Source organism: Nostoc sp. MG11, from assembly GCF_014904695.1.
Lineage (GTDB): Bacteria > Cyanobacteriota > Cyanobacteriia > Cyanobacteriales > Nostocaceae > Komarekiella.
Genome location: NZ_JACXXN010000014.1, coordinates 115,344 through 172,138 on the forward strand (window position 1 = coordinate 115,344; position 56,795 = coordinate 172,138).

Consider the following 56,795-nt stretch of genomic DNA (forward strand, 5'->3'; position numbering starts at 1 on the left):
TCTGCGAAGTTCGAGGCTCCCAAGTCAAGGCTCTGAATTTCACTGGCCACTATTTCCAGCATAGACAGGATTTGTTCGGGACGCAACAGCACACCATTTTGGCGATAACTACCCACATAACGCATAACACATATGGACTCTGCAATACTTTGGTAGGTTTCGACTAGTTCTAGTTCAAATAAGCGATCGCGCAGATTTATTAACTGGCTCTTGCCTGATTTAGTCGTTTGCTCGTACCAAAGCTCCTCTTTGGCTTTAATTGTATCAATCCAGTCTTGCCATTGTGCAGGTGTTGTTTCTTTATCTGCTACTACGGTAATCAAATACTCTGCTGCTTCTAGCAGTTGGGTAGCTGCACTAGCTTTTAAATCTAGCTGTTCTACATGATATATTGGTATGTCTGTGGGTAGTTCGCTAGCTAGTTTTTCCCAAAAAGTATCAACTTCCACTGGCACAGTTAACTCAAAATCCACAATCTCACCACTACTAGTAGCTCCCAGTGCCAAAGCAGTTGCTAGAGAAATTCGCGGATTTGGATGAAACCCACCCGTGAAAGCAACTGGTAAACTTGCTCGCCGCATTACTCGGTCAAACAGGCGCATCAAATCCAGGTGACTCACCAAAGCCATATCACCTTGTTTGCCAAACCAAACGCGTAGTCGTTGTGCCTTGGTAGTATTGGGGACAAAATCACCAGAGAATTCTGGGATAGCAGGCGGGTTGATGACGACATTGTGTCCGAAGTCAGTGCCGCACACGCCACAGTGTGAACAACCTTCAAACGAGCAATCAGGAACAGTTGCAGATGCTAAAGCACGTTGTAAGTCTTCTCTGAGCCATTTTTTGTCAATACCCGTATCAATGTGTTCCCAAGGCAGAGGAATACTGAGTGCTAAGTTATGATCAGGTTCTTGGGTAATTTCCTCTGCTTCTGTACTTCTGTATTCCTCTGAATAAAACAAATTCCATTCACCGTTTTCCACTTGACGGTATTTCCAGTCTAAACCAGCTTGTGCGATCGCTGACCCCCAAGCTGTGAACGCTTGATCTACGTTGTCATACCAGGAATCCATACCCGCACCCAATTCCCAGGCGCGGCGTAGTACTTTTGCAAGCGTGCGATCGCCTCGTCCAATGAAGTCCTCCATTGCCGATATGCGAACATCGGTGAAATTTACCTTCACTCCCTTCATCCGGCGAAATTCTTGCCGCAGCAGGTTTTGCTTACGTTTAAATTCAGCTGTAGAAACAGAGTGCCACTGAAACGGCGTATGCGGCTTGGGCGTAAAGTTAGAAATCGTCAAGTTAAAGTTGAGCCGTTTTCTATTTTTAACCCAACATTCTCTTTGTAACCAGCTTACTGTTTCTGCAATCCCTAAAATATCGGCATCCGTTTCACCCGGCAAGCCAATCATGAAATACAACTTGATTTTATCCCAGCCTTTCTCGCAAGCGGTTTTCACCCCCCGCAACAGTTCTTCATTCGTCAAACCCTTATTAACTATGTCCCGCATCCGCTGGGTTCCAGCTTCGGGAGCAAAAGTCAATCCACCTTGCCGCGTACCACCCAGGATATTGGCAATATTTTCATCAAATCTATCTACCCGTTGGCTGGGTAAAGACAGAGAAATATTTTCATTTTTTAATCTATTTTTAATTTCCATCCCCACTGCTGGCAGGGATAAATAATCAGAACAACTCAGGGATAGTAGGGAGAACTCATTGTAACCAGTAGATCGCATTCCCTGTTCAATTGCTTCTACTACTTGATCTGGTTCTACATCCCGCGCCGGTCGCGTAAGCATTCCTGGTTGACAAAAGCGACAGCCACGAGTACAACCACGCCGAATTTCAATTGTTAAACGGTCATGTACCGTCTCTACGTAGGGAACTAACCCAATAGAGTAAGCTGGTATTGGAGTCGCAACCCGTCGCAGAATTCGTTTTGGAACATTTGGGCGATTGGGATGAACTGAGCCATCCTTTGCCATGCTGTAAAATTGGGGAACATATACACCTGGTATCTGTGCCAAATCCAGTAGTAGTTTTTCTCGGTTCAATCCAGCTTTTTTGCCTTCTTCCAAGACCAAGCCAATTTCTGGTAACAATTCTTCCCCATCACCGAGAGCAAAAAAGTCGAAGAAATCAGCGTACGGTTCAGGATTTGATGTTGCTGTTTGTCCTCCTGCAAAAATTAACGGAAATGGGGACTGAGAATCAGGAGATTCTTCCCCTGCTTCGCCTACCCCTCTTTTTTTGTCTTCCTGCCTTTCACGCCACGTCAAGGGAATTCCAGCCAAATCCAACATTTCTAGAATATTGGTTGCTCCCAGTTCGTAACTGAGGCTAAAGCCTAGAATATCGAATTCTGTAAGCGATCGCTTTGACTCTACCGCAAACAAGGGTGTATTGGTTTGGCGTAGTTTGGCTGCCAGGTCTGGGCCTGGGAGATAAGCGCGATCACATAGTTGGCGCGGCTGGGCATTCAAGACGTTATAGAGGATGATGTGCCCTAAATTGGACGCACCAACTTCATACACTTCTGGGTAGGTTAAAACCCAACGTATTGCTGACGTATCCCAAGGCTTGCGTACTGCTAGGCGCTCATTACCTAGGTAACGCGCTGGTTTTAAAATATCCGATGTTATTAATTGTTCAACTGCAACAGCCACTGTGCTATCTTCTAGCTACCTTAATTACAGCTACTCATTCTTAACCTTAGCATTGATTGGGTTTTCTACAAACTTGAATATTGCAACTTACAATTCCTTTACATAAACCATGCTCTCAACCCAAGCTTTGCTCCAGCATTGCTCTGGTGACATAAAGTTATGTAACTGAACTTTATAATCGGTAAAACCGCTGTATCTAGGGAAATCTGGCGCTAAAGCAGTCGCCAGTGGAGGAAAGGGAACCCTCTTTGAAGTTCAGATGTCTGATGACAAACCGTGTGTCTACAGTGAAACCCTCTACTCCAACCTCTCACTAGAGAACCGTTTATAAAATTCTCTGTGCCAATTCAGCTTCGCTTTTCCATATCTCAAAAACTCTATCGAGTTGTGTCATTTCAAAAATAATTTTAATGGCTGGAGAAACAGAGCAGAGCCGGAAACTCTTTCCTAAAGACCCAGCCAGCTTGAGTGCAGACACCAATGCCATCAAGCCTGCACTGTCTAAAGATTCTACTGCTGCTAGATCCACTACCAAAATTGACATATTATCTTGTGCTAATGCTGTGGTCAGATCTCGTTCAAATTCTAAAGCGTTCGCAGCATTCAGGCAGCCTTGGGGACGAATAACTGCAATCTTGGGATATTTAAGTACTGCTTGCATAATTACATCCTATTAAGAGTTATTGAAGCGTCAAGCTGAGGTTTATTTGAACATAAACTCTTTTTTGTTGCATCGACCATACGTCTTAAGTCTCTTTGCTGAATCTTTATTGCTTTAGCATCTCTGTTTAAAGATTGTCATAAATGCATAGTAAAATGTATTTATATATACTTTTTTTTTATCTCAGTTCAAAAACAATCAACATAGACAGCCGTAGACCAAACAAGTCATCCGTAACGATGCTGATAAAGCTTGCTTGGTATATAACTAAAGCCGATTTAGCCAAGGCTCAGTAGTAGGTTAAATACTTTCACTTTCATGATTACTAATGGCATATTATGGGGTTGCACACAATTATCTATCTAATTAAATTGTGATATAGATCACAAAAAGCAAGGTTTAAGATCACAATTTATACCTAACTTTATCTTGGATAATTTAGTATCATATACAGTTGGTTTATGATTTATGAGAACTAAGTACGCTATTCGTCGATTAGTAGAAAAAGCTCTTGACATTAAAAAATTAACTCCAGAAATAGAAAATGAAATTAACTCAGAACTGACGGAATTGGGTTATATATCTGACGTTGACTACGAAGCTCTGGAATTATTAATGGCAGAGATGGATGCGGGTCGTATTCAGTTGGTTCCTAACTTGGGATAGTAATCCTAATTAATTTGTTATTAATGCTTTTTTCATAATATCAAGTTCATTTGAGAAAGACTAAAGCACTCAAATTTTAAAATAGGTAAAACAATTTTTAGTACAAACAGTGTATATAACAAGCCCGATATCATCACTTGTACTTTATCTACAAGGTGAACTATTTAAATCTAACTCTTGCAAGGTGGATAGAAATACCAAAAAAAATGACCGATCTTTGGGCTTTTCACTTTGGTGTCTTAGTGGTTCAAAAGTAAATTTTTGAACCACTAAGACACTAAGAAAAATACAAAATCACACCTTGAAAGGGCTAATTTGTATCCTTGCTACTTGACAAATATAGCTTCTCGTAATTGAAAGCATCGGTTATGGTGCAGCTGAGCACTCACTCATTACTCAGCACGGGCTAAACGCCCCATTAGCGCAGCCTATCGTAGAGACGAAAGCTAACAGTACTCATTTCTCAGCGAGAACTCTGAGCGTCGGCATCCGGCGTTCTGAAGTTCGGTTACTCATCCCTATTTTGGTATGCTTGCCAAAGTTGGTAAATAAACTCATTGAGTTGCTGCTTAGCAGCTAAATCCGGTTCAGTTTTTGATTCCTTTGCTAAAACCTGACTCAACAAGGTAATTACTTCTGTGTCTACAGCTGGTCGAAATAAATTAATATGCCAAAGTAAGTCCGATGCATCTCGTAAGTCGGTAATTACAGATGATTCTTCGATGAAAGTGACAAGCAGCAAAGGACGCACCCAACACAACTGGCGGGAAACTACAACTTGAATGACTTCTGCATACAGATTTCTGTCGCCATGCTCTAAAGCCACAATTTGTCCCGGTTGAAAGTCTAGGCTCATGTCCATCATTACGCAGTTTAGCCAGTGGCAAGGATTGTTTGTCGCTTCCTTCATTTTAAGAGCCACAATGCGCTATGCTTAGATGAAAACCCTAAAACATTTAGGATAGGACTCTTAGGGCAGCCTTAAATATAATATAAGTCTCATAAGTACCTACGAAATACTGCCATAATCGCTCCTGGCATGAAAAGATTTTGCTGGCATAGTATCTAGACAGAAATACTATAGAATAAGTAAATAACTGTTAAGCGATCGCTCGACAGAGACTTTGTTGTAGTGAATCAACGAGAAAAGAGCAAAGAGCCGTGTCAGTTGAAACCATTGAGAAGCGTTCCACATCCCGCAAGCTCGCGCCTCGGTATCGCGTTTTGCTTCATAACGACGACCACAACTCTATGGAGTACGTGGTACAGGCACTAATAACCACTGTGCCGAGCCTCACCCAGCCCCAAGCTGTTAGCATCATGATGGAAGCCCATACAAACGGGTTAGCTTTGGTTATTACTTGCGCTCAAGAACATGCTGAGTTCTATTGCGAAACATTGAAAAGTCATGGTTTAAGTAGCACAATTGAACCTGATGAATAGTCATTAGTCATTCGTCATTTGTCGAAATCTGGAGTTTTGACTAGTGATTATTGACTTACTTTGTATGAAAATAAACTTTGTTCGTTTAGCCCAAAGCCCTGCCCCCATTAGGCTGGGTTGTTTTATTGCGATTTTATTGCTGCTATGGTTGCCCTTTGCTGCACCGATTTACTTACTAGTACGTGATTCTAACTTAGTAAGTATTTTGACTATGGTATTGCTATATGTAGAGTTTATTGTTCTCCTCAAGCTATGGGGTAAATATGTCTACGAGCAGCCGCAAATGCTGCAACATTATGGCTTAGAATTCACGCGGCAAAATGGTGTAGATTTGCTACGTGGCTTGGCTATGGGGTTAATTAACATTCTGATACTCTTTGGGCTACAAGGTTTCTGGGGTTGGCTGATATGGCAACAACCGAAAGTTTTCTTGCTAAAAGTGATTTTAGAAGGTTTAATTGTCGGTTTGGGTATCGGGTTTGCTGAGGAATTATTATTCCGAGGCTGGTTGTTAAATGAGTTACAGCAAGACTATAGCCCGCGCGTAGCACTATGGACAGATGCCATTGCGTTTGCTGCATTACACTTTATCAAACCGCTAGAGGCAATTATTAATACACTGCCGCAATTTCCCGCTTTAGTAGTGCTAGGGTTAACGCAGGTATGGGGAAAGCGCTGGCGTCGTGGACGCTTGGGTTTACCAATCGGTCTACATAGTGGTTTAGTTTGGGGGTACTATGTTATTAATGTTGGAGAATTAACTAAACATTCTGGTAAAGTTCCTGATTGGGTGACTGGTGTGAATAATAACCCCCTACAAGGATTAATGGGGGTGCTGTTGATGAGTGTACTGGCTTTTTGGATACAGGGGAGAGCAGTTAAAAAATCAGTGTTGCTGAATTGACAGTGATTATATTTGAAAACTTGCGAAAATTTTAATAATAACCATCCTTACCCAAGCGTCTCAATCACTGTACCTACCAAACACGCCTTATCCAAATTCACACCATTCAAATTCGCACTTTCTAATTCCGCACAAAGCAAATTCGCCCCTGCCAAATTCGCCCCTGCCAAATTCGCCCCCCGCAAGTCAGCTTCTTCGAGATTTGCATTACTCAATAACGCCCCTTGCAAATCGGTGCGACTCAAGTCTGCACCTTTGAGATTCGCCCCAGTTAGGTTTGCGCCTCGCAAGTCAGCACCCCGCAAGTCAACACCTTGTAAGTTCACGTTCATCAAATTAGCACCACTTAAGAAAGCACCCGCCAACGACACATCACTAAGTCTCGCTCCCATCAAGTTAGCACCGCGCAAATTACTACCGCGCAAGTCAGCCCCCGTTAAATCTGCTTGCATCAAGTTTGCTCCCATTAGGTTCGCCCGCAAATCGGTTTCTTGGAGGTTTGCCCCCATCAAATTCGCTCCTTCCAAATGCCCACCTTCAAATTTAGAAGCAGTGAAATTAGTGCCGACAAGGGTAGCGCCAGCAAGATTAATGCGGCTTAAATCGAGTTGAGAGAGTTCCTCGTCTTCTAAATTTGCCCCTGGTAGCTGTTTAAGTTTTCCTAATCTAATGGCTTCAATATTCATTTGGGGTAACTACCAATTTCCTCACTAGTCTTGCTGTGGCTATCCCATCGGGAATCAAGTATCCAGATCCCGGCGCTGACTTTGGGTGTCATCATAGGTAAGTTAAGTCCCTGTTGTAAACCCATGACTAACAAAGCTAGGGTATCTACAAGTTTAGGGTCAAAACGCGTGGATTGTTGCTGCCTGCACTCATCCAAAGCTTGAGAAAATATTTCTTGGCGACTTTGATTTGACGATTTTTGCTGATTGACTCGCCACTGAAAGTCTGCCAATAATGCTAATATTCTCGACTCTAGGGGAATTTCATCCCCAGCTAAACCCGCTGGTTCTCCTGTACCATTCCACCATTCGGTTTGGTGAGTAATAATTTGAGCAACTGCCCGCAATCGTGGCATTGTTCGTAGTACTTGCGCTCCTGGTACTAAGGGACAAGTTAAAGGAGAACTGGGGGCATCTTCTTGGTAACGTGTGGATATCCCGTCAGTAAGAACGCTTTCAGCTTTTTGTAGTGGATCTATGCGATGCAGCAAACTCGCTAGCCGCAATCTCTTAATTTGCCATGCGGGAAGATCTAAAAGCTGCCCCATTGCCTCAGCAAGTATAACTACTTCCGCCGCTGCCATTGGATTATTGACATCTGCCATATCCATCAGTTGCGCCATCCGCAAAAATGCTTGGATTTCGTTAGAAACCAAGTTGCGATCAAGCGCTTGTTGCCGAAGTGCTGTGGGGATGGATAAATTATCCTGTCCAGTCTGGAGGTAATCTACTACACGGGAGACAACTGCACCCAAATTCTGGGATTTGGCAATCGACGGTACGACAGCTTCTTTATGTACTGTCAGTTTTTTCGCTAATTCTGAGTTGTATTGTCTAATGTGGGCGATCGCTATTTCTACTGTCTCTTGGACTAACTCTGGCTCAAATGTCCACAAGCCGTAGAATTTGCGCTCTAAGTCTGATGTGGGTACTCCAGCGTTCCCATAATCTTCCTCTGATAACTCTTGACAAATTACCATAGCTGTGTACTTTGGCGACAGAATAATCAAGTGCCATTCTTGCGATACTGGATCGACTGGATCTAATTCTACTAAGTCTACATTGGATAATTGACTTGTGGGATGTTCAGCAAAACCAGTGTCAGGAGCAGCCATGATGGCAATTTCGCGACTGCGTTGGGCGATGTCTGCATATCGTTGGGCTTCTTGCAGATACCATTTACCCTGTTGGAAGGCTGTAATGACTAAAGGTGTACCTTCGTCGGCTAAGATGTGGTCTTCTAGGGCATGGCAAAGGGAGACTAGGGTATTTTTGTAGTACACCCCGAATCGAACTGGTCTGGTACTTTGACGATGGGCTGTTTCCAGCTGTTGTAGGATTGAACCTTCTAACATGGGATTTGGTGAAAATAATCGCAGAATAGTCGGGGAGTGGAGAATAAGGAGACGGAATTTTGGCTGATTTGATTGTGCGTCTTCTATTAAATAGTTACTAACTGTTTTTCTTTCGTCTCCATTGGTGCAGAAAGTGCTGCTTCTAAGTCGGCGCAACCCAGTTTTTCTTCTAAGATTTTCATGACTTCACGTCCGAAGTCGTTGGGGTTTTGTTGCCAAGCTTGCAAGCAGACTTCGCCGAAGAATGAACCAAGAGGTTCAGGGTTCCAAAGGAGTTTTTTGGCTGTCCAAGGCATTAAGCTCATTGGATCATACCCTGGTTTAAGAATACCCTCTTTGAAGGCATATTCTTCTAAATGGGTATGGGGTTGCAGTCCAATGAAAAAGATGGCAGGTTCGACTTTATCCGCGCCAAAAATCCGTTCTAGTTCGCGGTGGTAGGCGATAGTTTGGCGAATAGTTTCAGGACGTTCGTCAATCACATTAAAGGAGTAGTTGACGGAAACTAAGTCGTTAAATCCAGCTGCTTTTAAATCACGGCAGTTTTGCAAAACGTTTCGCAGGTTGTACCCCATCCGCATTTTCCGCACGAGTTCTTGAGAACCACTGGTAATACCGATTTCAAAGTAGTTCATCCCGGTTTTTGCCATCAACTCACACAACTCTGGTGTTAAGTTGTCGGCTCTGATGTATGCTGCCCAGTGGATATCTGTCATACCAGAATCGACGATTTTTTGCAAGAGTTCTACAGCATCATCGATAAATTTCCGCGCTGGGATGAATTGGGCATCGGTAAACCAGAAATTGCGAATGCCGCGATCATATAATTGCCGCATCTCGGCAACAACTTCATCGGCTGGGTTGATGCGTACTTGTTTGCCTTCAACTACGGTGTAGACGCAATAACAGCAGTTATGGGGGCAACCACGCTTAGTTTGAACCCCAATGTAGAAGTCTTGTTCTTGCAGGTAGTAGTTAAATTCGGGCCAGATGCTTTCAATATAGTCGTAGTTACAGGCAGTTTTCTCTAGTGGGGTGGGTTGTTCGTGAATTAGCCGTTTCCGTGGTTGAGCTTCTCCGACTACGTAACAACGTTCATCGTGAAACTCCCTACCACTTAAAAGTTTTTCCAATAGGGTTTCCCCTTCACCCACAGAAATAATTGTCCCCTTGGGTAAGCTTTTACCCAACTGTTCGTAAAATACACTGACTGCACCACCGCCAACAACTACACGGGCATTAGAATTATATTTCTGAGCGCGTTTTAAACCGCGTTTGATTAATCCCAGGTTGCGCCACAATTCTACATAGTAAGCGATGAAGATTCGCAAACCGCCCAATCCCCCGCGTAGTTTCAATAGAGGATTCTTAGCGTAGTAAAATTCAAAGGCGTTTTGCAGGGGATTGCCACCGCGTCCCCCGACTGGGGCATATATTTGGATATCTCGCCAAGAAAAGACTAGCAGTGTCGGTTTGAATTCATCAACACAGCGATCCAAAGCGGCAGCATAATCTAAAGGTGGTACTGTTCCCAAATCAAAGATACGCTGTTCGATGTTGGGAAATTGCTTGTGGACGTGATCGCTAAGATAGATAACCCCAATAGGAAAGATGGGGTTACAGGGAAGGCGAACGTAGAGAATTCGATTTTCCATCATGGGTGTTTTAGCTTCAATCTTGCCAAAATTTCGGGGAAAGTTAGAGAAAATCCAGTTTTAAAGCGTGTGTTTGTTTTGGCTACTCTATAGCTATCAGAATCTTGCTTGACATCTAAGCCGATTTTTGATATGTAAAAACTTTGCGTTGCCAATTGTCAGAATCAATAAAATTGTTGTGCCAAATGCATGACATTTAGCGACAGGCTTTATGAAGATATTTTTCATATAGCTTTACGATAACATTGAGCTTATTCATTAAGCGATGATTGAAGCTTATTAGTCCTGGGACAGATGAAACAGAAAAACTTACTTGCTATTTAGGCAAGAAGCAAGGGAATCGTCGTTATACCCATACCCTAATTATCTCTTTAGACAAGTTCAATTTTTTTGCTAGGGAAAAAATATTAAAAACTTTTACACATAGTGTATAATTTTCAAAAAGCAACAGATATTTACAAAAATTTCATAACTTATAGATATTTCTTTAGATAGAAATAATCTCTAAAGATTCAGTTGGTATTCGGAGTTACAGCAACCGGGGATCAGCAGATGCTAGGCTGGGCTAGTGTAATGTAAAATTGTGGCGTAAAGCTCCTCAGCAGTTATGGCTCAAATATTAGATCCTCTACCACCTGAGCAATCAGCGAAAATTCTCTGCTGCTACGTTAATGCCACGAGCAAAATACAAGTGGCTCGCATCTCTAATATTCCCAACTGGTACTTTGAACGGGTCGTTTTTCCTGGACAACGCCTCGTGTTTGAAGCTCCACGGAAGGCTCAAATGGAGATTCATACGGGTATGATGGCAAGTGCAATTTTATCCGATAAGATTCCTTGCGATCGCTTGATGCTCAACGAACCAAGCAGTTATGAATTTGATACAAACTCGTCAGAAGAAAAAGACTCTCTTAATACCAGACAAATAGTGCAAATTAATACAAAAACCGGAGATACTATAAAACCTTTACAAGTCGCTGGTTTCGCATCTGTTGATTAAGAAAAAAATTTTGCTCAAGTTTGCTCAATTTGAGGGTTGCTGAATTCAGTAGCCCTTTTTGTTTATTGGTCAAGAGTCAAGAGTAATTAAATAAGCTAACTTGCTTAATGTTGTATCTTTTCGTCAAGATCGTTATTAGTCATTAGTCCTTTATAAACACAAATGACTAATGACAACCTAAAGAGTTAATGTGCAACTTCAAAATGTAACAGCTTACTCTAACTTTGGACTGTTGACTGTTGACTATCCTCACGAAAAAATATGCTTCTTTATAGCCCAATACAGTTCAGTTAAGCCCAAAAAATTAAATTATGTAGGTTGGGTTGAGGAACGAAACCCAACGTTTGCAGGCCTTTGTTGGGTTTCACTGCGTTCAACCCAACCTACAATTATTCTTAACTGAACCGTATTGCTTTATAGCCTACTAGCTAATGAATCTGCCTTCTTTTATTTGGTTGTGGAAAATAGCGGCTTGGTCGATGGGGTTGTCTCTGCTGGCATATTTGATGTTAGCTGTCACCGGCGTTTTGATGTTTCGGGCGAGAACTTTGCGACAATTCCCTTTTATTAACCCATTTATGAGCGGAAATAGGGGAGTGCGATCGCTCCATCAGATAATCGGTATCAGCATGGTAAGTTTAGTACTGCTACTGCTGGTAATTGGCATTGTTGGCACTTTGGGACATTTTGGTTCCTTGGGACACTCGTCACACTTGGTAGCTGGGCTGATAGTAGTAGTGTTAGTTTTACTGTCTGCTTTTAGTTCTACGCAAATTCATGCTAGTCGAGCTTGGGCCAGACCTTTACACGTTGGCGTGAATATTATCCTGTTTATGGGATTCGCCTGGGTGTCTCTGACTGGTTGGAGTGTAGTGCAAAAGTACTTACCCTAATTAAATCGTTAGGACAATTTCAACAAAGTGTTTCTCTGGAAGCTCTACTGGCATAGAGAAAACAAAAGCATCAACAGGTATTCGTGTTTGTTTGCCTGAATACTTGCTAGGTTCCCAGTTAGTATGAACTTAAAGCCAATAATCGTAATTGAGCCGTGACAGCAAACTCAGCCAATACCTCAGCTTCCATTTTTCGTCTGTCTCCGTTGATTCGCATTACACTGTTGAGTCTATATGTAGCACTCACAGTACCATTGCCTTTCTTATCGCAGGTAACGGCTGCACCTGTATCACCAGCATTATTGTGGGTAGGGATTAGCATCGGTTTAATAGCCCTATATGCCCTATTGACTGAACGAGTAATAGTAGATGACCAGGGAATTCAAGTTACATACCCCGCTTGGGTTCCTCGCTTCTTTCGTAAAGGTTGGATCTTACCTTGGTCGCAGGTGAAAGAGTTAAAGCCTCGCACTACTGGACAGGGTGGACTAGTTTATTATTTCCTCAGTCAGGAGGAAAAAGCTTACCTACTACCGATGCGTGTAGCTGGATTTGCTCGTTTGGTACAAATTGTCCAAGCAAAGACAGGCATTGATACTACTGACGTTCGCCCTTTAGCACAGCCGTGGATGTACCTGATTTTACTGGGATTCACTCTGCTGCTACTATTAGTCGATGGCTGGGCGATCGCCACAGCCTTAGCCACTCGACAATTAACGTAGAATTAGACACGGGGTATTGGTAATTCCCCAGTTCCCAATCCCTAGCCCCCAATCCTCCATTGAACTTGGATAATGTGACAGCAACCACACTCAGGTTAGAGCAAGTTAATCTGTTTGCGAAACTAAAAACCCAACTTCCAGGCAATCAACAGGGATACCCAATATTGCAGAATATTTCGTTGGAGGTGTTTCCAGGGGAACGCTTGGTTATTGTAGGTTCATCTGGTGCTGGTAAAACTTCGTTATTACGCCTCCTCAACCGCCTGATAGAACCTACTAGCGGTAAAATGTATCTGGAAAATCAGGAATATCGCCAAATCCCTGTTATCCAGTTACGCCAAGAGGTGACACTTGTACTACAAGAGTCAAAGCTATTAGGCATGACGGTTCAGCAAGCCTTGGCTTATCCCTTGGTTTTGCGTGGTTTGCCCAAACAGACAATTCAGCAACGAGTTAGTGACTGGATAGAAAAATTACACATTCCCAGTGAATGGTTAAGTAGGACTGAGCTACAACTTTCCGCTGGAGAGCGACAGCTAGTAGCGATCGCTCGTGCTTTAGTCACCCAACCAAAAATCTTATTACTAGATGAGCCAACCTCTGCCCTAGATGCTGGTACAGCTTCTCATGTGATGCAAGTTTTAATCCAGCTAAGTCAAACTTATCAAACTACGATCTTGATAGTAAACCACCAACTAGACCTAGCCCAGATGTTTTGTACACGGTTACTATACCTAAAACAAGGTCATTTATTGGCAAATCAAAGTGCCTCTGAAATAAATTGGATTAACTTACGAGAAAGGTTGATGCAAGCAGAAGCTCAAGCAGCTGAGGAATGGAGTTAAATAGTGCTGAGTGAGTGTGAAAACTCAAAAGTGAGGAGTTAAAAATTACCGAGGTTTTGATTAATGAAACCGACCCACCCTACAGGATTTTGCTACAGACTTCTCTCAAAATTAATAACTTACTAACTTAAAAATCATGACTCATGACTCAGGACTGTGTTAATTGACCACTAAGTGTTGAACGTTGATTGCTAAATTTTTCTTTAGCTAACTTTGTTTGTGATTGTGAAACATTAGCATTCAAAATTTCCATGTTAAAACGGTATCCTACATTGCGGATAGTTTGAATCAAACTGGGTTGACGGGGATCAAGTTCAACCTTTTTCCGCAGCGATAAAACATGAGTATCAATAGTACGCGGGTTGTCGATGGCGTCAGGCCACGCACGACGCAGCAATTCCGACCTACTCAAAGGTAAACCCCCAGCTTGCGCCAAAACATATAGCAAACTGAATTCTTGGGGCGTTAAGTCGATAAATTCCCCTTGGAAGCGCACGCGGCGCTGTACTAGATCGATTTGCAAAGTGCCATAATCCAAATAAGCTGGTGCAGTGGGTGTGCGCTTACGGCGAATTAATGCCTCTACCCTTGCCAGAAACTCTTGCATTCCAAAAGGTTTGCTCAAGTAGTCATCTGCACCTGCCTTTAAACCTGCGACGATATCAGCTTCATTACTACGAGCAGATAGCATGAGAATGAGAGGCTGCTGCTGGCGATGCAACCAACGACAAAACTCAATTCCATCGCCATCAGGCAGATCAGCATCTAGAATAACCAATGTTGGTTGATGGCTTAAAAATACTTCCCTTGCTTGATAAATACTGGCGGCTTGATGCACGCGGTATTCCAGTTGTTGCAAGTGCCAACCCAGCAACGACCTCAGATGGGGATTTCCCTCAACGATTTCAATACAAACCGAACCCACGGCGGCAAGACCCCTTAGCGTCGATGACTTTCAAAGTAACAAGCCCATGCCCAAGGTTTTGTAGCCTTTGTTACTTCAACTGCTATTATCTTTACATTTCCTCCTAAGAAGAGTAGCAATATCTTTAATTTGTGCCTTGCCGAGAGCCGAATAGTAATATTCTTAAATTTTTGTTAGACTTATCAAAAGTTCTTTTGGCTAAATAGCGTGTCAAATAGCAGGTTGTAATGTCCAGAAAAACTGTAATCGAACTACCTTACGATTACCAAAACCATTTTTCAGCATTATGGTAAAATCGGATTCTATCTTAACCAAGATTGATCCCCGCCCTTGCCAATCTAATCTCGCTGTCAACAGAGAAAATCATAAAAATAGCTTACTAAATAATCATATTCCGAGTTTTTCTGGAATAGGATCTAGTTAGATTGTAGCTGCTGGGGGTATTGCCCAAAGTAGATTTATTAACTTTGAGTTAATGCCAAACTGAAAGTAAGACTTCACATTTTGGCGTGAATCATTTACAATTCTCATTCCAAAGAGATTAATACAGCAGTTATGCTCCAAGACACACAAACTATCCGCTATTACCAAAGACTCACTGACGCCTTCGCCGAGTTATGGAATCGCGGTTATCGCACGGATGACATGCGGATGTATTTGGATGGATATCTAGCCGCACTGCGACACGGTAACGCTATTGAACCTTTTCTGATTCATCGTCTCGAAGAGGAAGCAAGCCGCTACTTGTACGATGGCTCAAATTTTGCAGTGCCGCAACCACAGCCACAACCTGATTACTACTAATGCCCTTGCTTCTGTAGTTCATATTAACCGTAGATTATCGCAGACAATTGTAACATATTATCTGTAATAAGCAATGGACTTAATGGTGTGAAATTTTGGAGTTGTATTGATAAAACGCTTTCCCTCAGCCACATCTTGGTCTTGCCAAGTTGACTGAGGGGATTTTTGATCTAAATGTTAGGGCGTCACGGCTAATATGCACTTGCACTAATGCCAAGGCTATTCTTGTCTGTACATAAAATAATGCCATCACTTTTTGGTTAATGGCATTGCAATATTTTTATGAGTTATGCCAATTCTTTGTAAAGATACACTTTATTTACCCCCGACTATTGCCGTTCCTCCCAATTAAAGGGACTAGAGGGAGGTCAGATTTAGTGCATCTTCATAGAGAAATGGTTTTAGAACATTTTAGAACAGTGTACAAAAACAAAACTAAATTGATTGGGAACTTTTTCGCTTTTTACGTTTTAGGTACAAACCTATAGCACCAGCAATTACTGTACCACCAAGGGTAAAAGGTTCGGGAACTGCATCGGGATATGGGTATGGGTAAAAGCTTTGCGTTTGAGCAGCAATGCTTCCAGAGCCGTCTTCTCCAGAGTAGTTGAGTACTGCAAACTGGTCTGTTTGTACAAGTTCTCTCTCTCCATTAGGAAATCCTATAGTCAATAAATATGTTAAAGCAAAGGTAATTCCTTCTTGTGAGAAAGAATAATCAATTTGATCATAGAGTGGCCCCCACCAAGCGGTAGAGTTAGGCACAGAATTAGATAAAGTCTCTAAAATAGTATTGGAAGAATTACGTAAATTTATATTCCATTTATTAACAAGCAAGGGAATTGCAAGATCTTCTCGCGTTTGATCTAAATCCAATACGTATATTCCATCAAAAGAACCATTAGCTAGATTTACAGGCAATCCTGTTGCCTCTGGTGAAGCTTGAGAAACAAATTTGCCAGAAACATTGAATGTTCTTAGTTGAACAGCTCTAACAGGGGAAGTTTCCAAAGCACTAAGCATAGTAACACTTAATGCTGCGGTGGCAGTAGCGTGAGATAAATTGCGCCATAATTGTTTGGTTAACATTAGATCACAAAAGTACTTTTTCAAGATAAATACTGTCAGTATCTACAGCAAAAGGCAATAAAAAAAGGTGTTCTTTATGAAAGAATTATATTGTTGTTTTGCAGGTAATTGTTGAAGAATATATTTGCAAAAACAGCTATATCAAGATTTTATACTAAATTTTTTAGTAAAATCATAAATATTTTTAATGACAAAATAATAGGATAAATTTTATAATTACTGCTGGCTTGATTAGGTTTAATTAATTTATAAATAAAAATATAAAAATAAAAATTTATATGAAGTTTGATGAGCCTTTTAGATTGTTTTAACGTCGGCTTCAAGCGAGATGTTGGTTAATGTTGCGATCGCAGACTTTTGTATACATTGTTTCCACAAAGTACACAAGTAGTAAGCTTAGCCTAACTTAATACTTGCGTATTATTCATTTTTTAGCTTCTTACATAGACAATGCCATTATTTTTTAAGTAATAGCATTGACATATATAGGATATTGAAAATCCTTAAGGTGTTTACTAGAACAAAACTACACTGCTTGAGAAGCTTTACGCTTACGTCTCAGCCACCAACCCATAGCACTAGCAACTACTGTACCACCAAGGGTGAAGGATTCAGGAACAGGTTCGCTGGGAACGAATCTGCTGCTAACAAGTTCGTTGTAAACAGAAGTGACATAACCTTGTTGATCATAGCTCTCGAAATATCCATAAATGGGTACTCCCAAATCAGGATAGTCTACCGGGGTTCCTGTATTTGTTTTTGTGGAATCAACGAATAGAGTAAAGCTTGTATAATTTCCTAGAAAGAAATTTAAACTTTCTGTACCTGCTCTAGCAACGCTTGCAGGAAAATCGTCTGAGGTAAATACAGGTTGTATAGAGCCATTAGAGTATCGTATGTTCACATCCCAATTTTCCAAACCCACACCATCAGGATTAGACAGTTGATCCACATTGACTGTGTAAGTTCCATCAAAAGAACTCCATTTTGGTAATTCAGGATCGCCGCCCACTTGAAAATCAAAAGTTCCAGAGATATTGAATGTGTTCAATTGTGCAGCATTAGCTTTGGCAGTTCCTACAGCAGCAAGCATAGCAATACCGAATACTGTTGTAGCTGTAGTCTGAGATATTTTTTTCCAGGAAAGTTTACTTAACATTGGTAGCAAAAGTATTTTTCCAGTTAAATACTGCCAGTAGCCATAAAGAAAAAGCAACCTCTAAGTGTATTCTTTATAAAGTAAATACATTGCTGTTTTTAAACATTTTTTGAAGAAAATCACTAAAAGCTATCTATATCAATGCTTTTACTAGATTCACAAGCAATATTTTAAATGTTTTTACCGATGGTATATTGATATAAATTTTACGATTCATGCAATTTGATGAGGCGTAGTTTATTTGTTTGGATGCAATGCCGATTAGGAGTAAAATGGCTGTTCACTACTGTGTAATAAGCTACAATCTCTTTTCTAGGGATAAACCTGGTAATTCCAGATGCACATTATAACTGGGACTGGCGCTAGAGGCGGGAGCCTCTAAATAAGTATTCCCAGCCGGAGACTGGGAAGGAGATAATATGCGGTGGGGAACATTGTTGTACCCCGATGAAAGAACTATAGTTTTACGCGATTGTAACTAGAACAAACAAAGTCGGTAGCATAAGTTCTAGTTTGCGACAAAAAGAGGTTTACGAAGCTAGTGCTACTTCTACCAATTGCTGCAATTCGCCTTTTTGGTACAGTTCAATCAAGATATCTGAACCGCCAACGAATTGACCATCAATATACACTTGGGGAATTGTCGGCCAGTTGGAATACTCTTTAATTCCCTGGCGAATTTCAGAGTCGGATAGAACGTCAACCGTCTCGAAGGGAACTCCCAAAGTATTGAGAATCTGCACAACATTGTTGGAGAATCCACATTGGGGCATCAACTTGTTTCCCTTCATGAAAACCATAATCTTATTTTGTTGTAACAAGTTGTCAATTTTGTCTTTGAGTTCTGGTGTCATGATTTTTCTGTTTCCTATTCTGCATTAATAGAGTGCGGTAGAGCCACTGCGTTGCGGAGTGAGGAGTTAACAATTCATAACTCTTAACTCTTAATTTTACGAAGCAGCTGTTGCCTGCCAAGCTTCAGGTGTATACGTTTTTACTGCCAAAGCATGTATCGCTTCGGTTGACATAGCTTGACCCAACGCACCATAAACTAACTGGTGCTGTTGCACTAGCCCCTTACCTGCAAAGTGCGATGAAACTACTGTCACCTGATAGTGATCACCACCACCAGTCAAGTCTTGCACCTGAACTTGTGCGTCTGGCAGTTCCGCCTTGATCATTGCCTCAACCTGTTGCGGGCTAATCATTGCAATTCCTGAAAAAACTTACTTTTCTATTATTAACAGATATAGAGCAGATACCTTTGCCAACTTCAGGTTTTGGCAAGGCTGAGGAGAAATGCGCTTTTAAAGCGTATATTTTGAGAACGCTGGGTTGACTTTGTTGAGGACAATCCTATCCTAGCATTGGGTTAGTCCAAAGCTACGTTTGGGAAGATGGGGGAGAGGAGAAAGAACCAACAGGAATTTAATTTGCTTTTTTGGGGGGGGTTGAGGAAGATGAACTACCCCCTTGTCTGGGATAGGGAGCATCAACAAAACCTAACTCCAACAATTGTTGGTAGGCTTTTTTGCCTAAATCCCGCGTTGGGTTTTGACTCTTAACAATTTGAATCAGCAACGGTACGGCTAATTCCGGTTGATTTTGCGCCCGATGTACCAATGCTAGCTGATAAGTGGCTTCATCTCGCTTTTGGGCGGTTGATAGGGCCTTTTGACGTTGGGAATCGGAAACTCTATTGTCAATTCCAGAAAAGCTTGAGTTTAACTCTTGATAGAAATTAGATAGCTGATTATAAACCTGACGTGCTTCTTGGAGTTTCTTAGCAGCTAAAGGATAGTTTTGGGTAGAAACAGCTTGTTCGGCATCTTTCATCAGGCGATCGCCTCCTTCAATGCTCAAAAGGCTGTTATTTTGGGTTGTGGGACGGAGGTTATTGGGAGCGTTGGGGTCAATGGGTTGCGGTTGTCCGGTAGTGCCTGGTAGCTGTGATACCTGAGCATTGGCTGGTGATGATAATAGGCTGAGGATTGCTATGACTGATAAGGCAGTGAAGCGCATAAAGGGAATGGCAGCAGCAAAGTTCATGGGGTCAATTAGTGTGACAACTATATAGAAAGCTATGGAAACTTCGGGTATCTTACCTCTGTTTTCGTTTTGAACAAAGCAAAGCCACATCCTAAGTTTCTCTGATTTAGACTGAAAATTGGTTTTATAGAGTTCCCATCGCCTGTGTATACTAATTAACTAAAATCCTCTCTATGAGCGATCGCGTCAATTCCTCCGATTTTCCAACCATAGGTGTACCAGCAAGCAGCTTGGGAGTAGTTTTACAACGTGGTGGTGAAGAGTTGATTTTAGAAAAAGTCTTAGACCGCTTCACCGTCCGTCCGGCTACCGATTTTCCTCCCCAACAATTATCCCAGGTTAGTTGGGGTGTTTGGCAGCGCAGTATTCCCCAAGCACGGCTTGAACTATTCACAGTTGCACCAAACCAGTTAGAGGTGGCCATGTCCCAAGCACGCGCTGCCGAAAATGTTGCCTTTGCTAGTCATGTTTATAAAATCAAGGAGAATCCTGGGACTTTCGTTTATCTAAATGACCAAATTACAATTCAATTTGCCTCATCAGTGAACGCTGACAGCATTAATGTCATAGCTAGCACATTTAGCTTAGTCCAAGAAAAACCAATTCTTGGCCTTCCAAATGCTTTCGTGTTTCTCGTCAGCAAACAAGCCACAGAAAACCCGATCAAAATCACCAACCAATTGCAAGGACTTCCAGAAGTTTTAGCTGCTGAGCCTAACATTTTGGTGCAAAGTGAAACCCATTACCAACCCCGCGATTCCCTCTATCCTCAGCAATGGTATCTCAACCACGGCGGCGGTAAACAGTTGGCAGCGGGTTCCCATATTTCTGTAGAAAAAGCTTGGGATATCACTCGCGGTTTACGTTCTGTGATTGTGGCTGTGGTGGACGATTCTTTTGATTTGAACCATCCAGATTTTCAAGGTAATGGGAAAATAGTTGCCCCTAGAGATTTAAAAGAAAATGACTTTTTACCCTTACCTGATGAACAGGAAACTAGTCACGGTACAGCCTGTGCGGGAATAGCGCTTGCTGAAGAAAATGGTACAGGAATTGTAGGAGTTGCCCCTGGTTGTGCGCTGATGCCGATTCGCAGCACGGGGTTTTTAGATGATCAATCAGTTGAGGATATATTCAACTGGGCAATCGAAAAGGGAGCTAGTATCATTTCTTGCAGTTGGGGAGCATCTGCTGTTTATTTTCCTCTGTCTTTGCGTCAACGTGCTGCGATTACCCGCGCCGCCACCAAAGGGCGCAATGGCAAAGGTTGTGTGATTTTATTTGCTGCTGGAAATGCCAACCGTCCAGTTAACGGTACTGTAAATGAGCGGAATTGGCCAAAAAATATATTACAAGGTAATACGAACTGGCTAAGTGGTTTTACGGTACATCCAGATGTGATGGCTATTGCTGCCTCCACTAGCTTGAATAAGAAAGCGGCTTACAGCAATTGGGGCATTAATATTTCGGTATGTGCTCCTAGTAATAATGCTCCACCAGGAGTATCATTTCAGGAAACGGGTTTTGTTTACACACAACCTGCGATCGCCACTTCGCTTTCTGGCTTAGGTGTGTTCACTACCGACCAACTGGGAGCCGCGGGCTACGATCCAAGTAGCTTTACCGACAACTTTGGCGGTACTTCCAGCGCTACTCCTGTAGTTGCGGGCGTGGCAGCTTTGGTTTTGTCAGCAAACTCTGACTTAACCGCTCAACAAGTCAAACGTATTCTCCAAGAAACCGCTGATAAAATTGTTGACCCTGACCCTGACCCGCAACTGGGTGTACGTGAAGGTACTTATGATGGTAATGGTCATTGCCAGTGGTTTGGTTATGGCAAAGTGAATGCAGCTAGGGCAGTACAAGCAGCGCAGCAGCAGCGTACAGCCGCATCAAATACTAGCAGACAAGTACAGGGAGCCAATCTTAACCAAGTAGCGATTCCAGATAATAACCGACAAGGGGTAAAAAGTGCGATCGCAATTTCTGAAGCTGGCTCAGTCAGAGATATTCAGGTAAAAATTAGCCTCACTCACGATTTTTTAGGCGATTTAGAAATTTATTTAATTGCTCCCAATAATGGGCGAGTCTTATTACAAAGTCGTATTTTAGGACGCCGTACTAGTTTACAAACAACTTACACAGTGCGATCGCACCCAGCCCTCAAGCAGCTATTATCCCTACCAGCTAACGGAAGCTGGCAATTGTGGGTAATCGATTACGTGCCACAAGATGTTGGGAAACTAAATACTTGGGAATTAACTTTAGGTATTTAGTCATTAGTCATCAGTCATTAGTCATTTATCCTTTGCTAATGACAAAGAACAAATAAAGAACACTCAGCACTCATTACTCAGCACTGTTGGATGGCTGGTAATTTCTGATTCTTCATAGCTTAATTGTTGTAGCGCCTTTGCTAAATCAGCCGTGAGGTGTTTAGCATTTTGTTTGATAGAGCCATTGGCATAATCTGCTACTTCTATTGCTGAGCCAATGTGAATGTTTACATCTGTACCCCAATTAGGACATGGTTGACTGTAGTTGATGCTGATGGGTATAATTTTTACTCCTAGTCCTGGGTGACTAGACTCAGCACTTAAAGCAAGACGAGCAATTCCCGGCTTCAAAGGCTGAACTTTACCATCACGATAAATCCCGCCTTCTGGAAAAATCACTACGGCTTTTTTTTGCTGAAGTAACTCAACTCCGTGTCGCAGTGTACGGATTGACGGGTGTTGAATATCTACAGGGAATCCCCCCAAATGTCGGACAAACCAGCCTTGCAATCCTTGGCATTCAGTAATAGTCACCATAAACCGCAAGTCTTTTCCTCTCACACAATCAGCAGCAGCATAAGGTACGAGCAATGCATCCCAACGCGCCCGATGGGTAGGAGCGAGAATAACAGGGCCACTTGTGGGAATATTTTTTTGTCCGGTTATGCTAATCCGGCCAAAGAATAATGGTAGTAGGCAGTGACGCCCCAGTAAATACGCCAGAGGACTTAACCAAGGAGAAACCCTTGAGGTAGTAGGAGCCACCTGAGAATTTTCTGGAGTCTTCGCTGGTGTGTACTGACAAATATCGGATGAAGAGTGAAATTCCATCATGACGGTGGCAGCTGATTGACGGGTAAGATTTAACGAAAAGCCTGATTAGTTACACCGTAGATTTTCTTGCATGAATTGTGTCGTACCAGCTGGACAGTTTTACCGCTGTCCTTAACTTTTTTTATGCCTCCTAGTAGCAAACCAGGCTTGCAATTGCTGGCGACAAGCTGACTCTAGAATGCCTCCAATTACCTGTAGGCGGTGATTAGAAGCGGCGCTGTCAGGAATATTAGTAACTGTACGAATTGAACCAGTTTTTGGATCGTCCACTCCATATACAAGCAATCTTAGACGCGCCTGTACAATAGCGCCTGCACACATCGGGCAAGGTTCTAAAGTTACATAGAGGGTACATTCATTAAGACGCCAATTTTGTAAAGTTGTAGCAGCTGTCTTAATAGCGATAATTTCAGCATGAGCCGTGGGGTCTTTATCGCGTTCTTTTCTGTTTTCTCCTTCAGCTAGCAAATATCCAGTTGAATTAATAATAACAGCACCAACAGGAACTTCACCCGCATCACCTGCTGTTTGTGCCAATTCTAGGGCGCGGCTCATCCATTTTTTATGTATAAGATATTCTGTGTATTCAGTTAACATATTTTTATAGCTATCGGATGAGTAAATACACTGACAAAAGAGATAGGAGTAGAGACGCGATTAATTGCGTCTGTTAGGAGTTAAAGATATTCTGAATCTCTGAGTTGTATTTGAATTCTGACTTTGCGAGAGTGTATCGCAGTCAATTGAGAACTGCGATAAATTTAAGGTCAAACTGAATTTTGGCAACCAAATAGCCCGCAGACTAAAAATCGAGTCTGGGGCTAACATCACCAAGCCTGCAAAAGTGAGCTAATTGTCTAAATAACGGCTTGGGCTAACATGGGGTCGAGTTGTCCTTGTGTATCTAACTGATAGAGGTCATCACAGCCACCAATGTGCTGCTGATTGATGAAAATCTGTGGCACAGTACGGCGTCCGTTAGCACGTTCTGCCATTTTAGCTCTGGCTGCTTCGTCGCCGTCAATTTTGTATTCGGTGAAGTTTACACCTTTCCACCACAGCAGTAGCTTAGCGCGGATGCAATAAGGACAGGTTTGCCAAGTATAAATTTCTACGTTAGCTTTAACGCGCTCTGGATGCCGATTTAGGAGGGGATTAAGAAAGTCCAGCATATTTATTCTTAAAAGAGATTTTAACTATCTCTAGCCTAGATCATTGCTGGCGTTGGTTAGCGCATTGGGGCTGGAACCCACTTACCAAAACTCTCTAGATGATTCCAGTAAGCCAAATATCCAGTGAATGCCCAAATTAGAGCGGCTACTATCAGCACAACTGCACCAATTAACCGCCAAGTTCGGTTCGTTTTCCAATAGAGAGTTGGTGCAGCGCAGACACCACCTAACCCAGTGAGAATAAAACCGATTCCTGACAAAAGTGGTTGCCTTGTCAAGCTTAAGTTGATGATGCGTATACCTAGCACGATCGCAACCAGACCAGCAAAAAAGGCGTAAATTGCTATTGTCAGCAAATCCCAACTTTGGGAGAGGGCGATCGCTGCTGCAACAAATAAAATCCCAAATAGAACACTGGTTTCCCCGAAAGTAATATTAAAGCTACCAGTAACAGGCCAGGTGAAGATCATGTGCAAACCAGTTGTTAATGCGATCGCACCTGTTATCCCAAATCCAGGAATCCATTGTTTTTGATGAGGGCTATCTATTCCACGATTCACATAGTCAGCCAGTAAAACTAACCCGGCTACCATATTGATCAACATTAGTGTGATGTAGTCAATAAACATGATTAACCTCTTGATATCGTTCTAGATTGGTCTAATGTTTTGACTGAACTTACCAGCTTTCTTTATTCTCTTATCTAGAACCATAGATAAACTTAACGCTGAAGCAAAGTGATGTTTTTAGCCAAAACATCACTCATAACTCATAACTCAGCACTGACCATGCTATATGCTGGAATAAGATGAGCAAGAAAAGGATGTCGCAACTGGCACTTTTTTAACCAGTTAGCAGCAAAACTTAACTTTCCTCCACGTGTATCCGCCCTTTGGTAGACTTGAAAACTGAAATAGCCAGATAAAAAGACGCGAAGACAAGCAGTTAAGGGGGCAGACTCTGTGGAAAATACACTTGGTTTAGAGATTATTGAAGTAGTAGAACAAGCAGCGATCGCATCCGCCAAGTGGATGGGTAAAGGCGAAAAAAACACTGCTGACCAAGTAGCAGTAGAAGCCATGCGGGAGCGGATGAATAAAATTTACATGCGCGGTCGCATTGTCATTGGAGAAGGCGAACGCGATGACGCCCCTATGCTTTACATCGGGGAAGAAGTCGGTATCTGTACTCAACCAGATGCCAAAAACTTCTGTAACCCGGATGAATTAATCGAGATTGACATCGCTGTTGACCCTTGTGAAGGTACGAACTTGGTAGCTTATGGACAACCTGGTTCGATGGCTGTCTTGGCAATTTCTGAAAAAGGTGGATTATTTGCTGCTCCTGACTTTTACATGAAAAAGTTAGCAGCGCCCCCCGCAGCTAAGGGCAAGGTAGACATTAACAAGTCCGCAACGGAAAACCTCAAGATTCTTTCTGAGTGTCTAGAGCGCTCTATTGAAGAACTTGTGATCGTGGTAATGAAGCGCGATCGCCACAATGATTTAATTAAAGAAATCCGTGAGGCTGGAGCGAGAGTACAACTAATTTCGGATGGTGATGTGGGTGCAGCCATAAGCTGTGGTTTTGCCGGAACTAATATCCACGCGTTGATGGGTATCGGTGCTGCTCCTGAAGGTGTAATCTCCGCAGCCGCAATGCGTGCTTTGGGTGGACACTTCCAAGGTCAACTGATTTACGATCCAGAAGTCGTGAAAACAGGTCTGATTGGAGAAAGCAAACAAGCCAACATTGATCGTCTAAAGTCTATGAATATCAATGACCCCGATAAGGTCTATGATGCTCATGAATTGGCATCTGGCGAAACTATTTTGTTCGCTGCTAGCGGAATTACCACTGGTAATCTAATGCAAGGTGTGCGTTTCTTCAAGGGTGGAGCAAGAACTGAAAGCTTGGTAATTTCCAACCAGTCAAAAACTGCTCGATTTGTCGATACAATCCACATGTTTGGCGAACCGAAGACTCTCCAACTGAACTAATTCTTGGGGACGGGGAATGGCAAAAGTAGGGGCGAAGCATTTGGAAAGAAATCTTTCAATCAAACTGAAAAATAGTCATCTAAATGCTTCATCCGTACAGTAGTTAGTAGTTATTAGTTAGTGATTAATTGTTGTTTGTTGTTCTAAGCAACAAATAATAATTCCCCCTTACCCCTTATCCCCAGAGGGCCCCAGAGTTACCCATTCTTTATTCCCAACTACCAATTAGTAACTACGATTTAGCAAATGAATATAGCAGTGGTGGGGTTAAGCCATAAAACAGCCCCAGTTGAAGTCCGGGAAAAGCTGAGCATTCCAGAACCACAAACTGAAAGCGCGATCGCTCATTTAACCAGCTATCCTCATATTGAAGAAGTCGCAATCCTTAGCACTTGTAATCGGCTGGAAATTTACATTGTTACCACTGAAACAGATCAAGGTATCCGAGAAGTTACTCAGTTTCTTTCGGAACACAGCAAATTACCTGTGCTTTCTCTGCGGCAACACTTGTTTATGTTGCTACATGATGATGCAGTGATGCATATCATGCGGGTAGCAGCCGGCTTAGATAGTCTGGTACTCGGAGAAGGTCAAATTCTGGCCCAAGTGAAAACTACTCACAAACTGGGACAGCAATATAATGGTATAAAAACCATTCTGAATCGATTATTTAAACAAGCGCTGACAGCTGGTAAACGGGTTCGCACCGAAACCAGTATCGGCACTGGTGCAGTCTCTATCAGTTCGGCAGCTGTAGAGTTAGCACAAATAAAAGTGGCAAATTTAGCAGCTTGTCGAGTGGCAATTCTGGGTGCTGGTAAAATGTCACGGTTATTGGTGCAACACTTGCTTTCTAAAGGTGCTGTGCAAATTAGTATTGTAAATCGCTCTCAAGAACGTGCCCAGGAGTTAGCGAAACATTTCCCCGGCCAACCGATCCAAACTCATTTGCTATCGGAAATGATGACCGTGATTGCCGATAGTGATTTAGTGTTTACAAGTACTTCGGCAACAGAACCGATACTTGACCGTGCCAAGTTGGAAATGGTTTTAGAACCTCAGCGCTCTCTAATGTTATTTGATATTTCTGTACCCCGTAATGTTCATGGGGATGTGAATGAACTGGTAAATGTACAGGCCTTCAATGTGGATGATTTAAAAGCGGTAGTAGCGCAAAACTATGAAAGCCGCCGGAAGATGGCTCAAGAAGCAGAGCGACTCTTAGATGAAGAAGTGGAAGCCTTTGATATTTGGTGGCGCTCTCTTGAAACTGTGACTACTATCAGCTGTCTGCGGAATAAAATCGAAACTATCCGCGAACAAGAATTAGAAAAAGCTTTGTCAAGATTGGGTTCAGAATTTGCTGACAAACATCAAGAGGTGATCGAAGCCTTAACAAGGGGAATTGTTAATAAAATTTTACATGATCCAATGGTACAGTTGCGATCGCAGCAAGACGTAGAGGCAAGACGGCGCTGTATGCAGACCTTGCAAATGTTGTTTAACTTAGATGCAGGGGAACAGTTTAGTTAAATCAATTTGAGATTCGGATAAATTCAAAATTTAAAATTGAGTTGTGTTGCTGTTATGGGTATGTGCTTTTAATTTCGCTTTGCACCTAACAGTAGAAGTTTTGTGGTGTGTGAAAGTTAAATACTTACTGAAATAGTGCTGAGCATATAGATTACTCAGCACTACTGAACCTCCTCAACGGTCGAATACCAAGTAAGAGAGAGGGATAAATTTTGCTAACATCCTCAAGTTATAGATATCAGTAGTGAGTGCGTAAGCGTAGCCCGTCGTAGCGAAAAGTTATGTAAGCGGTTTTCCCAACCTAAGAAACTTTTCAAGACAGCGAAAAGTTGAGCCAGTCGCTTGGGCGAACTGGCGTGGAGCGCCGACTACCCTGCGGGAACGCCAAAGGCGAACCGACGTTGGCGCAACCTCTCGCAGAGAAGACATCCAAACTTTTCAAGCTATACATCACACACCCCATATACTCAGCAGTAATGAAATTTTGAGTTTTTAATCAGTGGAATTTGAATCGCTTATAACAATGGTCTTGTTCTAGCTTGATAGTCCATTAAAGCGCCTTGACTAATTACAGTCCGTCCATTGCTTCGACTAATAGGAATTTGTCCTTTTTGTACAGCCATGTACAAGGTGCTTTGGTCTACACCCAAGAATCTGGCTGCTTCTACAAGTGAAGTTCCCTGTCTGAGGGTACTCCCTCTTTTTCTGCTGCTAATTGATGAGGGATATATCATAGCAAAATGTAAAGAACAAGTTAAGAAATCTCAATCTTTTACGAAAAAAACCTAAAAATTAACATTAATCAAATTTTGTTCTAGACAAGGGAAAGCTGTCTCAGAGTAGCACAGCAAGACTAATTTGATTTCTTTCTAATTAGATTGAGATCGAATTCAATTATAACAAATTATGAAGCAAGAACAATTTAAGACCCTGCTGCGATTTTTCAAAGCTTTGGCAGACGAGAGCCGATTGAAAATTGTAGGTATCCTGGCGAATCAGGAATGCAGCGTCGAAGAATTGGCGGTGCTACTGCAACTCAAAGAACCGACGGTATCTCATCATCTGGCAAGGCTCAAAGAGCTGAATTTAGTAACTATACGCCCTGAAGGTAATAGCCGCCTGTACCAACTAGACAGCGAAGCTTTGCAAAGCATCAGCAAGGAAATTTTCACGCCAGAGCAAATTGCATCTTTGATTGAAGATGTAGATACTGAAGCGTGGGAAAGCAAAGTTTTGAAAAACTATTTCGAGGGCGATGTCTCCGACAAGGACTCCATTCAACGCCTCAAAGAAATTCCTGCTAGTCGCAAAAAACGCTTAGTGATTCTCAAGTGGTTAGCAAACAAATTTGAGATTGGGATTCAGTATCCAGAACGCACAGTGAATGACATTCTTAAGCGCTATCATCCTGACTGCGCTACTCTACGACGAGAGTTAATTGGCTACCAATTAATGCAGCGAGAGAATGGGGTTTACTGGCGTATGACAGAGGTGTGATAATAGTCCACGAATTAAACTCTCGTGTATCTAATTTACTTTTTAAGACAGATCACTGCAAGAATTCTGTGAGTGTTGCATCTACTGTTTATAGCTCACAGACTGCATCTAGGGACTGGTAAATGCAAAAAGAACAATTTCGCATATCGCTGCGTTTTTTACTGTACTTAATTATTACAGCAATATATACTAATACAAGTATAAAATATGTCAACATTTACAGATGACCAAAAAGAGGCTGCTGAGGCAGATATTCGGAGCAAGCAGCAGCAAGTTAATTACAATACAACAGAGTATCCGGTTGAAGTACTAGTTCAGAAATACATTAAGGGAAAGGATGACGACACTAATGAGTTGTTTATACCAGACTACCAGAGAGAAATGGCTTGGGATGAATCAAGACAATCGAAGTTTATTGAGTCTGTGCTTCTAGGATTGCCAATACCTTATATCTTCGTTGCTGATATATCTGATGACGAAAAGGATAATGCACGTTTAGAAATCATAGACGGTTCACAACGCATCCGTACCTTAGCTCGTTTTGTTAATAACAAATTCAAATTAAGTGGACTCAAGAAGCTAACTAAATTAAATGAATTCACTTTTGATGATTTACCACTTGCTCGTCAAAGACGCTTTAACCGAACTAGTCTTAGGATGATACAACTAACCGAAAATGCAGATGAGGAAGTCCGAAGAGATATATTTGAACGAATAAATACAGGTAGTGTTGAATTGAATGAGATGGAAAAGCGCAGAGGTATAATGCGCGGTTCTTTCCTTGATTTGATTGATGAACTCTCGAAAAACCACAAATTTCGTAATTTATGCTCTTTTACTGATGCTGCTATCAATAGGCGTGAGCCACAAGAATTTGTGTTACGGTTTTTTGCATTTTTAAATAAATATAAACACTTCAATGCAAACAAAATAAATGAATTTCTTGATGAATATCTAAAAGAAGTCAATGAAGATAAAACCTTAGAAAGTGAAAAAATGCAGATGGAATTTCTATCAATGCTAGATTTTGTAGAACAATATTTTCCTCAAGGATTTCGACAAGGTAAAGATTATGCTAAAACCACAACACGAATTAAATTTGAATCTCTTTCTGTGGGAATTTCTCTTGCCTTAAGAAGAAATGTTAATATTACACTAAATTCAGTAGAATTACTCAACTCAAAAGAATTTAAAGAATATACCAAATACGATGCTAGCAGTTCTAGAACTAAAGTTATTCGACGTATTGAGTATGTGCGTGATCAACTACTAGGTAAATCATGACAGGTACGTTACTTCAAGATTTTAACAAACGTTCTAAAGAAGTAAGCAAGTATTTTATTTTTCTTAAAAATTTAGAACAGGGAAATATTAAATTAATCATGGAAGGGATGGATGGAAAAACAAAAACACGGACAATTGACACTGAATTAGAAAAAACTTTAAAGGCAAGTGGATTCTTACTGTTATATAATTTGATTGAATCCACTATGAGAAATGCTATTGAGGCAATATTTGATGATATTAGGAAAGAAGGAGTTTCTTTTGATCAAGTGAGTGTTGAACTTAAAAAAGTTGTTTTGAGTAACTTAAAAAAGCGTAATCCAGATAAATTACTTTCGGCGATAACAGCAATTTCCCTTGATATCATCGCTGCTGGTTTTGATAAACAGGATTTATTTTCTGGAAATATCGATGCAAAATTAATTAAAAAGCTAGCTGATGAATACGGCTTTTCACATAAAACTGATCCAACGAGAACTGGAAATGGTAATGATTTATTAACTATTAAATCAAATAGAAATGATTTGGCGCATGGTATCAAGTCATTTGGAGAAGTGGGTCGAGATAAAAGCGCTGAAGAACTTTTAGAAATAAAAAATAAAGTTTTAAAGTATTTAAAACAAATATTAATAAATATTGAAATATATTTAAATAACAAAGAATATTTACACAGAAAAAAATTATAAATATTATAGTATTATAGTTAATTTTTAATTATATAAATATCTGGCTTGGCAAATGGCAAGCTAAAAAAGCCATCACTCTCAACTTAGCATTTATGCTTGAAAGTGATTGCCTTCTTATAAAATCGTCAATATACTATCTCTATTTACCTAGATAGGCTTCTAGAACCTTCGGATTGGTCTGAATTTCTGCTGGTGTACCGTCAGCCAAGTTCTGTCCTTCGGCAAGTACCCAAATGCGATCGCACAAGGACATAATGACATCCATATTGTGTTCAATAATCAGAAAAGTCATACCGTCAATTCGGTTCCAAGCGATAATGCGATCGCATATATCATCAATTAGTCTTGGATTCACGCCGGCTGCTGGTTCATCTAACAAAATTAACTTCGGATTAGTCATCAACGCCCGTCCTATTTCCAGTAGTTTGCGTTGTCCACCAGACAAACTACCAGCATAATCTTGTGCCTTTTTTGCCAAACCCACAGATTCCAACAAGAACATAGCCCGTTCTCGTAACTGCTTTTCTTCTCTAGCAACAGTATGCGGTTGCAACTGCATTTGCCAAAAGTTTTCACCAGTTTGTTTTTGCGCCGCCAGCAGCATATTTTCTAACACCGACAACCGGGAGAGAGTCCGGGCTACCTGAAAGGTACGTACTACACCCTGCTGGGCGATTTGGTATGTTTGCAAGTTGTGAATCGGTTCACCGTCAAAAATCACTCGTCCTTTATCTGGTCGAATGAAGTTCGAGAGTAAATTAAATAAAGTAGTTTTACCAGCACCATTGGGGCCAATCAAGCCTGTGATACTGCCTTTAGTAACTTCAATTTTTGCGTCATTGACTGCCTTGATACCACCAAAGCTTTTACAAAGTCCAGTGGCTACTAGTAGGGGAAGTTGAGATGATTGGTTATTTACCAAGGGTAAGTTCCTCCTTTTTCCCTAAGATACCTTGAGGACGCCAAATCATCAGTACCATCAAAATTAAACCAATGACCATGATGCGAAATGCGCCCAGACGTGCTTCATCAAGGGGAATAAATCTTGGCAAGACTTCCCGCGTGATGGCATCGTAAGCAAAGTAAATCACCGCGCCTAATATAGTACCGACATTATTACCAGAACCGCCTAAAATCACCATAATCCAAGTGTCAAAGGTGAGCTGCGGTTGAAAATTATCAGGGTAAATGGCGCTGATTTGCCAAGCAAAAAAAGCACCAGCGATACCTGCGATCGCACCACCTAGCATGAGAGATTGTAGTTTATACCAAAAGACATTTTTGCCCAATGCTTTGGGAATTTCTTCATCTTCGCGGATGGCTTTGAGAACTCGACCCCAAGGCGATCGCACCAAAATTTCTAACCGCCAAAATACAAATGCTAAAATTAGCAGTAACAATAGCATTAAACCCGCTTTTGGGGTGTAGTTATACAGTGATATTACCCCAGAAATATAAATCGCTCCTACCAAGAACGCGAACAAAATTCCTACTACCAAACGTGATAATAATTCTTGCTTGCTAGCTGTCTTTTTAGCTGAATCAGCAACCCTGGATATTTGAGCAGTCCGAATCCACCGCCATAAGGTAAAGAAAGTTACAGCAGCTAGTAGCGTTAAAAACGCAATCATCACAAATCTGAAAAACAAATTTGGTTCTGTAGATAATGGTATGGGATAACTTTGCACGCCAAATGCCCCAGATGTCCAAGTGTTACCCACAGGTAAATCCTGATTATTCACTACCAAACGAATTAGTTCCCCAACACCGATAGTGACAATTGCTAGGTAATCTTCTCGCAAGCGCAAAGTAGCAAAACCAATTACCAAGCCCAACAAAGCTGCGACAATCGCCCCCGCTACAGCCGATATTAGTAGGGGAACACCCTTTAAGCTCAATAACACGGTTGTATATGCTCCGAGGGTCATAAAAGCAATGTGACCGAAGTTAATTAACCCCGTAAAGCCCCACTGCAAGTTAAGTCCTAGACCGAATAGAGCAAAAATTGCTGTAGAAATTGCTAAGAAGATGAGATATTCAACCATATAAATTTAGTTATTTGTTATTTGTCCTCTCTTACAAAGTTCTGATGCCTTCTCTACGAGAGGCGGGCTGCGCCAACGGATAGCGCAGCGTTAGCGACGTAGGAGCGTCGGAAGCCTCCGCTCAGACTTTGCGCTTTGTCATTTGTTATTGATCAAGGGTCAGTATTTATTATCCCTCTGCTCCCCTGCCCCTCTGCCCCCCTGCTCACTCCTGGGCGAATAAATTTTAGCTTAGCTTGAGGATAGTACTGTATCGCCGTTAAACCTTAGCGATTTTGTGGGAATACTATTTATTGTTGGTGTTGGGTTGTAAATAATAATTGACGTATGAATTTGCTGCGACTTAGGATGCATCACTTAATCGAGCAGTTAGCCGATGAAGATTTGCAAACCATTTGGAGTGTTCTCGAAGCTTTACATTGTGACTTTTATATGCTGAAAGCCATACAACAAGTCAAGCGATCGCAGCAACCGTGGGACATCTTAACCCATGATGAAGCGATACGACTGTTAATGTTTTTCTGAATAGGAAGCGCTTTTAGTCAGCACTATTTTTTAAGGTAACGCCTAGTGAGTCTGGAAGTGCGCTATGCCAGGTCTTTTTTGCTAGACCTAAAAAATTTAGAACCTGCTGCCTACGAGCGGGTGTATGATTTTGTATTTGTCGAGTTTGCTCAAAACTGTCAGATGCATTGCCTACAAGAACTGCGAAAGCTTGATAGTGAGGGGATTTTCCACCGCTTTACTCTAGATAATTATCTGATTGGTATAGAAATTAGAGGCGAAATTGTGAAATTTCTGCGTGTCATCCCTATGCCAGATGTTTAGGTTGGAGAGTTAAGCGAACACTTAAAACTGTAAACTGTATAAGGCTAGGCAGGGATCGCTATAACCTTACATTAAACTGGTTTTTGGAAAACACTTTACTTGAGATTTCCCTATGGATGCTAGGGCACTTTGGCAACGATACCAAAATTGGTTATATTTCCACGAGGGATTGGGACTGTATCTAGATGTAAGTCGGATGCGGTTCGATGATACCTTTGTGGAGTCGTTGCGGCCGAAGTTTGACAAGGCGTTTGCGGATATGGCGGAACTTGAGAAGGGTGCGATCGCAAATCCCGACGAGAACCGCATGGTTGGACATTATTGGCTGCGAAACCTTGATTTAGCGCCAACTCCAGAGCTTACACAAGAAATTGTCCAAACCCTAGAACAAATCGAAGCCTTTGCTGAAAAAGTCCAAACAGGTGCTATTCATCCTCCTAGGGCAAGCCGTTTCACCGATATTATTTCTATTGGCATTGGTGGTTCCGCTCTTGGGCCCCAATTCGTCGCTGAAGCCCTTGCCCCTGATTTCCCGCCCCTGAAAATTCACTTTATCGACAATGCTGATCCCGCAGGTATTGATCGCGTTCTGACTCATTTGCGAAATAACCTCTCCAGCACCTTGGTATTGGTGATTTCCAAATCTGGAGGAACACCGGAACCCCGTATCGGCATGATTGAAGTTAAAAAAGCCTACGCGGGGCAAAATTTGGACTTTTCTCACTATGCGATAGCTATTACCAGCGTTGATAGCAACCTAGATAAGATAGCCAAATCTGAAGGTTGGCTAGCCAGATTTCCCATGTATGACTGGGTAGGAGGACGCACTTCAGAAATGTCTGCTGTGGGGTTAGTACCAGCGGCATTACAGGGAATTGATGTTCGTGCCATGCTAGATGGCGCAAAAGAAATGGATGATGCTACCCGCATCCCAGATGTGAAAAAGAACCCAGCGGCCTTATTAGCCTTGTCTTGGTACTTTGCCGGCAATGGACGGGGTGAAAAAGATATGGTTGTCCTACCTTACAAGGACAGCTTATTTTTATTCAGTCGCTATTTGCAACAGCTGGTGATGGAATCCTTGGGTAAGGAAAAAGACTTAGACGGCAACGTAGTCCATCAAGGCATCGCCGTTTATGGTAACAAAGGCTCAACAGACCAACACGCTTACGTGCAGCAGTTGCGTGAAGGTGTGGCGAATTTCTTTGCTACCTTTGTTGAAGTTTTAGAAGATCATAAAGGCCCATCCCCTGAAATAGATCCGGGAGTCACTTCAGGCGATTATCTTTCCGGTTTTCTTCAAGGAACCAGACAAGCACTTTTTGAAAATCACCGTGATTCAATCACAGTCACCATTCCCCAAGTTAACCCCCGAACTGTAGGGGCATTAATTGCCTTGTATGAGCGTGCTGTTGGTTTGTATGCTAGCTTAGTCAACGTCAACGCCTACCATCAACCAGGGGTAGAAGCTGGCAAAAAAGCTGCCGCTGTTATTCTCGACTTGCAAACACGAGTGGTGACAGTACTACAAAAAGAAAAAACTGCTCTTTCCATTACCGACCTGGCCGACAAAGCTGGCGCATCTGACCAAATTGAGGCAATTTATAAGATTTTGCGTCATCTGCACGCCAATCAGCGGGGTGTGGTTTTGCAAGGCGATTTGGGACAACCCAGTAGTTTGACTGTTTCTGCTAGCTAATAAGCATAAGTTTTACATCACAGTTGAATTTCAGTATTGTTGCTAATGCAACGATTTTGTATGGTTAAGCATCCTTATTTGAAGTGCGAACTTCGGTACTAGGATGCTTAACTGTTTTTATCTTTCGCCAAAGTTAATTTCTCAACTAATTCAGCCTTGAGTTTCTGAAAGTAATTAGCAGCATCTCTCAGACCTGAAGCTTTAGCATAGCGAATCAAAGGTTCTATTAACCAAGCTTCTGTGGGAGTCATTTGGGGTTTTAGTGTGCCGAGGCGCAAATTCAAGTCCAGCCATTGCAAACTAGAAGGAATATGGTCAGCGTGTTCTTGACAGGTTTCAATAACTTGGGTAAAAATTACCTCAAAATCTTCTTGCAAATCATAGACTTTTACCATTTGCCCAACCCGAAATACTTGATAGACTAATTCACGCATTCGGATTTCATGAGAAGATTCTAGAATGTCTTTGACTGTTAAGACTTTAAAATTGCCTCCCGAATCAATCGCCCAAATTTGTCCCAGCAAATTACAGACGAGATTTACTAATGCCTTATCAAATTCCAGGCGAGTAGCGGAACTGGTGGGAGCCTCTTCAAACCAGCCTCCTCTTGCAACCAAAATCTGACAGCAGCGTTCCCTAGTGTTAGCATCTCCCCCAGCAATTTGAGTTCGTCCTTTTGACCCTGGTCGATAAATGGTTTCAGACCCGCTTCCTTCGCGTAGTCCAGTTTGGATTGTTATCCCACGCAGGAATCGACAGACTATTTGAGGCATTGTAGAAGGCCAAAGGTCTGGTAAACGACCAAAAAGTGTGGCTTCTTCGATTTTTTCAATGAAAATTTGTCGGAACCGCTGAAAATAGATGCCATTAGAACAGAAGACAAACAAGGGAAATGATGTGACTGGCTGCAATAGCTTTTCTTGTTCTTCAATCAGCACTAATAATTCTACAAGGGTGGTAATTACGTTTAAGAGTTGGTCAGGATTGGGACAGACAAGAACTACTTCTGGTAAAAAACCAGACCGATAGCAAGTGAGTAGGTCGGGTTTGAGGATTGAATCTGTGGGGATAGATTGGATTCCTTGAGGTGTGGCGATCGCAATTTTACCACTCTGTCTCAAGGAGGAAGCACTAACAGACCCTCGTCGTTCTATAAAATAAACGTAATCATCTATCTGCGTTAGCTGTTTTGTTAAATGATAGAAAAAACCGACTCCTAACGCTCCAGTTGGTAAGATTCCTATACTGTTTGAAATTAAGGAACTCATACCTCAATTCTCTGTGAGTTCGGCAAGCACTTGACAAGCCTTACCTAAATCGGAAACTTTGACCATTAGGCGCATATTTTCACCAGGCTGGACATTACTTCCGTAGATGTATTCAATATTAATTTTGGCAGCCGCCAGAGCATGACTCAACAGAGCTAGTTGACCGGGATTATCTGTTAATTCAATGGCTAAAACATCTGCTTCAATCACGTAGAATCCCTCTTTCACCAAAAGGGTTTTACAGTTAGTAGGATCGCTAGCCACCAAACGAATAACACCCTGGTCTATGCTGTCGAGTAGGGAAATTGCCTCAATATTAATTCGCTCTTTGGCAATCGTAGTGCTGACGGCAGCTAGGCGACCGGGGTAGTTTTCCAGTGCTACTGTCAGTTGACGTTGGATTTTAAAGTGCATACATAAAAGAAGGCTTTGACCTATGGTCTTGTTTAATTATCTCACTTTGCTGTCATCTTAGTTAGAGACAGCGATCGCTTTTACCTTCCCGTAAAATAAAGCTAAGGCAGCATTAACAGATAGGTCAATTATTATGTCTGAATCAACCGCAAAACAACCCGCACGTCGAGGTCGAATTTTCCCTGAACGCACTTTACCACCAGAAGAACTTGCTAGACTCAAAGGCTGAAGATGATGTATTTTATCGGCGTTGTCGGGCAATTTTTGAGCGTGTGCGTCCCGATTTGATCAAAGAACACTATGGCTGGTATATTGCTGTGGAGCCGGATAGTGGTGATTATTTGATTGATGTTGATAAAATGCAAGCTCATAAAAAAGCACTAGAGAAGTACTCAGATATTAGACATTGTGTATTCTGCTTGAATGAGACGGGAACGACTGGCACAATATGATTCTGGGTAACTTTGGGGATAATGGGCAATATTGTACTATTTTAAATTGATAGGTAAGTCGCGTAGAAAGTAAAAGCGATCGCTCTTTTTATCTCGTCCTAAGTAGCCTGTTAAGGGTGAAGAAAGCTCAATCATAATTTCGTACAGTTCTTTAGGTGTCAATGACTGTGGTGGATTGTCGTAAATGTATGCTATGTGAAGGGAATCAACTCCGACATTTCGATCATCTGTTTTTTCTAGATGCTTTTTGACAAGCTGGATAATGTGCGATCGCAACTTAATTTCTCTCTCAGCTTTATCAATATATTCATCAATTTTATAGTCAATTTGCCCAGGTTCTAGATATTGCTGCAATTCGACTAAATTAATAGCACCTGGATATTTTGCTTTAAATTCAACGAGCTTTTGCAAGGTCATAGCTTTAATAATACTGATTTTAGATATTACAGCGGATTCTTGAAGTTGTTTAGTCGGTTGACCTGGGCCAATAATCAACCGAACTGCCATCATATAATTTTCCTTAAGATGCCTCTTGCCAATCCTATCTAATTCCTCTACAGCCCGGTCAGGAATGCTTTTACCAGCTTTACATTCGCAAACAAGAGGATAAGGTTGTGAGCAAAATAAGTCTAAGCCACCAGCACCACCTTTGTAGTCCTCTTCAACCTTAAATCCTAAAAAATTAAGGCTGCGGCGTGCGATGTTTTCAAAATCTGTACCAGCTTGGTAGTTGCTTTTTTTCTCGTCTAACTCTATGCTGCGATCGCCCAATTTTGCAATATTATTTATCCAGACTAAATCTGGATCGGGTTGCTTAATCAGTTTGTCACTACTCCAACCCAAAAAGACTTTGATATCGTGGTCTAATTGTTTAGCTGCTGCTTTGGTAAGCGATGCGATCGCACTCTGTAATTCTTCTAATTCAGGATGTAGCGGTGGCTGTAGTTTTTCTAATTGATGTTTGCGTTGGGCGAAGGTGCGATCGTTTAAAACTGGTAAGTTATCAGATACCCTAAGCGAATAAGGTAAACCTACAAACTGACTCTGAGAATTCACTAATATTTCTACTGGCTGAGACAACAAATAAACGTGTAAATGAGCAACAAATATGTGCTTCCGTTGCAGCAGGATTTGTTCTAATGCTTTTGTTGTCCAAACAGTTAATTCTGACAAAGCCTTTAAAGATTGAGAGCTATTTAGGATTTGGCACAATTCACACTTACCCCAAGCTTTAATCCAGACTGTTTCAGAACCTATTTGAGTAGAAACTTTTTGGGTATCTGTTAAGAGATATGACTTGTAGTATTGTTCATCGTGTAACAAGTTTATTGAGCTAATAGATGGATAGAGAGCAAACGAACGCCCTGGATGGATAAATGTCCGGGGTATGACTGCCATCATTCGACCCTGTAGCAAAGCTTCAACCTCTGGAGAAGGTAGACATAAAGCAGTGTCGAGCAAAATTAAATTGCTCATAAACCGAGTTTAATAAGTAAATTATCGAGCATAGCATCTACTTCTTTAGTTACATTTTGATGATTTGGTATAGACTGAGTTTCAGCAATACATTCTTCGTCAATTAAGCCGCTGGGAATCTGACCAGATGGATCGCTTAAAATTTCACGTATTAAATAATTATCAATTGCAATTTTTTTATGATCAATAAACTGATAAATTTCTCCTTCAGTTACTTCATAGTCTTTATAAGCTTGTTTAACAAACAGGATAGCTAAAAGAGGCTTAATATCCTCAACATTAAGCTTTACAAATTCTCCTCCTAACTCTTTAGACAAGAGTTTATCCAAATACTCTCTTCCTTTAGTATTAGGTTTTACCTCTTTGGCACGAACTAAACACCCACGAGTCATATCAAACATTTTATAATCGATTAATCTTTTCAAAGCAGCACTTACAAATTTAGTGGTAGATTCCTGCACAACTGCAACTACTATTTTGACAACTCTTCCCTCTTCCTGACCAATAATTCTAAAGTTGAGGTAGCCTTTGTCTACACTTTTGACTATAACTTCCTTAACCTCATCCAGTTTTACTCTTTCTACAGTTTTACCTTTAAGTGTTAGTAAACAAAGACGTATAGCATTAGCTATAATATTACTATCTTCAAAGTAATTTTCTATTGTGTTATCAAGTGCTGCAAGTTCTTTATTGAAGGCTGTTTCAACTTTATGTAGTGGATCTGGTGGCTGTGGTGGATCACCGGGCAAATTCCAGTTATCTGCACACCACTGTAGAACTCTTCTAACTATTGGTTTTTCTTTACCAAGTTCTCTCAATCCACCTTCGTCAAAAGGATATATAGGATGAGGTGGAGTTAAATTCTTTATGTCATAAAACTCTTTCAACCAGTGGGAAACAAGAGTAACTACATCATCACTGTTAAGATGTTTTAAATCAATTTTTCTTTCACTAATTCTGTCAATGACCGAATCTGCTTGTGGTACAACTTTAACTTGTTGCGCCCAAGTTTCATCGAACATAGCTAGAATTAAAACTCCGCGTTTAATTTTGCTATATATGTCTTTAGCAAAGAGAGCAACAACCTGCGCTCTTGTAAAACCTTGCTCATTACAATTGAGACTTTCTAACTCATCAAAGCAGGTAACTACTGTTCTGTAATCACCAATTAAGTCTAGAATTTGGCATATAGTCTGGAATGCTTCGGCTTCTTTATCATCTTCACTAGGATTTGGTAATCCCATAACGTCAGCTTGTGACTGTGCTAAGTTTCTGCCGGCAAGCCAGTTAATTGCAAATGAAACTTTATCTGAAGATAGTGTCCATAGGATAGCCTGAATCAAATAAGGATTTTCAATGTTTGGCTTGAGTTTAAGGACTTTGGCAGTCAAGGCATCAACTATCTTAGGATGTTGAGCTAAAACCCCAGGAAATCGTTTGATTAAATCTTGAGGGGTATAGCTTGACTTGTATACCTCGTTAACTAAAGTAGTTGCCATCTCTTGCCATTGCATTACACCTTGATTACCAGTCTGTTTTAAGCTAGATGTTAAAGTGTTTAGAAATTTAGAATGTATTTTGTTTAAGTCACCATAGTCAACCTCACTCATATAGACAAAAAAACTATCACCTTCATACTGAAGACGGCAACGAATTCGACTCATCAAGTGACTTTTTCCTAGTCCTTTCTCAGCTTTGATAGTTATACCAATAACTGAACGTTTCCCTGCGCGGATTTGCTCTATTGCCTGAAAAATAGCATTTGATGCATGAGCATTTATAGAAGGAACATCGGGAAAACTTTGATTCCAGATATCATGACTTCTAACTACTAATGACCTGTCAAATGGGTTATGACTTGTAATAGCTTTGTTGAGATCTGAAGATGAAGATAAAGAACTAATCATGATTGTGCATCTACTGAAAATAATGAGGAACAAAGTAAAGTGGAAAAAACTGAGTAACTTAGTTTATGAATTGAGGCGTTTAGCATAACAGCGTAATCCACTAACTTTAGTAGTAATGGAATCTTCAATCTTGTCTGGAGCACTATCTTCTATGCTTCCACCTTGAAGTTGCAAAATGTCCTTCTCCTGAATTTCTAACAGCCATGTGTTAAACTCTTCACGGCTAACCCGATCGCCTATTTCTCTCCTGATACGATAAATTGGCACTAGGTTATCTAAGTTGTAGTTTTGGTTCAACTTATCGTAAACTTCCAGCGCCACTGATTTAAACTCGTCGTAAGATGCGATCGCCCCACCTTTAACCCCATTAACTGGGACATCTGCACTAGTTACCGCAACATCTATCTGACTAATCCACTTCACCAATGCATTCGCTGCCCGAGTTCCGACAATCGTTCCTTCAAACTTAAAATCACCACTTCTCAAACCTTCACTTAATACTTCTAAACCCTTGGGAGATGTCAGAGAGTATCCTTTTTTGGTGATTGCGATCGCCCCCTGTTCCTGTAATTCCTCGAGTATACTTTGATAATCTGCTACCTTCTTGGTCTTGGATACAATGCGTTTGGTGAGTTGACCTTTCATTACTTCCTGCTGCGTTCCTCCCAAATCCCATAAAGCCAAAAGCAGACGAGTTCTAGTTTGGGCTGCGTTTTTTGATGCCATATTGAGTGTATTTTTTGACATAAATAGTCATATTGACTGTTTCTTTTTAAGATATTTAGCTTTAAAAAATAACCGCAAAATTGCTGAATGTTGGTACGTTTCTCCTAACATTTCTTCATAAAAAACAGAGGACACTGTAAATTTAGTGTCTTTTATGTAAACAAAATTAAACAAATTAGTGAGAGTCTATTTCAATTCCATAGCATTCCAAGTGTCAGACAAGAAACGGGCATAAAATTTATGCAAACTGTCAATTACTCAAGAGTATTGTTACTTAATTAGTAAATATGTTTCTTTGGGAGGAAAACAGTTTATCTCAAAGGCAGGATGGAAAACTTAAAAAATTCGCTCATCATGACACTGAAACCAAAAAGCTGTGTTGTTGTCAATTAAGCAGTGTATGTTCTTTTAGTTCCAGCCAAAATAGCAGTGATTCCAACTCTGTATTTGCAACAGCAAGGCTTTTAGAAAACACAGGTGATGACGAAATACGATGAACACAATATTATATAGAGAACGTAAAATAGTTTCGCGTCTACTGGCAGTGCTGCTTTCGGCATTGCTAACAGTGCCTTTGCTGAGTAGCTGCGGAGGAGGTTCCCGAACTGCTACGCCGCCGCCACCTGTTGACGACACCATTGGCAGAAATGTGAGTAATCGTGTTCCTGTAAACCAACCCGAAGCGAAAAAGGGCTTGTCTACAGGCCAGAAAGTGGCAATTTTGGCGGGAGCCGCAGGACTTTACTACCTCTACAACCAACATAAGAATTCTCAAGCAGAAGGAGCAGAGGGCAAATACTACCTTTCTAAGAACGGGCGTGTATACTACCGCGATGCTGAACACCGCGCTCATTGGGTAACTCCACCACGAGAAGGCATTCGAGTTCCAGAATCCGAGGCACAAAAGTATCGGGACTTCCAAGGTTATAACGGGCGTTCCACAGGTCGCGATCTAAGTGGCATAACTTCAAGCGCAGCGCCAGCACTTTAGATAAGTAAAGCGTGTGTGTAAATGCAAAGCGACTTCCCAGAGGATAACGCCGATCGCGCACGTGGAACACATGAAATTAAATCAGGTGATCAATCATGGTAGATGACTTTTTGCGAAAGGCGAAGGATTTTCTCTTGGGGTCGAACGGCGATCAAGCTGAGCGAGATGCCGAATATCGTGATCGCCAGGTACGTCCAGCTAGCGAAGACCCCTACGGTGATCCAGCAGACCAGGGAGCTTATGGTGACCTCACACCAGCCAGCGAAGACCCTTACGGTGATCCAGCAGACCAGGGAGCTTATGGCGATATTCGCCCAGCCAGCGAAGACCCCTACGGCGACCCAGCAGACCAGGAGTATGGCAATGTTCGCCCCGCTAGCGAAGACCCCTACGGCGACCCGGCTGATCAGGATTACCGCCGTTAACGCAGAACTAATATGGTTTTGATGGGGGATAAATTGTGGAATAGCAAACAAGGCAGTAGAATTTGCAACTACTGCCTTTTGTTTTTGCTGAATGAATTGAGGTTGCCCAAAATTCAAATGTTGCTACTCAAAATTTCCTGCGCTCGGTTTATATTTTTACGCACAGATTGAGCCGAAGTCTGCAAAGCTGCTTTTTCCCCATCAGTGAGATGCAATTGCAATACACTCTCAATTCCACCACATCCCAAGCGACAGGGAACGCCAATCACAATGTCTGCTAATTCGTATTCACCTTGCAGATACGCTGCCACAGGCAACAACCGCGATTGATTTAGCAAAATCGATTCCACCATCACACTTGTGGCGGATGCTGGCGCAAAAAAAGCACCACCTGTCTGCATCAATTCCACAATTTCTGCACCACCGTTACGGGTTCTCTCTACCAACCGTTCAATTGTGGCTGCATCTAATAATTCTGTGATGGGAATGCCGTTGACAGTAGCATAACGAGATAAGGGAACCATCAAATCGCCGTGGCTACCCAATACCATCGCCTTGACATCGGCAGGCAAAACGCCCAATTCTAGGGCAATGAAGGTCTCAAAGCGAGCCGAGTCTAACACGCCAGCCATGCCCATAATGCGATCGCGTGGTAAACCAGTTGTTTGCCAAGCTAGATAAGTCATCACATCCAAGGGATTGGTAACGACAATAAAAATGGCATTAGGAGAGTGAGCGATCGCTTGCTTCGCTGCTTCCACTACAATCTTGGCATTGGTTTTCAGCAAGTCATCCCGACTCATACCTGGCTTGCGAGGAAGTCCGGCAGTAATCACCACAATTTGAGAACCAGATGTATCAGCATAGTTATTTGTGCCGATAATCTGGCGATTATGTAGTTCAATTCCCTTAGCTTCAGTCAAATCTAAAGCTAGTCCTTGAGGCATTCCCTCGACGATATCCAGTAAAACTACATCTGCCAGGTTTTTCTCAGCAATGCGTTGGGCTAGGGTGCTACCAACTCTACCAGCACCAACGATGGTGACACGAGGTAAATTACACACAATTGGGGAGGCAGAAGAAGACATAATTGAGGTGTAGAGTGCGATCTGTATGAAACCTGCGAAAGCAGGTTTTGTTTCTGTAGCTTCAGATTGAAGTAGGAAAGCGTCTTGTTAAGCTAATGCACTTTTAAGTTGCACATTTTCTTATGTATGTATCTCTCCAAGGAAGCAAGCTACAAAGCAGCGTCAACTATAGGAGAAGGTCATCAACAGTCAAGGGCCAAGGAGCAGTAGACTTTTGACTCTTGTACAGACGCGATTAATCACGTCTCTACTCTTGACTCTTGACAGCCATAATGCATAATTACACAAACTAAATAAGTAACAGCTTATTTAAATTCTTCGAGTTGATCTAGACGTAACCAAACGTTTGGTGTTGGCACTTTCCCGAACTTAACAAGAGCGTAATCACCTTTGACATCGACAATTTCACCTTTAGTATCAAACAAATAGGAAGGAAAGCGTGTATCACTAGCTTTTGCTTCCAGACTGTTTTCCAGTTTTTCGCGGATAGCGCGAACCATATCTCCTCTTTTGACTGCCATGAGTTCCCCCTCAAGTTTGTAACTTGTTTTATTCAGGATTTTAGCTTGCGCTCAGGGACAAAGACACAAAGTAATTAGAAGAGGGGAAAATGGGGAAACAAAACTAACGCTGACACTGGGGGCAAAAGTGACTGGATCGTCCTGCTAACCTAATCCGCACAATTGCTGTATCGCAAACTCGACAGGGTTCTCCAGCGCGGTTATAAACCCAGGCAACACCGCCATAGTTGCCATTTGTACCCTTAACACTGAGGAAATTACTAAAAGTCGTGCCACCAGCCTCAATACTGGTTTCTAATACCTGAATAATGGCTGTTCGCAAACGCTCAATTTGCTTTAACTGCAAATCTGTACATAGAGTTTCGGGTAACACTTCACTCCTGAATAGTGCTTCATCGGCATAAATGTTACCTAATCCCGCCACCACCGACTGATCAAGTAGCGCAGTCTTAATCGGACGGCGGCGGTTTTGGAGTTTGAGAGCTAGATACTCGACGGTGAATTCAGGTGAAAATGGGTCTGCTGCTAGTTTTGCTAAACCAGTAATGATACTTTCTACAGCAATACCAGGCGGAACCCACCACATTTGACCGAATGTACGCTGGTCAACGAAGCGCAATTCTTGGTGATCTCCAAAAAATAATCTGACCCGCGTGTGTTTGTGTAATGGTTCATCTCGATGCAACCACAGTAGTTGACCAGTCATTCGCAGATGAACCCCTAGCCAACCTGCAAAGAGGGAGGGAGAGAGTTCGGCTAGAAGATATTTGCCACGACGATGCCAGGTGGTAATGGCACTCCCTTTAATTCCAGCAACAAATTCACCGACAGAAAACGGGTAGGCGATGGTGCGATCAAGCAACACATCTCCACCCGTAATTTCTTGGTTAAGGGTCAATTGATTTAGACCCCGCCGGACTGTTTCAACTTCAGGCAATTCAGGCATTCAAGCTGATTAAGCAAGCAATTTGATATTTTTGGGGTAAAAGATATGGGGAAGTATGTAGACCTCCGTAAGCAACTTACCGTACTACCAAAGATAAACCGTAAATCCCCACAGGGCAGCTTTATTAGAGTAGGGTAGGCTGGGATGAAGGATGAAATAACTGAAGTTTATACTTCATATTCCATACTTCATACTCCCCTTTATCATCCCATTAAATAATCACCTTATGACTTTGCTGCTTCTTTTTTCGGCTTAGCCTTCGGTGCTTCAACTTCTACTAATTCATCTTGGGCGAAGTTATTGGTATTGATGCCAGCGTAATTTAGCTTCTCAAACCGGACAATTACTGGGTATTTGATACCGCTTTGGTCAATAGAAGCCACGGTTCCGACATCCTGAAACCAGTAGGATTCTGGGCGGAGAATACGTACTTTAGAACCACGTTGAACCATGAGTATTTTCCCTTTTAATTATCAATCGCCAATATCTAGGGCTAATTGATTTCACTCTACAACCTGAAGGTATCAGCAAGAGGTTTTATTAAGTTATTTGTCTGACTGGTCAAGGGTCAAGGGTCAAGAGTTATAAACTCTCCCTACTTCTCTCTCAAATGTCAAATATAAAAAACTATTAGATACACCTTGACAGAGTACATACAATCGTGTAACTTCGACGCAAATAGTACTTTTACTCAATATTATGCTTTGCTCAATACAAACACACTTCCCTCATTACCTCTGCCAATCCGCAGATTGTTATCTATATAAGTAATATCTAACCAGCCCTGTTGTTTATCGCTGTTCAAGGCGGCATCAATAGCCGGAAATTTTTTACCATTTTCAATTTCTTGGATAAAAGTCGCCGGAGAATTGTATCCTATTAAACGTTGTAATCCGATAATAGACCGCTCGAATTTCACTTGGACGCGACGACCTGAAACTGGCTCAAATTTAGCAGCAACGCTGACTAATCCTTCAAGGTAGGGCAAGCCATAAATCTCAGCTATGTTGTAGACGGTGGTAGTCTCTACCCGGATACACTGGTAAATTTGACCAAGTTTGCACAAAGGTATGCGATCTAGGTTTAACAAACCCTTGCTAGTGGTGTATAGTAATCGCCAATCGCCATCTAGCAAATTGCTAGCTTCCACTGGACGTGGTGTAGGGTTGAGGTCTTCTAAATTGGCGATCGCTGTTAAGATAGCTTGTTTCTGTTGCTCAGTCGCCAGTAATCCGCGATTTGTTCCAGCGATCGCATCTATAAGAGCCGTTTTTCCAATCATTGTTTTTCACCTTAAAAATCATTCACTTTCAATTAGCATGAACAAGATATTAATGTCTCCTGTATAGAGCCGTACAAATCACTAAAAACCGCCATCCGTTTGGCATACGGCTATTAAATAAAAAATTTCTATCCTATTGCGGATTTCTAAACTAACCAGTTGAATGAATAACTAAATTAGCCCGTATCAAGTGATAGACTCTAAATGTCAAGTTACCTAAACCTTTTGGTCAACCTTTTCCTGTCTTCGTCGATATGCTGAATTCTCCATTACGTGAAGAACCCCGTAACCAGCGAGCTGCTGTAATTCCATTAAAACAAGAGTCCTCTATCTTGGATTGGTTGCAATCCGGCGGTCGTCTTATATCGCGCGACGTTCACGAACCGGATTTTCTAGATGACGAAGAAGAAATAGAGTCGCTAATGAGTGTAGAAGATGGTATTGGCGACTATGATCTTGATGATGATGACGATATAGGTATCGCTGAAGATTAGCCTTTTCAGTCTGGGGACTTGGTGGTATCCCTAGTTCCTGGTATTCAGTTTTGTAAGTGTGGAGTGAAGGGAAATTTCTGTGGACGCTAAATTATCTCCTGAGCAAGGATTAAACATTTCTGGGATCGCTCTAGCCTCTTTATTAGCCGTAGGTCTGGGTGTTGCAGCGTTTTTTTTGGATGCGATGGCAAATAGGGTGCCCTGGCAACTCACCTCATTAACCCTACCACTATTATTATGTGCGCTGGGAGCTGGTGTTGTTGGCTATTGGGTAATACCCTTACTACAAGCGCTCAAAACGGGGCAAATAATCCGCGAAGATGGCCCCCAAGCCCATCTAAAAAAAGCAGGTACACCAACGATGGGTGGTATATTTTTTATACCCGTGGCTGTGATAGCTGCCTGTATAATGTCTAACTTTGCTACAGAAGTACTTGCCGTCTCCGCATTAACACTTAGCTACGGATTTATCGGCTGGATAGATGATTGGCAAATTCTGCGCCGTAAGTCAAATAAAGGTATATCTCCTGGGATGAAACTAGCTTTGCAAATCGGTTTTGCAGCGATGTTTTGTCTATGGCTGATGTTTAATCAACCTTATAATATTACAAATATTGCCTTGCCTTGGGTAAGTTTTTCGCTTCCATTAGGGTTACTATTCTGGCCTTTGGCAGGGTTTGTCTTGGTTGCAGAAAGTAATGCGACTAATTTAACTGATGGTATTGATGGTTTAGCAGCAGGAACAGTAGCGATCGCTTTACTAGCACTAGGGGCCTTAATTGCACCTACCTCACCTGGATTGATGGTGTTTTGTGCTGCTTTAAGTGGCGGTTGCTTAGGTTTCTTAGCTCACAATCGTAACCCGGCCCGTGTTTTCATGGGTGATACTGGTTCTCTGGCGCTGGGAGGCGCTTTAGCTGCTGTAGCACTATTGACCAATAGCTTAGTAGCGCTGTTCATTCTCAGCGGTATCTTTTTTGTAGAAACCCTTTCCGTGATGGCGCAGGTAAGTTACTATAAAGCCACAAAGGGCCCCGATGGTAAAGGCAAGCGTCTTTTCAAAATGGCCCCCTTACACCATCATTTAGAACTTACTGGCTGGTCAGAATTACAAGTAGTTTCCGTATTTTATATAATCGCTGCTATTTTGGCTGTCATCTGTTTAGCGATCGCTCCATTCTAAAAATTGTTGAAAAACTAATTTAAGAAAAAGAACCCTCCAAGCTTCGAGGGTTCTTTTTTTGGAATTGAATAATCCCAATAAAGTTCAGTTGAGCAACAAAACCCTCATGTAGAGAAGCGATTCATCGCGTCTGAAAGACCAATTTTCTACGCCAATAATCCTTAAATGAACTGGATTGGTGCGGATGAATTACAACATAAAGGCGATCACTTATGGGTTTAAAATCAAAAATAGAGCGATAGGCTTCACAACACTATCATTCCACCTCAGAACAAGGAACGTCGAGCTTGAAACAAGGCTGGTATGAAATTAGAGTTTTAAAACAACCTTTGAGTGCCGAAGAAGCGTCTACACTCGTGTATGTACAATCGTCAGATATCAAACAACGCATCCTACTCACTATCCTCGTCTTGAAATTCTTTGATTTTGGTATATAAACTAGTAACTGTTTCTTCAGCAAATAGTTTTTCTTTAAGTTGCAAATAGTCGCCTTTACCTAGTTTACAGGTTGCCCAAAATTTCATTACTTTTGATGGTTCTAAGTGGGTGAGTAAAACCTGCATTACTTCCTGTAAATTCTCTTGTTCATTAATCACTTTAATTTTCATTTGCTTTGAATTTTACTGTTCTGAGATGGGGCGATGCCTGCGGCGGGCTTCGCCTACGCGCAAATCTGCTAAATTTTTACGACAGCCAGCAGTATATTGGTGATTTAACCCTAACCCTCGCTCAAAAATTTCCAAAGCTTGCATTAACAAAGGTTCAGCTTCGCTATCTCTTCCTTGGGATTCGTAGATTCCCGCCAGGTTAGCGAGGCTAACTGCAATATCTGGATGTTGCTCTTGAATTAATGACAATGTAAATTCAGGATTTGGGTAATATCGCCTGTGGTCAAATTACCGCCTACTTGTACATTAGACTTCTTGCAAAAGTCAGGGTAAAGGTCAAGGGGTAAAGGGAAAAGGGACTTACAACCCTTCCCCTTTAACCTTTACCCTTTTCCCCAAGGTGCAAAAATATATTTTTGCAAGAGATCTATTCCGCAGAATGCTTTGGAGAATTTCTTCTGGGCTGCGATGTTCGCTAATGCTTTTAAGCCTTAAAATTCACATTACCCAGGTTGATCTATTTCCGCATTTGACTTACTAAATGAGCCAGTTCGGGCAAAATCAGCTTTTCCATACCTAATCGCACAGCACTACTGGAACCAGGAACAGAGAAAATTAATTTATTTTGATAAACACCAGCGACAGCGCGAGAGGCGATCGCGCGTGAACCAATTTCTTGATAACTTAAAAAGCGAAACAACTCTCCAAATCCGGGCAAGGTTTTTTCTAGTAAGTTCTCAATAGCATCGTAGGTGGTATCTCTGGGTGCAATACCTGTACCACCATTGAAAATTACAGCATCCAAATTCGAGCTTTTACCCAGCTGTTCTATCTGCCCTTGGATTTGTGTTGGTTCATCTTTAATAATGGTGTAGGCTCCTACAGCATGGTTAGTGCCAAGGATTAATTGCTGGATTAGCTGACCACTCTTGTCTGTTTCTGGGGAGCGTGTATCGCTGACGGTAACAACAGCACAAATTACCGTAATTCCAGGCGAGTCTGGGTGGGGTTGTTGCGTCATGGTTTTTGTTATTTATTCAGTGGTCAGTTATTCTTTATATGCCACTGACCACTAACTAGTTACCGCTTTTAAGTTTTGCTGAGTCCAAGACCGTTTTCATTGGCGTACCGTTCCATGAAGCGCATAAAGCGATCCCATTCTTCGGCGGATTTCATCAGGTAAAGTGCTTCTAATGCTTCTGGTCTACCGTTGACAAACTTACCCTTAACTTCGCGGGTAATTAATTCCCCTTCTTCATCAATCATGTACATCCCTGTGATGTCTTCGGTGCTGCCTTGTCCTAAAATATTAGGATTTGTAAAAATAAACGTCGCTGTGCCACTGTCGCCAGTACGCGATCGCGTCAAGCGCACCTCTGGAATTACTTCTTCGTCAATACCTCTAGAAAATTGGATTTTCGCCATGATGGATATATTTAAACTTTTGTGATGGTTAATTTAATATTCTCTCATCATTTAGAACGCCACGGTCTAGAGACTAAGGATATTCATTTTTTACGTATTTATATTTAAATTGCTTCGCGCTCAAGTAACAAAGTTACCGGGCCGTCATTTTCAATTGTAACTTGCATCATTGCACCAAATTGACCTGTTTCTACGTGCAAACCACTAGCTTGCAACTTGATAACAAAGCCATTATACAAATATAAAGCTAATTGCGGGCTGGCTGAGCGGTCAAAAGAAGGACGGCGACCTTTGCGACAGTCACCGTAAAGTGTAAACTGACTTACTACAAGTAACTCGCCGCCAATTTCTTGCACAGATTTTTGCCAGCGATCGTCTCCTTTTTCATCGGGAAACAGTCGCAATTCTAAACACTTACGCGCCATCCAATCAAGTTCAGCATCAGTATCGGTATCGGCAATACCGACGAGCAAGTTTAGCCCTCGGCCAATTTTGCCAACAATTTCGCCGTTAATAGTAACTTGAGATGATTTAACTCGCTGGATGATCACGCGCATAACGATCAGTTTCAATTCTAGGGCGATCGCATTTTAAAACTAATTAAAAGCTCCGCCTTCATCAAAGCAGATGGCGGAGCAGAAATGCATTTCCGTAGAATTTAGAAATGAGTATAAAGGATTACTATCGCTAATAACTATTTCCCAAAACCTTTACCGCGATCGCTAGAAGGTAGACAAATGCAGTTTTCCAACTGAGTAATTAAAGTCTCACGATCCAGATTTTGACCAATCAGCACGATTTGGTTTTTCGGTTTACCTTGCCACTCTTCATCATCTAAGGTGAAGCGTTTGCCACAAAGGTGAAAAATATGACGCTTCGGACTTTCATCAAACCACATAATCCCCTTGGCACGGAAGATACTGGAGGATAGCTGGTTATCTAAGAAATATTGAAACTTCCTAATAGAAAAAGGCTTATCACTTTGAAAAGATATGGAAGTGAAGCCATCATTTTCTAAATGATCGGAATGATGGTGATGATGGTCATGTTCATGATCGTGATGGTCATGACCACATGTTGAGTGATCATGGTCGTGGTCATGATCATGATGCTCGTGCTTCTCTTCTTCAGTGTCAAAATACTTGTCAGACTCAAACAAACCAACACTGAGAATTAAGGGAAGTGGTATTTGCGATCGCGTGGTGCGAAGAATTCTCGCTCCTTCCTTGACTTCGTTAATTTTTCCTTCTAACTCTTGCAAAGTGGCTTCATCAACCAAATCTGCCTTGTTCAGCAAAATTACATCACCGTATGCAATTTGACTGTATGCTGCTTCAGAGTTGAATAAATCTAGGCTGTAATTTGCCGCGTCTACTACAGTAATAATCGAATCCAAACGAGTTAAATCCCGTAATTCTGTACCCAGAAATGTCAGAGCAACTGGCAGCGGATCTGCAAGTCCAGTTGTTTCTACTACCAGGTAATCTAGATTCTCTTGGCGTTCTAAAACCTTGTAAACGGCATCTACCAAATCATTATTAATGGTGCAGCAAATACAACCATTATTTAGCTCCACCATGTTCTCACCAGTGGAGACAATTAGCTCGTTGTCAATGCCAATTTCACCAAATTCATTGACTAAAACAGCAGTTTTTAAACCCTGCTGATTGTTGAGAATATGATTGAGTAACGTCGTTTTGCCACTACCAAGAAACCCAGTAATAATTGTGACTGGCATTCCTTGTTTTGGGGCATCCATTGCTTGAGATTCGGGAGTTACTGCTGATTGCATAGCGCTGTTATCAAAAAAGTCAAAATATTAGGTGTAGCGCAGATAGTCCAGAAAACACTAGCATAGGGATGCTGGACTGTCATCCCAGATGCTTTACTTTATTATTGCGTATCTCCCTATTTTCAGTATTACTCTGTTATGACCCTAACTCTTTACAATACCCTCAGCCGTCGTCAGGAACCGTTTGAAACAGTCGAACCAGGCAAGGTTAAGATGTATTACTGCGGCGTGACGGTTTACGACTACTGCCATTTGGGTCATGCTAGAGCTTGCATTGTTTGGGATGTCGTACGTCGATACCTCCAGTTTATCGGTTATGAAGTCCGCTATATCCAAAATTTTACTGATATTGATGATAAAATTCTCAACCGAGCGCGGCAAGAACATTCATCGATGGAGGCTGTAGCCGATCGCTTTATCAAAGCATATTTTGAGGATATGGCACGGCTGGAGATTAAAGAAGCTGATGAGTATCCCCGTGCTACTCACACGATGAATGGCATTCAGCGGCTAATTCATGATTTGGAAAATAAAGGCTTTGCTTATCCCTCCGACGGCGACGTTTATTATGCCGTGCGGCAGTTTTCTGAGTATGGCAAACTTTCCGGGCGCAGATTAGAAGACATGCAAGCTGGTGCCAGTGGGCGAGTAGACGTAGATGACCCAGAGTATCAAAGGAAGAGAGACAAAGTTGATTTTGCTTTGTGGAAAGCAGCAAGACCAGGTGAACCCGCTTGGGAATCACCTTGGGGTGCAGGTCGTCCAGGATGGCACATTGAATGCTCAGCAATGGTGCGCGATCGCTTGGGTGATACCATAGACATTCATACAGGCGGAGAAGATTTAATTTTTCCCCACCATGAAAATGAAATTGCTCAATCTGAGGCTGTGACAGGAAAACCCCTAGCTCGTTACTGGTTACATAACGGCATGGTGAAGGTAGATGGTAATAAAATGTCCAAATCTTTGGGCAACTTTACCACCATTCGCGACTTATTAGATCGAGGAGTTGAGCCAATGGCGGTGCGGTTATTTGTGCTGATGGCGCAATATCGTACACCAATTGATTTTACCGATGAAGCGATCGCAGATAAGACGAACGCTTGGCACACACTCAAAGAAGGCTTACTTTTCGGCTACGAATATGGTAAAAAACTAGGCTGGGGACTAGGGACTGGGGCGATTCCAGTATCCAATCTATATATTAAACGTTTCCAAGAAGCTGTGAATGACGACTTTAATTTTCCCGGTGGGTTAACAGTGTTATTTGAATTAGCGAAACAACTGCACCGTGAGGGAAATATTCTCGTGCATCAGGGGAAAACCGAAATACCAGCAGATGAGTTAAAAATACACTGGCAAACACTCGTCACTTTAGCAAAAGTTTTAGGTTTAGAAGCAAAACCAGAAGTCCAAACTTCTGCGAATAATGGTTTAAGCGATGCGGAAATTGAAGATTTAATTGAACAACGGCAAGCAGCGAGAAAAGCTAGAAATTTTGCTGAAGCTGATCGTATTCGTAATCAATTGCAAGCACAAGGGATTAACTTAATTGATAGTGCTGATGGTACTCGCTTCGTTAAAACTAAGAATTCTTAATTTTTAATTTAATTATGTGGTCTGAACTTACAAAAGCGATCGCTAGTTTCGATATTCCTGCTGACTGGATCGGTATCAGAGCTGTAAAGGAAACTTCTACTAACCGTAATGTTCGTGATAGTTTACCCCAGTCTAACGGCAAATCTTTCACTGTCGGAGCCATGCTAGAAGTTCTAGTCAATGGCTGTCTGGGTTATGCAGCTACTAACTCTCTAGAACTCTCGTCCCTGGAAGCCGCTGCCCAAACAGCGTATAAACAGGCACTAGCAGCCAGGGAATGGTGGATACATCCCTTCCGTCAAAGTGAGCGGCCTAAAGTCGTTGGTGAATATCACTCTCCATTCCTAGAGCCATTGGATGCTCTAAGTCCTGGCGAAATCAACGATTTACTGGTTCGCGTTTGCCAAAAATTGAAAGTTGACGACAAGATTGTGCAAACCACCGCCAGCGCCAGTACCACTGAAAGAGAGTCATGGTTTGTCAGCAGTAACGGCTCCGAGGTGTATCAAAAAGTTTTATCTCTAGGTACTCACTACGGCGCTACTGCCCAAGATGGGGCAAGTGTACAACAGCGCACCAATAACGGCTGGCAGGCAAATTGTTACCAAGGCGGACTAGAACTTTTAAAACAAGAAGACTTATGGCATCGAGTGCAGCAAGTTGGTGAACAAGCATTAGAACTGTTGACAGCAGAAGAATGCCCAACCATGCCTACCAATTTAGTTTTAGCCCCAGATCAAATGATGCTGCAAATCCATGAAAGTGTCGGGCATCCTCTAGAAATTGACCGAATCTTGGGAGATGAACGTAACTATGCTGGGGGTAGCTTTGTCAACAAAAGTGATTTTGGCAACCTAGTATATGGTTCGCCGCTGATGAACATTACTTTTGACCCTACCGTAGATGGCGAATTTGCCAGTTACGGCTTTGATGATACAGGTGTTGTAGCAACACGAGAGTATTTGATCAAAGAAGGTGTACTTCAGCGGGGTTTAGGCTCTTTAGAGAGTCAAGCAAGAGCAGGTGTACCTGGGGTTGCTTGTGCCCGCGCTTCTTCATGGAATCGACCAGCTATTGATCGCATGGCTAACTTAAACTTAGAGCCAGGGAATGCCAGCTTTAATGAAATTGTCGCCGGGATAGAACACGGTGTTTACATGGAATCCAATCGGTCTTGGTCAATTGACGATCGCCGTTATAAATTCCAATTTGGTTGTGAATACGCCAAATTAATTGAAAACGGTAAACTTACCAAAACCCTCCGTAATCCCAATTATCGCGCAACAACACCAGAGTTTTGGCGCAGTTTAATCCAAGTAGGAGATGCCTCTAACTGGCAAATGTATGGTACTGCTTACTGTGGTAAAGGAGAACCAAATCAGGCAATTTGGGTAGGACATGGTTCACCCGTTTGTGTATTTGCTAACGTTGAAGTTTTTGGCGGAGGAAGTTGAGATAGTCATTAGTCAAGAGTAGAGACGCGATTAATCGCGTCTGTACAAGGGTCAAGGGTCAAAAGTTATTTTCTCCCCTCTGCCCCCTTGCCTCCCCTGCTCCCCCTGCCCTGGTTGCTGAGCGGAGTCGAAGCACTCCCCCACTCCTCCATCTCCCCCTATTCCCATTGTTCCTATAAAGTTCATGAAAATTGAGGAATTATCTGCTTTAGAAGTCAGCTTTAATCAACTGATTGAAACTCTACTGCTCAAAACGGTAGAAGGTGAACACTTTACTGTGAAACTGAGCAGTGAACGGAGTCAATTTACTCGTTTCAATCATGCGAAAGTCAGACAAACTGGTTGTGTCGCTGATGGTTTGATAGAACTGACTTTGATGAAAAATCAGCATAGCAGTTTTCGGCAGTTTCCTTTTACTGGAAATTGGGGAGTAGATTGGCAGATAGCATACAAAGCTTTACAAGAACTACGTGAAGAACTTCCGTTATTACCTATCGATCCCTATCTAGTTTTGCCATCAGGAAACAATACCAGTCGGGAAGTACATCCTGGAAAATTATTGGCAGCAGAAGCAGTAGTGCCAACTGTGCTAGAACTGGTTGCTGAATTAGATTTTACTGGTATATATGCTGGCGGAGTAGTAGTTAAAGGTTATGGTGATTCTAGCGGACAGAAACACTGGTTTGCTACTGATTCTTTTACCTTAGATTATTCTTTATTCACCAATTCTGGACAAGCTGTTAAAGGCACTTTTGCTGGAAGTGATTGGGATGCAGCTGCTTATATAGCCAAAATCAGCGAAGCAAAACAACAACTAGAAATGCTTTCTCGCTCGGCTAAAGAGTTACCACGAGGACATTATAAAACTTATTTTGCACCTGCTGCTGTTGCAGATTTATTAATGATGCTTTCTTGGGGAGCCGTGAGTGAAGCTGATATCCAACAAGGAAACAGTGCTTTAGCTTCTCTATGGCGTCAAGAAAAACAACTTTCGCCAGCATTTAACTTGCAAGAAAACTTTCAGCGGGGATTAGTGCCGCGATTTAATGAATTGGGAGAAATGGCTGCACCGGAGTTAAGTGTCATAAAAAAAGGACTTTTGGTAAATACTTTAGTGAATTCTCGTACTGCTAAGGAATATCAAAAAGTTGCCAATGGTGCAAATGGTTCAGAAACGTTACGTGCGCCAGAAATAAGTCCGGGAAATTTAGCCTTTGAGCAAATTCTTCCAAGTTTGGATACAGGTTTATATGTATCGAATTTGCATTATTTGAATTGGAGCGATCGCCCTACTGGTAGAATCACGGGTATGACCCGTTATGC

General features: G+C 41.8%; 60 protein-coding genes and 1 pseudogene (2 of these 61 cut by a window edge). 25 read left to right on the forward strand and 36 right to left on the reverse strand.

The genetic code is table 11. The features are described 5' to 3' along the window. Together HCR01_RS20030 and HCR01_RS20035 are read right to left on the reverse strand one after the other, a co-directional pair. On the reverse strand, window positions 1–2,672 hold the 5' portion of the coding sequence (locus HCR01_RS20030; protein ID WP_193197857.1) for a TIGR03960 family B12-binding radical SAM protein. It extends 49 nt beyond the left edge of the window; 2,672 of the gene's 2,721 nt are visible here — the first part of the coding sequence; the start codon lies at window positions 2,670–2,672; its stop codon lies beyond the left edge, outside the window. Window positions 2,673–2,997: 325 nt separating this feature from the next. Further along, a complete protein-coding gene (locus tag HCR01_RS20035; RefSeq protein ID WP_193197858.1) occupies window positions 2,998–3,333 on the reverse strand; it encodes an STAS domain-containing protein in 336 nt (111 codons plus the stop codon). Between the two features lie 468 nt (window positions 3,334–3,801). Between HCR01_RS20035 and HCR01_RS20040 the strand changes: the two genes are divergently transcribed. Then, window positions 3,802–3,999: a hypothetical protein gene (locus tag HCR01_RS20040; RefSeq protein ID WP_162396932.1), complete on the forward strand. Its 198-nt coding sequence runs from the start codon at window positions 3,802–3,804 to the stop codon at window positions 3,997–3,999. Between the two features lie 508 nt (window positions 4,000–4,507). Here the strand turns inward: HCR01_RS20040 and HCR01_RS20045 are convergent. Then, window positions 4,508–4,861 carry a hypothetical protein gene (locus HCR01_RS20045; RefSeq protein WP_193197913.1) on the reverse strand — a complete coding sequence of 118 codons (354 nt, stop codon included), beginning with the start codon at window positions 4,859–4,861 and terminating at the stop codon, window positions 4,508–4,510. A gap of 299 nt (window positions 4,862–5,160) precedes the next feature. Between HCR01_RS20045 and clpS the strand changes: the two genes are divergently transcribed. Both clpS and HCR01_RS20055 read left to right on the forward strand, forming a co-directional pair. After that, window positions 5,161–5,442 (forward strand): ATP-dependent Clp protease adapter ClpS, encoded by a 282-nt coding sequence (clpS, locus tag HCR01_RS20050; RefSeq protein ID WP_162396933.1) that lies wholly within the window; start codon window positions 5,161–5,163, stop codon window positions 5,440–5,442. 64 nt (window positions 5,443–5,506) lie between these two features. Continuing rightward, complete coding sequence (locus HCR01_RS20055; RefSeq protein WP_193197859.1) at window positions 5,507–6,346, forward strand: CPBP family intramembrane glutamic endopeptidase; 840 nt, start codon at window positions 5,507–5,509, stop codon at window positions 6,344–6,346. 47 nt (window positions 6,347–6,393) lie between these two features. Here HCR01_RS20055 and HCR01_RS20060 read toward each other — a convergent pair whose 3' ends face one another. The 3 genes from HCR01_RS20060 to HCR01_RS20070 all read right to left on the reverse strand — a co-directional run bounded on the left by HCR01_RS20060 (window position 6,394) and on the right by HCR01_RS20070 (window position 10,084). After that, window positions 6,394–7,032, reverse strand: a complete 639-nt coding sequence (locus tag HCR01_RS20060) for a pentapeptide repeat-containing protein (RefSeq protein ID WP_193197860.1) — start codon at window positions 7,030–7,032, stop codon at window positions 6,394–6,396. After that, window positions 7,029–8,426 carry a DICT sensory domain-containing protein gene (locus HCR01_RS20065; protein ID WP_193197861.1) on the reverse strand — a complete coding sequence of 466 codons (1,398 nt, stop codon included), beginning with the start codon at window positions 8,424–8,426 and terminating at the stop codon, window positions 7,029–7,031. Before HCR01_RS20065 ends, HCR01_RS20060 begins: the two co-directional genes overlap by 4 nt. An 86-nt stretch (window positions 8,427–8,512) precedes the next feature. Beyond that, complete coding sequence (locus HCR01_RS20070) at window positions 8,513–10,084, reverse strand: photosystem II high light acclimation radical SAM protein (RefSeq protein WP_193197862.1); 1,572 nt, start codon at window positions 10,082–10,084, stop codon at window positions 8,513–8,515. 604 nt (window positions 10,085–10,688) lie between these two features. On the opposite strand from HCR01_RS20070, the gene HCR01_RS20075 reads away from it, so the two are divergent. From HCR01_RS20075 to HCR01_RS20090, 4 genes are all read left to right on the forward strand, one after another. Then, a complete protein-coding gene (locus HCR01_RS20075) occupies window positions 10,689–11,081 on the forward strand; it encodes a DUF1830 domain-containing protein (RefSeq protein WP_193197863.1) in 393 nt (130 codons plus the stop codon). Between the two features lie 431 nt (window positions 11,082–11,512). Beyond that, complete coding sequence (locus tag HCR01_RS20080; RefSeq protein ID WP_193197864.1) at window positions 11,513–11,974, forward strand: DUF4079 domain-containing protein; 462 nt, start codon at window positions 11,513–11,515, stop codon at window positions 11,972–11,974. 155 nt (window positions 11,975–12,129) lie between these two features. Then, window positions 12,130–12,696 carry a hypothetical protein gene (locus HCR01_RS20085; RefSeq protein ID WP_193197865.1) on the forward strand — a complete coding sequence of 189 codons (567 nt, stop codon included), beginning with the start codon at window positions 12,130–12,132 and terminating at the stop codon, window positions 12,694–12,696. A 65-nt stretch (window positions 12,697–12,761) separates the two neighbouring features. Further along, window positions 12,762–13,541, forward strand: coding sequence for an ATP-binding cassette domain-containing protein (locus HCR01_RS20090; RefSeq protein WP_193197866.1), 780 nt, complete (start codon window positions 12,762–12,764; stop codon window positions 13,539–13,541). Between the two features lie 148 nt (window positions 13,542–13,689). On the opposite strand, the gene HCR01_RS20095 is transcribed toward HCR01_RS20090, so the two are convergent. Beyond that, entirely contained in the window at window positions 13,690–14,466 is a 777-nt protein-coding gene (locus tag HCR01_RS20095) for a response regulator transcription factor (protein ID WP_193197867.1), read from the reverse strand. A gap of 555 nt (window positions 14,467–15,021) precedes the next feature. On the opposite strand from HCR01_RS20095, the gene HCR01_RS20100 reads away from it, so the two are divergent. Beyond that, on the forward strand, window positions 15,022–15,270 hold the full coding sequence (locus HCR01_RS20100; RefSeq protein WP_162396943.1) for a DUF6761 family protein: 249 nt from the start codon (window positions 15,022–15,024) through the stop codon (window positions 15,268–15,270). A gap of 435 nt (window positions 15,271–15,705) precedes the next feature. Here HCR01_RS20100 and HCR01_RS20105 read toward each other — a convergent pair whose 3' ends face one another. The 5 genes from HCR01_RS20105 to HCR01_RS20125 form a co-directional block, all read right to left on the reverse strand. Beyond that, window positions 15,706–16,359 carry a PEP-CTERM sorting domain-containing protein gene (locus HCR01_RS20105; RefSeq protein ID WP_193197868.1) on the reverse strand — a complete coding sequence of 218 codons (654 nt, stop codon included), beginning with the start codon at window positions 16,357–16,359 and terminating at the stop codon, window positions 15,706–15,708. 526 nt (window positions 16,360–16,885) lie between these two features. Further along, window positions 16,886–17,518 carry a hypothetical protein gene (locus HCR01_RS20110; protein WP_193197869.1) on the reverse strand — a complete coding sequence of 211 codons (633 nt, stop codon included), beginning with the start codon at window positions 17,516–17,518 and terminating at the stop codon, window positions 16,886–16,888. A gap of 530 nt (window positions 17,519–18,048) precedes the next feature. Then, window positions 18,049–18,372 carry a Grx4 family monothiol glutaredoxin gene (gene grxD / locus HCR01_RS20115; RefSeq protein ID WP_162396945.1) on the reverse strand — a complete coding sequence of 108 codons (324 nt, stop codon included), beginning with the start codon at window positions 18,370–18,372 and terminating at the stop codon, window positions 18,049–18,051. A gap of 96 nt (window positions 18,373–18,468) precedes the next feature. Further along, window positions 18,469–18,726 (reverse strand): BolA family protein, encoded by a 258-nt coding sequence (locus HCR01_RS20120; RefSeq protein WP_162396946.1) that lies wholly within the window; start codon window positions 18,724–18,726, stop codon window positions 18,469–18,471. A 220-nt stretch (window positions 18,727–18,946) separates the two neighbouring features. Further along, window positions 18,947–19,567: a TrbC/VirB2 family protein gene (locus tag HCR01_RS20125; protein ID WP_193197914.1), complete on the reverse strand. Its 621-nt coding sequence runs from the start codon at window positions 19,565–19,567 to the stop codon at window positions 18,947–18,949. Window positions 19,568–19,740: 173 nt separating this feature from the next. Here HCR01_RS20125 and HCR01_RS20130 point away from each other — a divergent pair, with 173 nt between their 5' ends. Then, window positions 19,741–21,843 carry a S8 family serine peptidase gene (locus HCR01_RS20130; protein ID WP_193197870.1) on the forward strand — a complete coding sequence of 701 codons (2,103 nt, stop codon included), beginning with the start codon at window positions 19,741–19,743 and terminating at the stop codon, window positions 21,841–21,843. 63 nt (window positions 21,844–21,906) lie between these two features. Here HCR01_RS20130 and HCR01_RS20135 read toward each other — a convergent pair whose 3' ends face one another. The 4 genes from HCR01_RS20135 to HCR01_RS20150 all read right to left on the reverse strand — a co-directional run bounded on the left by HCR01_RS20135 (window position 21,907) and on the right by HCR01_RS20150 (window position 24,478). After that, window positions 21,907–22,677 (reverse strand): lysophospholipid acyltransferase family protein, encoded by a 771-nt coding sequence (locus HCR01_RS20135; RefSeq protein WP_193197871.1) that lies wholly within the window; start codon window positions 22,675–22,677, stop codon window positions 21,907–21,909. Window positions 22,678–22,788: 111 nt separating this feature from the next. Next, on the reverse strand, window positions 22,789–23,274 hold the full coding sequence (tadA, locus tag HCR01_RS20140) for a tRNA adenosine(34) deaminase TadA (protein WP_193197872.1): 486 nt from the start codon (window positions 23,272–23,274) through the stop codon (window positions 22,789–22,791). Window positions 23,275–23,534: 260 nt separating this feature from the next. After that, window positions 23,535–23,849, reverse strand: a complete 315-nt coding sequence (gene grxC / locus HCR01_RS20145; protein WP_162396949.1) for a glutaredoxin 3 — start codon at window positions 23,847–23,849, stop codon at window positions 23,535–23,537. Window positions 23,850–23,905: 56 nt separating this feature from the next. Beyond that, complete coding sequence (locus HCR01_RS20150) at window positions 23,906–24,478, reverse strand: DUF981 family protein (protein ID WP_193197873.1); 573 nt, start codon at window positions 24,476–24,478, stop codon at window positions 23,906–23,908. A 333-nt stretch (window positions 24,479–24,811) separates the two neighbouring features. Here HCR01_RS20150 and glpX point away from each other — a divergent pair, with 333 nt between their 5' ends. Both glpX and HCR01_RS20160 read left to right on the forward strand, forming a co-directional pair. Next, a complete protein-coding gene (gene glpX / locus HCR01_RS20155) occupies window positions 24,812–25,849 on the forward strand; it encodes a class II fructose-bisphosphatase (protein WP_162396951.1) in 1,038 nt (345 codons plus the stop codon). A gap of 246 nt (window positions 25,850–26,095) precedes the next feature. Next, a complete protein-coding gene (locus tag HCR01_RS20160) occupies window positions 26,096–27,382 on the forward strand; it encodes a glutamyl-tRNA reductase (protein ID WP_193197874.1) in 1,287 nt (428 codons plus the stop codon). A 279-nt stretch (window positions 27,383–27,661) separates the two neighbouring features. Here the strand turns inward: HCR01_RS20160 and HCR01_RS38850 are convergent, their stop codons facing one another. Beyond that, window positions 27,662–27,811 carry a hypothetical protein gene (locus tag HCR01_RS38850; protein ID WP_226889461.1) on the reverse strand — a complete coding sequence of 50 codons (150 nt, stop codon included), beginning with the start codon at window positions 27,809–27,811 and terminating at the stop codon, window positions 27,662–27,664. Between the two features lie 86 nt (window positions 27,812–27,897). After that, a complete protein-coding gene (locus tag HCR01_RS20165) occupies window positions 27,898–28,116 on the reverse strand; it encodes a helix-turn-helix domain-containing protein (protein ID WP_193197875.1) in 219 nt (72 codons plus the stop codon). Window positions 28,117–28,288: 172 nt separating this feature from the next. On the opposite strand from HCR01_RS20165, the gene HCR01_RS20170 reads away from it, so the two are divergent. The 3 genes from HCR01_RS20170 to HCR01_RS20180 all read left to right on the forward strand — a co-directional run bounded on the left by HCR01_RS20170 (window position 28,289) and on the right by HCR01_RS20180 (window position 30,849). Further along, a complete protein-coding gene (locus HCR01_RS20170) occupies window positions 28,289–28,879 on the forward strand; it encodes a metalloregulator ArsR/SmtB family transcription factor (protein WP_193197876.1) in 591 nt (196 codons plus the stop codon). A gap of 207 nt (window positions 28,880–29,086) precedes the next feature. After that, window positions 29,087–30,163 (forward strand): DUF262 domain-containing protein, encoded by a 1,077-nt coding sequence (locus HCR01_RS20175; RefSeq protein ID WP_193197877.1) that lies wholly within the window; start codon window positions 29,087–29,089, stop codon window positions 30,161–30,163. Then, window positions 30,160–30,849 carry an MAE_28990/MAE_18760 family HEPN-like nuclease gene (locus HCR01_RS20180; RefSeq protein WP_193197878.1) on the forward strand — a complete coding sequence of 230 codons (690 nt, stop codon included), beginning with the start codon at window positions 30,160–30,162 and terminating at the stop codon, window positions 30,847–30,849. Before HCR01_RS20175 ends, HCR01_RS20180 begins: the two co-directional genes overlap by 4 nt. 139 nt (window positions 30,850–30,988) lie before the next feature. On the opposite strand, the gene HCR01_RS20185 is transcribed toward HCR01_RS20180, so the two are convergent. Continuing rightward, entirely contained in the window at window positions 30,989–31,771 is a 783-nt protein-coding gene (locus HCR01_RS20185; protein ID WP_193197879.1) for an ABC transporter ATP-binding protein, read from the reverse strand. After that, entirely contained in the window at window positions 31,761–32,894 is a 1,134-nt protein-coding gene (locus tag HCR01_RS20190; protein WP_193197880.1) for a branched-chain amino acid ABC transporter permease, read from the reverse strand. Before HCR01_RS20190 ends, HCR01_RS20185 begins: the two co-directional genes overlap by 11 nt. A 327-nt stretch (window positions 32,895–33,221) precedes the next feature. Here HCR01_RS20190 and HCR01_RS20195 point away from each other — a divergent pair, with 327 nt between their 5' ends. The 3 genes from HCR01_RS20195 (at window position 33,222) to HCR01_RS20205 (ending at window position 35,421) form a co-directional block, all read left to right on the forward strand. Continuing rightward, window positions 33,222–33,419 (forward strand): hypothetical protein, encoded by a 198-nt coding sequence (locus HCR01_RS20195; RefSeq protein WP_162396960.1) that lies wholly within the window; start codon window positions 33,222–33,224, stop codon window positions 33,417–33,419. A 45-nt stretch (window positions 33,420–33,464) separates the two neighbouring features. Further along, a complete protein-coding gene (locus HCR01_RS20200) occupies window positions 33,465–33,722 on the forward strand; it encodes a cytotoxic translational repressor of toxin-antitoxin stability system (RefSeq protein WP_193197881.1) in 258 nt (85 codons plus the stop codon). A 112-nt stretch (window positions 33,723–33,834) separates the two neighbouring features. Further along, entirely contained in the window at window positions 33,835–35,421 is a 1,587-nt protein-coding gene (locus HCR01_RS20205) for a glucose-6-phosphate isomerase (protein ID WP_193197882.1), read from the forward strand. Between the two features lie 107 nt (window positions 35,422–35,528). On the opposite strand, the gene HCR01_RS20210 is transcribed toward HCR01_RS20205, so the two are convergent. Continuing rightward, window positions 35,529–36,689, reverse strand: a complete 1,161-nt coding sequence (locus tag HCR01_RS20210; RefSeq protein ID WP_193197883.1) for a hypothetical protein — start codon at window positions 36,687–36,689, stop codon at window positions 35,529–35,531. 3 nt (window positions 36,690–36,692) lie between these two features. Further along, window positions 36,693–37,103: an amino acid-binding protein gene (locus HCR01_RS20215; protein WP_162396964.1), complete on the reverse strand. Its 411-nt coding sequence runs from the start codon at window positions 37,101–37,103 to the stop codon at window positions 36,693–36,695. A 133-nt stretch (window positions 37,104–37,236) separates the two neighbouring features. Between HCR01_RS20215 and HCR01_RS20220 the strand changes: the two are divergent. Next, window positions 37,237–37,555 (forward strand): annotated as a pseudogene (locus HCR01_RS20220) (hypothetical protein). A 36-nt stretch (window positions 37,556–37,591) separates the two neighbouring features. Here the strand turns inward: HCR01_RS20220 and HCR01_RS20225 are convergent. The 3 genes from HCR01_RS20225 to HCR01_RS20235 all read right to left on the reverse strand — a co-directional run bounded on the left by HCR01_RS20225 (window position 37,592) and on the right by HCR01_RS20235 (window position 41,664). Then, complete coding sequence (locus HCR01_RS20225; RefSeq protein ID WP_193197884.1) at window positions 37,592–39,031, reverse strand: DUF1802 family protein; 1,440 nt, start codon at window positions 39,029–39,031, stop codon at window positions 37,592–37,594. Further along, a complete protein-coding gene (locus HCR01_RS20230) occupies window positions 39,028–40,938 on the reverse strand; it encodes a hypothetical protein (protein WP_193197885.1) in 1,911 nt (636 codons plus the stop codon). The genes HCR01_RS20225 and HCR01_RS20230 overlap by 4 nt, the downstream gene beginning before the upstream one ends. A gap of 63 nt (window positions 40,939–41,001) precedes the next feature. Continuing rightward, on the reverse strand, window positions 41,002–41,664 hold the full coding sequence (locus tag HCR01_RS20235; RefSeq protein WP_193197886.1) for a hypothetical protein: 663 nt from the start codon (window positions 41,662–41,664) through the stop codon (window positions 41,002–41,004). A 493-nt stretch (window positions 41,665–42,157) separates the two neighbouring features. Here HCR01_RS20235 and HCR01_RS20240 point away from each other — a divergent pair, with 493 nt between their 5' ends. Beyond that, window positions 42,158–42,655 carry a hypothetical protein gene (locus tag HCR01_RS20240; protein WP_193197887.1) on the forward strand — a complete coding sequence of 166 codons (498 nt, stop codon included), beginning with the start codon at window positions 42,158–42,160 and terminating at the stop codon, window positions 42,653–42,655. Between the two features lie 95 nt (window positions 42,656–42,750). Beyond that, the gene (locus HCR01_RS20245; RefSeq protein WP_193197888.1) at window positions 42,751–43,080 is read left to right on the forward strand and encodes a translation initiation factor; all 330 of its coding nucleotides are present in this window, start codon (window positions 42,751–42,753) and stop codon (window positions 43,078–43,080) included. A gap of 113 nt (window positions 43,081–43,193) precedes the next feature. Here HCR01_RS20245 and mdh read toward each other — a convergent pair whose 3' ends face one another. The 5 genes from mdh to HCR01_RS20270 form a co-directional block, all read right to left on the reverse strand. Next, window positions 43,194–44,168 (reverse strand): malate dehydrogenase, encoded by a 975-nt coding sequence (mdh, locus tag HCR01_RS20250; protein ID WP_193197889.1) that lies wholly within the window; start codon window positions 44,166–44,168, stop codon window positions 43,194–43,196. Window positions 44,169–44,473: 305 nt separating this feature from the next. After that, window positions 44,474–44,689 (reverse strand): NAD(P)H-quinone oxidoreductase subunit O, encoded by a 216-nt coding sequence (locus tag HCR01_RS20255; protein ID WP_193197890.1) that lies wholly within the window; start codon window positions 44,687–44,689, stop codon window positions 44,474–44,476. A 103-nt stretch (window positions 44,690–44,792) separates the two neighbouring features. Beyond that, window positions 44,793–45,635, reverse strand: coding sequence for a DNA-formamidopyrimidine glycosylase (locus HCR01_RS20260; protein ID WP_193197891.1), 843 nt, complete (start codon window positions 45,633–45,635; stop codon window positions 44,793–44,795). 224 nt (window positions 45,636–45,859) lie between these two features. Further along, window positions 45,860–46,087, reverse strand: coding sequence for a photosystem I reaction center subunit IV (locus tag HCR01_RS20265; protein ID WP_193197892.1), 228 nt, complete (start codon window positions 46,085–46,087; stop codon window positions 45,860–45,862). Window positions 46,088–46,332: 245 nt separating this feature from the next. Further along, window positions 46,333–46,917: a PAP/fibrillin family protein gene (locus tag HCR01_RS20270; protein WP_193197893.1), complete on the reverse strand. Its 585-nt coding sequence runs from the start codon at window positions 46,915–46,917 to the stop codon at window positions 46,333–46,335. Window positions 46,918–47,171: 254 nt separating this feature from the next. On the opposite strand from HCR01_RS20270, the gene HCR01_RS20275 reads away from it, so the two are divergent. Both HCR01_RS20275 and mraY read left to right on the forward strand, forming a co-directional pair. Further along, the gene (locus HCR01_RS20275; RefSeq protein WP_162396977.1) at window positions 47,172–47,411 is read left to right on the forward strand and encodes a DUF3134 domain-containing protein; all 240 of its coding nucleotides are present in this window, start codon (window positions 47,172–47,174) and stop codon (window positions 47,409–47,411) included. Window positions 47,412–47,490: 79 nt separating this feature from the next. After that, window positions 47,491–48,594: a phospho-N-acetylmuramoyl-pentapeptide-transferase gene (mraY, locus tag HCR01_RS20280; protein WP_193197894.1), complete on the forward strand. Its 1,104-nt coding sequence runs from the start codon at window positions 47,491–47,493 to the stop codon at window positions 48,592–48,594. Window positions 48,595–48,986: 392 nt separating this feature from the next. On the opposite strand, the gene HCR01_RS20285 is transcribed toward mraY, so the two are convergent. The 6 genes from HCR01_RS20285 to HCR01_RS20310 form a co-directional block, all read right to left on the reverse strand. Continuing rightward, window positions 48,987–49,202 (reverse strand): hypothetical protein, encoded by a 216-nt coding sequence (locus HCR01_RS20285; RefSeq protein WP_193197895.1) that lies wholly within the window; start codon window positions 49,200–49,202, stop codon window positions 48,987–48,989. A 12-nt stretch (window positions 49,203–49,214) separates the two neighbouring features. Beyond that, on the reverse strand, window positions 49,215–49,451 hold the full coding sequence (locus HCR01_RS20290; RefSeq protein WP_193197896.1) for a tetratricopeptide repeat protein: 237 nt from the start codon (window positions 49,449–49,451) through the stop codon (window positions 49,215–49,217). Window positions 49,452–49,719: 268 nt separating this feature from the next. Beyond that, window positions 49,720–50,223, reverse strand: a complete 504-nt coding sequence (locus HCR01_RS20295) for a molybdenum cofactor biosynthesis protein B (RefSeq protein WP_193197897.1) — start codon at window positions 50,221–50,223, stop codon at window positions 49,720–49,722. 68 nt (window positions 50,224–50,291) lie between these two features. Then, the gene (psb28, locus tag HCR01_RS20300) at window positions 50,292–50,627 is read right to left on the reverse strand and encodes a photosystem II reaction center protein Psb28 (protein ID WP_162396980.1); all 336 of its coding nucleotides are present in this window, start codon (window positions 50,625–50,627) and stop codon (window positions 50,292–50,294) included. Window positions 50,628–50,731: 104 nt separating this feature from the next. After that, entirely contained in the window at window positions 50,732–51,184 is a 453-nt protein-coding gene (gene dtd / locus HCR01_RS20305; RefSeq protein ID WP_193197898.1) for a D-aminoacyl-tRNA deacylase, read from the reverse strand. A 137-nt stretch (window positions 51,185–51,321) separates the two neighbouring features. Then, window positions 51,322–52,419 carry a CobW family GTP-binding protein gene (locus tag HCR01_RS20310; RefSeq protein ID WP_193197899.1) on the reverse strand — a complete coding sequence of 366 codons (1,098 nt, stop codon included), beginning with the start codon at window positions 52,417–52,419 and terminating at the stop codon, window positions 51,322–51,324. 138 nt (window positions 52,420–52,557) lie between these two features. On the opposite strand from HCR01_RS20310, the gene cysS reads away from it, so the two are divergent. The 3 genes from cysS to HCR01_RS20325 all read left to right on the forward strand — a co-directional run. Next, entirely contained in the window at window positions 52,558–54,018 is a 1,461-nt protein-coding gene (gene cysS, locus HCR01_RS20315) for a cysteine--tRNA ligase (RefSeq protein ID WP_193197900.1), read from the forward strand. A 14-nt stretch (window positions 54,019–54,032) separates the two neighbouring features. Then, complete coding sequence (locus HCR01_RS20320) at window positions 54,033–55,472, forward strand: TldD/PmbA family protein (protein WP_193197901.1); 1,440 nt, start codon at window positions 54,033–54,035, stop codon at window positions 55,470–55,472. Window positions 55,473–55,656: 184 nt separating this feature from the next. Beyond that, window positions 55,657–56,795: the 5' portion of a TldD/PmbA family protein gene (locus HCR01_RS20325; protein WP_193197902.1), read on the forward strand. It continues 208 nt past the right edge of the window; 1,139 of the gene's 1,347 nt are visible here — the first part of the coding sequence; its start codon is at window positions 55,657–55,659; the stop codon falls past the right edge of the window.

Coding starts and splice junctions, on each gene's coding strand:
- HCR01_RS20035 (WP_193197858.1), bottom strand. CDS start 3,333: ATGCAAGCAGTACTTAAATATCCCAAGATTGCAGTTATTCGTCCCCAA.
- HCR01_RS20040 (WP_162396932.1), top strand. CDS start 3,802: ATGAGAACTAAGTACGCTATTCGTCGATTAGTAGAAAAAGCTCTTGAC.
- HCR01_RS20045 (WP_193197913.1), bottom strand. CDS start 4,861: ATGGACATGAGCCTAGACTTTCAACCGGGACAAATTGTGGCTTTAGAG.
- HCR01_RS20055 (WP_193197859.1), top strand. CDS start 5,507: ATGAAAATAAACTTTGTTCGTTTAGCCCAAAGCCCTGCCCCCATTAGG.
- HCR01_RS20060 (WP_193197860.1), bottom strand. CDS start 7,032: ATGAATATTGAAGCCATTAGATTAGGAAAACTTAAACAGCTACCAGGG.
- HCR01_RS20065 (WP_193197861.1), bottom strand. CDS start 8,426: ATGTTAGAAGGTTCAATCCTACAACAGCTGGAAACAGCCCATCGTCAA.
- HCR01_RS20070 (WP_193197862.1), bottom strand. CDS start 10,084: ATGATGGAAAATCGAATTCTCTACGTTCGCCTTCCCTGTAACCCCATC.
- HCR01_RS20075 (WP_193197863.1), top strand. CDS start 10,689: ATGGCTCAAATATTAGATCCTCTACCACCTGAGCAATCAGCGAAAATT.
- HCR01_RS20080 (WP_193197864.1), top strand. CDS start 11,513: ATGAATCTGCCTTCTTTTATTTGGTTGTGGAAAATAGCGGCTTGGTCG.
- HCR01_RS20100 (WP_162396943.1), top strand. CDS start 15,022: ATGCTCCAAGACACACAAACTATCCGCTATTACCAAAGACTCACTGAC.
- HCR01_RS20105 (WP_193197868.1), bottom strand. CDS start 16,359: ATGTTAACCAAACAATTATGGCGCAATTTATCTCACGCTACTGCCACC.
- HCR01_RS20110 (WP_193197869.1), bottom strand. CDS start 17,518: ATGTTAAGTAAACTTTCCTGGAAAAAAATATCTCAGACTACAGCTACA.
- grxD (WP_162396945.1), bottom strand. CDS start 18,372: ATGACACCAGAACTCAAAGACAAAATTGACAACTTGTTACAACAAAAT.
- HCR01_RS20120 (WP_162396946.1), bottom strand. CDS start 18,726: ATGATTAGCCCGCAACAGGTTGAGGCAATGATCAAGGCGGAACTGCCA.
- HCR01_RS20125 (WP_193197914.1), bottom strand. CDS start 19,567: ATGAACTTTGCTGCTGCCATTCCCTTTATGCGCTTCACTGCCTTATCA.
- HCR01_RS20130 (WP_193197870.1), top strand. CDS start 19,741: ATGAGCGATCGCGTCAATTCCTCCGATTTTCCAACCATAGGTGTACCA.
- HCR01_RS20135 (WP_193197871.1), bottom strand. CDS start 22,677: ATGATGGAATTTCACTCTTCATCCGATATTTGTCAGTACACACCAGCG.
- tadA (WP_193197872.1), bottom strand. CDS start 23,274: ATGTTAACTGAATACACAGAATATCTTATACATAAAAAATGGATGAGC.
- grxC (WP_162396949.1), bottom strand. CDS start 23,849: ATGCTGGACTTTCTTAATCCCCTCCTAAATCGGCATCCAGAGCGCGTT.
- HCR01_RS20150 (WP_193197873.1), bottom strand. CDS start 24,478: ATGTTTATTGACTACATCACACTAATGTTGATCAATATGGTAGCCGGG.
- HCR01_RS20160 (WP_193197874.1), top strand. CDS start 26,096: ATGAATATAGCAGTGGTGGGGTTAAGCCATAAAACAGCCCCAGTTGAA.
- HCR01_RS38850 (WP_226889461.1), bottom strand. CDS start 27,811: ATGTCTTCTCTGCGAGAGGTTGCGCCAACGTCGGTTCGCCTTTGGCGT.
- HCR01_RS20165 (WP_193197875.1), bottom strand. CDS start 28,116: ATGATATATCCCTCATCAATTAGCAGCAGAAAAAGAGGGAGTACCCTC.
- HCR01_RS20170 (WP_193197876.1), top strand. CDS start 28,289: ATGAAGCAAGAACAATTTAAGACCCTGCTGCGATTTTTCAAAGCTTTG.
- HCR01_RS20175 (WP_193197877.1), top strand. CDS start 29,087: ATGTCAACATTTACAGATGACCAAAAAGAGGCTGCTGAGGCAGATATT.
- HCR01_RS20180 (WP_193197878.1), top strand. CDS start 30,160: ATGACAGGTACGTTACTTCAAGATTTTAACAAACGTTCTAAAGAAGTA.
- HCR01_RS20190 (WP_193197880.1), bottom strand. CDS start 32,894: ATGGTTGAATATCTCATCTTCTTAGCAATTTCTACAGCAATTTTTGCT.
- HCR01_RS20195 (WP_162396960.1), top strand. CDS start 33,222: ATGAATTTGCTGCGACTTAGGATGCATCACTTAATCGAGCAGTTAGCC.
- HCR01_RS20205 (WP_193197882.1), top strand. CDS start 33,835: ATGGATGCTAGGGCACTTTGGCAACGATACCAAAATTGGTTATATTTC.
- HCR01_RS20210 (WP_193197883.1), bottom strand. CDS start 36,689: ATGAGTTCCTTAATTTCAAACAGTATAGGAATCTTACCAACTGGAGCG.
- HCR01_RS20215 (WP_162396964.1), bottom strand. CDS start 37,103: ATGCACTTTAAAATCCAACGTCAACTGACAGTAGCACTGGAAAACTAC.
- HCR01_RS20225 (WP_193197884.1), bottom strand. CDS start 39,031: ATGAGCAATTTAATTTTGCTCGACACTGCTTTATGTCTACCTTCTCCA.
- HCR01_RS20230 (WP_193197885.1), bottom strand. CDS start 40,938: ATGATTAGTTCTTTATCTTCATCTTCAGATCTCAACAAAGCTATTACA.
- HCR01_RS20235 (WP_193197886.1), bottom strand. CDS start 41,664: ATGGCATCAAAAAACGCAGCCCAAACTAGAACTCGTCTGCTTTTGGCT.
- HCR01_RS20240 (WP_193197887.1), top strand. CDS start 42,158: ATGAACACAATATTATATAGAGAACGTAAAATAGTTTCGCGTCTACTG.
- HCR01_RS20245 (WP_193197888.1), top strand. CDS start 42,751: ATGGTAGATGACTTTTTGCGAAAGGCGAAGGATTTTCTCTTGGGGTCG.
- mdh (WP_193197889.1), bottom strand. CDS start 44,168: ATGTCTTCTTCTGCCTCCCCAATTGTGTGTAATTTACCTCGTGTCACC.
- HCR01_RS20255 (WP_193197890.1), bottom strand. CDS start 44,689: ATGGCAGTCAAAAGAGGAGATATGGTTCGCGCTATCCGCGAAAAACTG.
- HCR01_RS20260 (WP_193197891.1), bottom strand. CDS start 45,635: ATGCCTGAATTGCCTGAAGTTGAAACAGTCCGGCGGGGTCTAAATCAA.
- HCR01_RS20265 (WP_193197892.1), bottom strand. CDS start 46,087: ATGGTTCAACGTGGTTCTAAAGTACGTATTCTCCGCCCAGAATCCTAC.
- HCR01_RS20270 (WP_193197893.1), bottom strand. CDS start 46,917: ATGATTGGAAAAACGGCTCTTATAGATGCGATCGCTGGAACAAATCGC.
- HCR01_RS20275 (WP_162396977.1), top strand. CDS start 47,172: ATGCTGAATTCTCCATTACGTGAAGAACCCCGTAACCAGCGAGCTGCT.
- HCR01_RS20285 (WP_193197895.1), bottom strand. CDS start 49,202: ATGAAAATTAAAGTGATTAATGAACAAGAGAATTTACAGGAAGTAATG.
- HCR01_RS20295 (WP_193197897.1), bottom strand. CDS start 50,223: ATGACGCAACAACCCCACCCAGACTCGCCTGGAATTACGGTAATTTGT.
- psb28 (WP_162396980.1), bottom strand. CDS start 50,627: ATGGCGAAAATCCAATTTTCTAGAGGTATTGACGAAGAAGTAATTCCA.
- dtd (WP_193197898.1), bottom strand. CDS start 51,184: ATGCGCGTGATCATCCAGCGAGTTAAATCATCTCAAGTTACTATTAAC.
- HCR01_RS20310 (WP_193197899.1), bottom strand. CDS start 52,419: ATGCAATCAGCAGTAACTCCCGAATCTCAAGCAATGGATGCCCCAAAA.
- cysS (WP_193197900.1), top strand. CDS start 52,558: ATGACCCTAACTCTTTACAATACCCTCAGCCGTCGTCAGGAACCGTTT.
- HCR01_RS20320 (WP_193197901.1), top strand. CDS start 54,033: ATGTGGTCTGAACTTACAAAAGCGATCGCTAGTTTCGATATTCCTGCT.